Source organism: Pontiella desulfatans (genome assembly GCF_900890425.1).
GTDB classification, from domain to species: Bacteria; Verrucomicrobiota; Kiritimatiellia; order Kiritimatiellales; family Pontiellaceae; genus Pontiella; species Pontiella desulfatans.
Genome location: NZ_CAAHFG010000004.1, coordinates 1,094,537 through 1,152,207 on the forward strand (window position 1 = coordinate 1,094,537; position 57,671 = coordinate 1,152,207).

The 57,671-nt window shown below is 58.3% G+C and carries 41 protein-coding genes and 1 tRNA gene (2 of these 42 running past the window's edge); 37 read left to right on the top strand and 5 right to left on the bottom strand.

Features of this window, described 5'->3' with window-relative positions:
* From nuoE to E9954_RS30105, 4 genes are all read left to right on the top strand, one after another.
* Positions 1–2,039: the 3' portion of an NADH-quinone oxidoreductase subunit NuoE gene (gene nuoE, locus E9954_RS30090; protein ID WP_136082990.1), read on the top strand. The gene continues 307 nt to the left of window position 1, outside the view; the window shows 2,039 of its 2,346 coding nt (coding positions 308–2,346); the start codon falls outside the window, past its left edge; its stop codon occupies positions 2,037–2,039.
* A 97-nt stretch (positions 2,040–2,136) separates the two neighbouring features.
* On the top strand, positions 2,137–3,603 hold the full coding sequence (locus E9954_RS30095) for a 2Fe-2S iron-sulfur cluster-binding protein (protein WP_136082991.1): 1,467 nt from the start codon (positions 2,137–2,139) through the stop codon (positions 3,601–3,603).
* Positions 3,604–3,622: 19 nt separating this feature from the next.
* The gene (locus E9954_RS30100; RefSeq protein ID WP_136082992.1) at positions 3,623–4,897 is read left to right on the top strand and encodes a glycosyltransferase family 4 protein; all 1,275 of its coding nucleotides are present in this window, start codon (positions 3,623–3,625) and stop codon (positions 4,895–4,897) included.
* Positions 4,894–6,024 carry an outer membrane protein assembly factor BamB family protein gene (locus tag E9954_RS30105; RefSeq protein WP_136082993.1) on the top strand — a complete coding sequence of 377 codons (1,131 nt, stop codon included), beginning with the start codon at positions 4,894–4,896 and terminating at the stop codon, positions 6,022–6,024. The genes E9954_RS30100 and E9954_RS30105 overlap by 4 nt, the downstream gene beginning before the upstream one ends.
* Here the strand turns inward: E9954_RS30105 and E9954_RS30110 are convergent.
* A complete protein-coding gene (locus E9954_RS30110; RefSeq protein WP_136082994.1) occupies positions 5,999–6,226 on the bottom strand; it encodes a hypothetical protein in 228 nt (75 codons plus the stop codon). The genes E9954_RS30105 and E9954_RS30110 overlap by 26 nt on opposite strands.
* Positions 6,227–6,350: 124 nt before the next feature.
* Between E9954_RS30110 and E9954_RS30115 the strand changes: the two genes are divergently transcribed.
* Both E9954_RS30115 and E9954_RS30120 read left to right on the top strand, forming a co-directional pair.
* The gene (locus E9954_RS30115) at positions 6,351–7,016 is read left to right on the top strand and encodes an ABC transporter ATP-binding protein (protein ID WP_136082995.1); all 666 of its coding nucleotides are present in this window, start codon (positions 6,351–6,353) and stop codon (positions 7,014–7,016) included.
* 66 nt (positions 7,017–7,082) lie between these two features.
* Positions 7,083–10,250 (top strand): ABC transporter permease, encoded by a 3,168-nt coding sequence (locus tag E9954_RS30120; protein WP_136082996.1) that lies wholly within the window; start codon positions 7,083–7,085, stop codon positions 10,248–10,250.
* Here the strand turns inward: E9954_RS30120 and E9954_RS30125 are convergent.
* The gene (locus tag E9954_RS30125) at positions 10,227–10,529 is read right to left on the bottom strand and encodes a (2Fe-2S) ferredoxin domain-containing protein (RefSeq protein WP_136082997.1); all 303 of its coding nucleotides are present in this window, start codon (positions 10,527–10,529) and stop codon (positions 10,227–10,229) included. The genes E9954_RS30120 and E9954_RS30125 overlap by 24 nt on opposite strands.
* Before the next feature lie 132 nt (positions 10,530–10,661).
* Between E9954_RS30125 and E9954_RS30130 the strand changes: the two genes are divergently transcribed.
* The 16 genes from E9954_RS30130 (at position 10,662) to E9954_RS30205 (ending at position 25,902) form a co-directional block, all read left to right on the top strand.
* Positions 10,662–10,958 carry a response regulator transcription factor gene (locus E9954_RS30130; RefSeq protein ID WP_136082998.1) on the top strand — a complete coding sequence of 99 codons (297 nt, stop codon included), beginning with the start codon at positions 10,662–10,664 and terminating at the stop codon, positions 10,956–10,958.
* Positions 10,959–11,308: 350 nt separating this feature from the next.
* Entirely contained in the window at positions 11,309–13,051 is a 1,743-nt protein-coding gene (locus tag E9954_RS30135; protein ID WP_136082999.1) for a secretin and TonB N-terminal domain-containing protein, read from the top strand.
* 51 nt (positions 13,052–13,102) lie between these two features.
* On the top strand, positions 13,103–14,812 hold the full coding sequence (locus E9954_RS30140) for a GspE/PulE family protein (RefSeq protein WP_136083000.1): 1,710 nt from the start codon (positions 13,103–13,105) through the stop codon (positions 14,810–14,812).
* A 12-nt stretch (positions 14,813–14,824) separates the two neighbouring features.
* A complete protein-coding gene (locus E9954_RS30145; RefSeq protein WP_136083001.1) occupies positions 14,825–16,087 on the top strand; it encodes a type II secretion system F family protein in 1,263 nt (420 codons plus the stop codon).
* 138 nt (positions 16,088–16,225) lie between these two features.
* Positions 16,226–16,648 (top strand): type IV pilin protein, encoded by a 423-nt coding sequence (locus E9954_RS30150; RefSeq protein WP_136083002.1) that lies wholly within the window; start codon positions 16,226–16,228, stop codon positions 16,646–16,648.
* 74 nt (positions 16,649–16,722) lie between these two features.
* Positions 16,723–17,682, top strand: coding sequence for a type IV pilus biogenesis protein PilM (gene pilM / locus E9954_RS30155; protein ID WP_136083003.1), 960 nt, complete (start codon positions 16,723–16,725; stop codon positions 17,680–17,682).
* Positions 17,683–17,814: 132 nt separating this feature from the next.
* Positions 17,815–18,408, top strand: coding sequence for a hypothetical protein (locus E9954_RS30160; RefSeq protein WP_136083004.1), 594 nt, complete (start codon positions 17,815–17,817; stop codon positions 18,406–18,408).
* A gap of 7 nt (positions 18,409–18,415) precedes the next feature.
* A complete protein-coding gene (locus E9954_RS30165; protein ID WP_136083005.1) occupies positions 18,416–18,973 on the top strand; it encodes a hypothetical protein in 558 nt (185 codons plus the stop codon).
* Complete coding sequence (locus tag E9954_RS30170) at positions 18,973–19,530, top strand: hypothetical protein (RefSeq protein WP_136083006.1); 558 nt, start codon at positions 18,973–18,975, stop codon at positions 19,528–19,530. Before E9954_RS30165 ends, E9954_RS30170 begins: the two co-directional genes overlap by 1 nt.
* Positions 19,531–19,846: 316 nt before the next feature.
* A complete protein-coding gene (locus tag E9954_RS30175) occupies positions 19,847–20,239 on the top strand; it encodes a prepilin-type N-terminal cleavage/methylation domain-containing protein (RefSeq protein WP_168442695.1) in 393 nt (130 codons plus the stop codon).
* Positions 20,236–20,655, top strand: a complete 420-nt coding sequence (locus E9954_RS30180) for a PilW family protein (protein WP_136083008.1) — start codon at positions 20,236–20,238, stop codon at positions 20,653–20,655. Before E9954_RS30175 ends, E9954_RS30180 begins: the two co-directional genes overlap by 4 nt.
* Positions 20,656–20,657: 2 nt before the next feature.
* Positions 20,658–21,839 carry a hypothetical protein gene (locus E9954_RS30185; protein WP_136083009.1) on the top strand — a complete coding sequence of 394 codons (1,182 nt, stop codon included), beginning with the start codon at positions 20,658–20,660 and terminating at the stop codon, positions 21,837–21,839.
* A gap of 102 nt (positions 21,840–21,941) precedes the next feature.
* A complete protein-coding gene (locus E9954_RS30190) occupies positions 21,942–22,352 on the top strand; it encodes a type IV pilus modification PilV family protein (protein WP_136083010.1) in 411 nt (136 codons plus the stop codon).
* A 47-nt stretch (positions 22,353–22,399) separates the two neighbouring features.
* Positions 22,400–22,786: a hypothetical protein gene (locus E9954_RS30195; RefSeq protein ID WP_136083011.1), complete on the top strand. Its 387-nt coding sequence runs from the start codon at positions 22,400–22,402 to the stop codon at positions 22,784–22,786.
* A gap of 3 nt (positions 22,787–22,789) precedes the next feature.
* Positions 22,790–24,118 (top strand): hypothetical protein, encoded by a 1,329-nt coding sequence (locus tag E9954_RS30200; protein WP_136083012.1) that lies wholly within the window; start codon positions 22,790–22,792, stop codon positions 24,116–24,118.
* A 515-nt stretch (positions 24,119–24,633) separates the two neighbouring features.
* The gene (locus E9954_RS30205) at positions 24,634–25,902 is read left to right on the top strand and encodes a hypothetical protein (RefSeq protein ID WP_136083013.1); all 1,269 of its coding nucleotides are present in this window, start codon (positions 24,634–24,636) and stop codon (positions 25,900–25,902) included.
* Between the two features lie 173 nt (positions 25,903–26,075).
* Here E9954_RS30205 and E9954_RS30210 read toward each other — a convergent pair whose 3' ends face one another.
* Positions 26,076–28,163 (bottom strand): DNA topoisomerase IV subunit A, encoded by a 2,088-nt coding sequence (locus E9954_RS30210; RefSeq protein ID WP_136083014.1) that lies wholly within the window; start codon positions 28,161–28,163, stop codon positions 26,076–26,078.
* Positions 28,164–28,206: 43 nt separating this feature from the next.
* On the bottom strand, positions 28,207–30,030 hold the full coding sequence (locus E9954_RS30215; RefSeq protein ID WP_136083015.1) for a toprim domain-containing protein: 1,824 nt from the start codon (positions 30,028–30,030) through the stop codon (positions 28,207–28,209).
* 928 nt (positions 30,031–30,958) lie between these two features.
* Between E9954_RS30215 and E9954_RS30220 the strand changes: the two genes are divergently transcribed.
* From E9954_RS30220 to E9954_RS32910, 6 genes are all read left to right on the top strand, one after another.
* Positions 30,959–31,489, top strand: a complete 531-nt coding sequence (locus E9954_RS30220) for a sigma-70 family RNA polymerase sigma factor (protein WP_136083016.1) — start codon at positions 30,959–30,961, stop codon at positions 31,487–31,489.
* Complete coding sequence (locus tag E9954_RS30225) at positions 31,486–32,745, top strand: FecR domain-containing protein (protein ID WP_136083017.1); 1,260 nt, start codon at positions 31,486–31,488, stop codon at positions 32,743–32,745. The genes E9954_RS30220 and E9954_RS30225 overlap by 4 nt, the downstream gene beginning before the upstream one ends.
* Positions 32,746–32,818: 73 nt before the next feature.
* Positions 32,819–39,226: a PKD domain-containing protein gene (locus tag E9954_RS30230; RefSeq protein ID WP_168442696.1), complete on the top strand. Its 6,408-nt coding sequence runs from the start codon at positions 32,819–32,821 to the stop codon at positions 39,224–39,226.
* 127 nt (positions 39,227–39,353) lie between these two features.
* Positions 39,354–40,157, top strand: a complete 804-nt coding sequence (locus E9954_RS30235; RefSeq protein ID WP_136083019.1) for a PEP-CTERM sorting domain-containing protein — start codon at positions 39,354–39,356, stop codon at positions 40,155–40,157.
* Positions 40,158–40,440: 283 nt separating this feature from the next.
* On the top strand, positions 40,441–41,172 hold the full coding sequence (locus E9954_RS30240; RefSeq protein WP_136083020.1) for a PEP-CTERM sorting domain-containing protein: 732 nt from the start codon (positions 40,441–40,443) through the stop codon (positions 41,170–41,172).
* Between the two features lie 99 nt (positions 41,173–41,271).
* Positions 41,272–43,920 (top strand): Ig-like domain-containing protein, encoded by a 2,649-nt coding sequence (locus E9954_RS32910; protein ID WP_136083021.1) that lies wholly within the window; start codon positions 41,272–41,274, stop codon positions 43,918–43,920.
* Positions 43,921–43,928: 8 nt separating this feature from the next.
* Here the strand turns inward: E9954_RS32910 and E9954_RS30250 are convergent, their stop codons facing one another.
* Positions 43,929–45,404, bottom strand: a complete 1,476-nt coding sequence (locus E9954_RS30250) for a polysaccharide deacetylase family protein (protein WP_136083022.1) — start codon at positions 45,402–45,404, stop codon at positions 43,929–43,931.
* A gap of 827 nt (positions 45,405–46,231) precedes the next feature.
* On the opposite strand from E9954_RS30250, the gene E9954_RS30255 reads away from it, so the two are divergent.
* The 9 genes from E9954_RS30255 to E9954_RS30295 form a co-directional block, all read left to right on the top strand.
* Positions 46,232–47,704: a sulfatase-like hydrolase/transferase gene (locus E9954_RS30255; RefSeq protein WP_136083023.1), complete on the top strand. Its 1,473-nt coding sequence runs from the start codon at positions 46,232–46,234 to the stop codon at positions 47,702–47,704.
* The gene (locus E9954_RS30260; protein ID WP_136083024.1) at positions 47,701–48,561 is read left to right on the top strand and encodes a family 16 glycosylhydrolase; all 861 of its coding nucleotides are present in this window, start codon (positions 47,701–47,703) and stop codon (positions 48,559–48,561) included. Before E9954_RS30255 ends, E9954_RS30260 begins: the two co-directional genes overlap by 4 nt.
* 29 nt (positions 48,562–48,590) lie before the next feature.
* Complete coding sequence (locus E9954_RS30265; RefSeq protein ID WP_168442697.1) at positions 48,591–50,216, top strand: sulfatase family protein; 1,626 nt, start codon at positions 48,591–48,593, stop codon at positions 50,214–50,216.
* 145 nt (positions 50,217–50,361) lie between these two features.
* Positions 50,362–52,839: a glycoside hydrolase family 2 TIM barrel-domain containing protein gene (locus E9954_RS30270; protein WP_222847377.1), complete on the top strand. Its 2,478-nt coding sequence runs from the start codon at positions 50,362–50,364 to the stop codon at positions 52,837–52,839.
* A gap of 11 nt (positions 52,840–52,850) precedes the next feature.
* Positions 52,851–54,359, top strand: coding sequence for an alpha-L-fucosidase (locus tag E9954_RS30275; protein ID WP_136083026.1), 1,509 nt, complete (start codon positions 52,851–52,853; stop codon positions 54,357–54,359).
* A gap of 378 nt (positions 54,360–54,737) precedes the next feature.
* Positions 54,738–54,814 (top strand) — tRNA-Pro (locus E9954_RS30280).
* 158 nt (positions 54,815–54,972) lie between these two features.
* On the top strand, positions 54,973–56,283 hold the full coding sequence (locus tag E9954_RS30285) for a tyrosine-type recombinase/integrase (protein ID WP_136083027.1): 1,311 nt from the start codon (positions 54,973–54,975) through the stop codon (positions 56,281–56,283).
* A 63-nt stretch (positions 56,284–56,346) separates the two neighbouring features.
* Positions 56,347–56,877 (top strand): hypothetical protein, encoded by a 531-nt coding sequence (locus E9954_RS30290; RefSeq protein WP_136083028.1) that lies wholly within the window; start codon positions 56,347–56,349, stop codon positions 56,875–56,877.
* Positions 56,878–56,894: 17 nt separating this feature from the next.
* A protein-coding gene (locus tag E9954_RS30295; protein ID WP_136083029.1) for a methyltransferase domain-containing protein crosses the window boundary here: on the top strand, positions 56,895–57,671 show its 5' portion. The gene runs 1,419 nt beyond the window's last position; 777 of the gene's 2,196 nt are visible here — the first part of the coding sequence; it begins with the start codon at positions 56,895–56,897; the stop codon falls past the right edge of the window.

Genomic DNA, 57,671 nt, shown 5'->3' on the forward strand with positions numbered 1-57,671 from the left:
TCGAGCAGGGCGACACCGATGCCGACGGACTCTTCACCGTGCAGAAGGTGGCGTGCCTTGGTTGCTGCACCCTCGCGCCCGCCGTGCAGATCGACGAGACCACCTACGGCCACGTGAAGACCGACACCGTCTCGGACATGATTGCCGACTTCCTCGAAAACGAAGCCAACCGCATCCCGCGCCAGGCGCGCGCCGAAGAGCAGGGCGTGACGATGGGCGAAGTGCGCGTCGGCCTCGGCTCGTGCTGCGTGGCGGGCGGTAGTGCCAAGATCAAGGATGCGCTCGAGGACGAACTCGATGCGCTGAAGTGCAAGGTCGATATCAAGCCCGTCGGCTGCGTCGGCATGTGCCACCGCACGCCGCTGGTGGAGGTGGTCATTCCCGGCGAGGAGCCCGTGCTCTATGCCAAGGTGAAGCCGGAGGATATCCCCGAGATTGTCGAGCGCCATTTCTGGTCGGACAGCCCCTTCATCAAAGTGCGCGCCGCGACCGAAAGCCTGCTGAAAAGACTCTACTCCGATGCCGCCCGCAACGTGCCCGCCCGCCACGAGCTGAACGTGCGCGACGAACCCATCGCCGACTTCCTTGGCCGCCAGCGGCACATCGCCACCGAGCACTGCGGTATCCTCAACCCTTCCGATATGGACGAATATAAAAACCTCGGTGGCTTCAAGGCGCTCAAGGAGGTCTTCTTCAAGAACGATCCGCAGCGGATCATTGCCGAGATCGAAAAGAGCGGCCTGCGCGGCCGCGGCGGCGGCGGCTTCCCGACCGCCCGCAAGTGGGGCATCGTCCGCAACGCGCCCGGTGAAAAGAAATACATCATCCTCAACGGCGACGAGGGCGACCCCGGCGCGTTCATGGATCGCATGATCATGGAGTCCTATCCCTATCGGGTGATCGAGGGCATGATCATTGCATCGTTCGCGGTCGGCGCGTCGGAAGGTTTTCTTTATGTGCGCGCCGAATATCCGCTGGCCGTCAAGCGCGTGCGCATGGCGCTGAAGGAATTCGAGGCGGCCGGGTTCCTGGGCGACAATATTCTGGGCAGCGGCCATTCGCTGCGGCTAAAGGTTTTCGAGGGCGCGGGCGCATTTGTCTGCGGCGAGGAGTCGGCGCTGATCGCCTCGCTCGAAGGGCGGCGCGGCATGCCGAACTATCGCCCGCCGTTCCCCGCCGAAAATGGCTTCAACGATTGCCCGACGTTGGTCAACAATGCCGAGACCTATTCGCTGGTTCCGTGGATCGTGCGCAACGGCGCGGAGGCATTCGCCGAGCTGGGCACGGAGCATAGCAAGGGCACCAAGGTGTTTTCGCTGGCGGGCAAGATCGAGCGCGGTGGACTGATCGAGGTGCCGATGGGCATCACCATCCGCGAGGTGGTCGAGCAGATCGGCGGCGGCGTCGCCGATGGCCGCGCATTCAAGGCGGTGCAGATCGGCGGGCCCTCGGGCGGGTGCATCCCGGCGCGACTGGGCGACACGACCGTCGACTTCGAGGCGCTTACCGGCGTCGGCGCCATGATGGGTTCCGGCGGTTTCGTGGTGCTCGACGATGCCGACTGCATGGTCGAGATGGCGCGCTACTTCCTTTCGTTCACACAGAGCGAATCGTGCGGCAAGTGTACGCCCTGCCGCGTCGGCACCAAGCGCATGCTCGAAATCCTGACGCGGCTCTGCAACGGGAACGGGAAGCAAGGCGACATTGAAAAGCTCGAGCAGCTGGCCAAAACCGTAAAGGCGCAAAGCCTGTGCGGTCTTGGCAAAACCGCGCCCAACCCGGTGCTGACCACCATCCAATATTTCCGCGATGAGTTCGAGGCGCACATCGAAGGGCGCTGCCCGGCGGGCAAGTGCGAAAAGCTCATCACCTATTCCATCACCGACGACTGCATCGGCTGCACCAAGTGCGCGGTCGACTGCCCCGTCGAGGCGATCCACGGCGAACCCTATTCGGTCTTCGAGATCGATCCCGAAGCCTGCGTCCGCTGCGGCGCGTGCAAAACCATCTGCCCTGTTGATGCGGTGGTGGTGGAATGAATGTGATGACCGCGAAGACGCAAAGAAACAAAGGAATTAGGAGCTTTTGCTTCTTCGCGTCTTTGCGGTCATAAAAAAGCAGTTGAAGAGATGTGGAATGGTTGAACTGAAAATAGACGGAATGCCTGCGAAGGTGAAGGATGGGGCTACGGTGCTGGATGCGGCACGGTTGCTTGCGATCGATATTCCAACGCTGTGCCATCTGAAGGAGTGCGAGCCGGAAACCTCGTGCATGCTGTGCGTGGTGAAGAACACGGCGACCGGGCAGCTGGTCCCTTCGTGTTCGGCCCAGGCCACCGACGGCATGGCGATCGACACCGAGTGCGAAGAGGTGCAGGCCGCGCGGCGCGACACCCTCAACCTGCTACTGAGCGAGCACGTTGGCGATTGCGAGGCGCCCTGCACCCGCATCTGCCCGGCGCACCTGGATATTCCAACGATGCTGCGCCAGATCGAACGCGGCAACATGGAGCAGGCCGGGTGGATCGCCAAGCGCGACCTCGCCATCCCCGCCACCCTCGGCCACGTTTGTCCCGCTCCCTGCGAAAAGGGATGCCGCCGGGGGCAGCTCGACGAGGCGCTGAAGATTCGCCAGTCCCACCGTGAGGGGTCGGTCCTATGTTTTAATGGTTTTGACAAAAAACATCATTTCATAGGACTGACCCCTAATCTGACCCCTCGTGGAAAGACTGCGGTGGTTGGTTCGGGGGCGGCGGGGCTTTCCTGTGCCTGGAAGCTGTTGCAGCTGGGCTATGCGGTGACGGTGTTTGATGAAGCGCCGCAGGCGGGTGGCGTATTGCGGGGGCATCAGGATTTGCCGATGGAGGTGCTGGATTCTGAAATTGATTGGCTGGCACAGGCGGGAATCGAGTTTCGTTTGGGCGAATCGATTTCTTTGCAGTCGATGGCTGATGGCTTCGGGGGGGTGGTTTTTGCGGAGGCGGAGTTTGCGGGGACGCGTTTTGCGGATGCGGTCTATGCCGAGGAGCATAAGCTGGCGGTGAAGGCGGTGGCCAACGGCAAGGCGGCGGCGATTGCGTTGGATCGGTCCTTGAAGGGCGAGCAACCAAAGAATGAAAGCCGGTTTGATTCGAAGATCGGCAAGCTGCGCGATAGCGAAGTGACCGAACTGGCCAAGAACTGTTCGAGGGATGAGCAGGCTGGAAAGCCTGCCCAAGCGGAAGCGGCACGATGCCTGCACTGCGACTGCCGGAAGCCGGCGAGCTGCAAGCTGCGGCAGTATGCGGAGCAATATGGCGCCGACCAGCGGGAGTTCCCGGCGGACGAGCGCGGGCACGTCCAGCTGATCGGCCACGGTGAGGCGGTGGTGTTCGAACCGGGCAAGTGCATCAAGTGCGGGCTGTGCGTGAAAATCACGAAGCGCGCGGGCGAAGAACTGGGCGTGACGTTTGTCGGCCGCGGCTACAACACGCGGGTGGCGGTTCCGTTCAGCGAATCCTTGGCGGCGGGACTGAAGAGGACGGCCGAGGACGTGGTGAAGGTTTGCCCCACCGGCGCGCTGGCCTTCCGTGACGCAGAAGAAAACTTGAAACTTGAAACCTAAAACTTGAAACTCGCTCGCGATGAAAGTGGTACACATAGTTCCGGGATCGGGCGGCACGTTCTATTGCCAGAACTGCATGCGCGACGGCGCGCTGGTGCAGGCGCTGCGGCGTGCGGGCGAAGACGTGGTGATGGTGCCGATGTATCTGCCGATGTTCACCGACGGCGACCCGGTGCAGGACGACACGCCCGTCTTTTTCGGCGGCATCAATGTCTGGCTCCAGCAGCAGGTGCCCTTTTTCCGGAAGACACCGCGTTGGCTGGATCGGCTGTTCGACTCCAAGTGGATGCTCAGGCGCGCGGCGCAGATGGAGGGTACCACCTCGGCCTCCGATCTCGGTGCCATGACGCTTTCGATGCTGGAAGGAACCGCGGGCAACCAAAAGAAGGAAGTGGAGCGGTTGGTCGATTGGCTTGCCGAGCACGAGCGGCCGGACGTGGTGCATATTTCCAATGCACTGCTGATCGGCCTGGCCGGGGAAATCAAGGCGAAGCTGGATGTGCCCGTGGTCTGCTCGCTGCAGGACGAGGATTGGTGGCTGGATGAAATCAATCCGCCTTATGATGAACAATGTTGGGATGCGATCCGCGCGCGCTGCGGCGATGTGGATCGGTTCGTGGCCGTTAGCAACTGGTTCGCCGACCAAATGAGCGAACGGTTGATGGTTCCGCGCGACGTGATCGACGTGGTGCACATCGGCATTGATCTGGATGGCTTTGGGCCGGCTCCGCTCGATTTCGATCCGCCTGTGCTGGGCTATCTCTCGCGCATGAACACGGCGCTGGGGATCGACAAACTGGTGGATGCATTCATCGAGTTGAAGAAGGTTCCCGGTTTGGAAACGTTGAAGCTGCGCGCCACGGGCGGCGCGGTGGGCGACGACCTCAAGTGCGTGGAGGAGCAGAAGCGCAAGCTGGCAAAGGCTGGGTTGGCCGAAGATGCCGAGTTTGTCGAGGACTTTACCCGCGAGCAACGACTGGCCTTTCTTAAAACCATTTCGGTGATGTGCGTGCCCGTGGAGCAGGGCGAGGCGTTCGGCTCGTTCATCATCGAATCGATGGCGGCGGGCGTGCCTGTGGTGCAGCCAAAGGCGGGTGCGTTTCCCGAACTGGTTGAAGCGACAGGCGGCGGCGTGGTTTATGACAACCTCGTCGAAGAGCTGGAGGCGCTGTTGCTGAACCCCGACCGCGCGCGGGCGCTGGGCGCCCAAGGCCGCGACTCGGTTTATGAAAGCTTCAGCGTCGAGTCGATGGCGCAAAACATGGTCGCGGTCTATCGGGAGCTGGCAAAATGACTTTGAGCAAAATGATTCCTTTGTTGGCGTGTTGTTCCTCGATGTGCTGGGGAGCATGGCCGACCTATCATGGCGCTCCCGACTTGAAGGGCGTGGCGGATGCCGAATTGGGCAACCAGCTGGAGCTGGCCTGGCGGTTTAATGCGGGAGGCGAAGTTTACAGCACGCCCGTCTCGGACGGTGAACGGATTTTCTTTTCGGCGAAGAAAGGGCGGGTGGTGGCGCTGGATCAAAAAGGAATAAAGATCTGGGAGCGTAGCTTCACGCGCACGAACGATGCGGGGCAGGAGATGGCGCTGCGGTTCGAGGCGCCGTTGGTTTGCGCGGCTGGATTGGTCTTTGCGGGGAGCACGAAGGGAACGCTCTTTGCCCTCGATGCCAAGACCGGGGCGACGATGTGGAAGTATGAAACGGATGGGATCATCGTGGGCTCGGCAAATGTCATTTTGGATGGCCGCGAAGACGCGAAGATCGTTGTGATGGATCAGTCGGAAGGCATGCTGCATGGCCTTGATGTTGCGACGGGAAAGATGGTTTGGAAGTCGGAGGCGGCGGAGCGGTGCGATGGCGCGCCGGGGGTTGGCGCTGGCCGCATTGCCTACGGGAGCTGCCTGGCGGCCCTGCATGTCTATTCAACCGATGGGAAGCATTTGAAGGATATCGAAGTCGGCGGCGACGGGCAGATTGCGGGCGGCGTTGCGGTCGAGGGCAAGCTGGCCTATGCCGGATTGCGCGATGGCGCGCTGGTCTGCATCGATATGGAATCGGGTGAAATCGTTTGGAGCAGCGAGGAGTCGGAAGACCAGACGTTTTCCACCCCGGCGGTGACGGAGCATCGGGTGGTCTATGCCTCGGACAACGGCTTCGTCTATGCGGTCGACAAGAAGGAGGGGAAGACCGTCTGGAAGTTCGATACGGGCGGTATGCCGTATTCGCCCGTGGTGGCGAAAAACCGCGTGCTCGTTTCGGCGGACGGGGTTCTCTATCTATTGAAACTCGAAGATGGAACGAAGCTGTGGTCGAACGAGATCGGCGACGATACCACCTCGCCCGCGCTCGTCGGCGGCATGGTGGTGGTCGGCGCGGACGATGGAAGCGTGTCTAGTTGGCGTGCTTCAGTTCCTTGATGCGGTCGTGGTAGCAATGATGATGAATATTCACAATCGCGTTCACCTGCATGTCGGTCAGCCCATTGATCGTGTCGTTCAACTGCACCACGGGCAGATGGCGCAACGCGTTCAGGGGACACTCGTCGATGGCCTGTCCCAGGGGACACTCCAGCGTCAGCCCCTTTATCCAGATTCTTTTATCCAATGCAGTAAACTTCATGGCGATTCCCCTTTTCCGACTTGTAAGGAACCTTACATGATGCGGCAGTGCGAATGCAAGCCGTGTGGCCCTAAACTTCGCGGTAGTAAAAAATACTAGAAAAAGAAATTAAAAGAAATGGGCGGTGAGGACCTTGCTGGAGCTTTCGAATATTTATAAAAGATACGACGCCAATACGGGCGTTTTGGAGGCCCTCGACCTTCAGGTTTCCCGGGGCGAGAGCCTTGGAATCGTCGGTGAATCTGGCTGTGGCAAGAGTACGCTGCTGAATATGATCGGATCGCTGGATCGGCCGGATGCCGGGTCGATCGTGTTCGATGGCGCCGATCTGCTGGCGATGAATGAGCGCGGGTTGGCGGCCTTCCGCAACACCCGGATTGGGTTTGTCTTCCAACTGCACCATCTGCTTCCGCAGTGCTCGGTGCTCGAAAACGTGCTCGTGCCAACCCTGGTGAACGCGGGCGGCGCGGAGGAGCGCGCGCGGCGGCTGCTCGACCGCGTCGGGCTGTCGCATCGGCTGTCGCATCGGCCGGGGCAGCTCTCCGGCGGCGAGCGCCAGCGCGTGGCCGTGGTGCGCGCGCTCATCAACCAGCCCGACCTGCTGCTGGCCGACGAACCCACGGGCGCGCTCAACCGCGAGAGCGCCGATGGCCTGATGGACTTGCTGCTCGAACTCAACCGCGAGCAAAACCTGACGCTGGTCATGGTGACCCATTCAGAGCGGCTGGCCGGCCGGCTTGATCGTGTGCTAGAGCTGCGCGACGGATGTCTTCGAGGGGCCGGTGAATGAACGTTAATGCTCGCAGGTGCAAAGGGGGCCGGCTTGAAAGGTTTCTGGTAAATAGAGTGGAAGCCGATGCTTAGATTCGTTCTTAGAAGCCTGCGGTTCTACTGGCGCAGCCACGTGGGCGTGTTGCTTGGCGCGGCGCTGGCGGCGGCCGTACTGACGGGCTCGCTGCTGGTGGGCGACTCGGTCGATGGATCGCTACGTAAGTTTGCGCTCCAGCGGCTCGGCGGAATTGGGCATGCCATGCATACGCCGAACCGCTTCTTTGCTTCGGGGTTGGCCGAACGGATTCCGGGCCAAGCGGCGGCGGTCTTGCAGTTGCGCGGCATGGCGATGGCCGATGAACAACAGGTCAACCAGGTGCAGGTGGCCGGATGCGATTCCAATTTCTGGACGTTTGCCGGACTCGAATTCGCTTTGGCCGAAGGCGAGGTTGCGCTGAACGCCAAGTTGGCGGCGGCGCTGCATGCGGACGTTGGCGACGAGGTTTCGCTTCGTGTCGAAAAGCCCGGCCTGCTCCCGCGCGAGGCCCCGCTTTCGGCACAGAAGGACGACCGCTCCGTGCGCGGGCGCTTCACCGTGGCGCGCATTCTCGGCGACGATGAATTGGGCCGCTTCAGCCTCTCGGCCAACCAGGTGGTGCCCAACAATGTGTTTGTGAATAACAAATGGTTGGAGAAGCGCGTTGGGCTGGAAGGAAAGGCAAACCTGCTTCTGGCTGGATCGGTGGCACCTCCAAGCACACTTGCGCAAGTGTGCTTGGCTTCCGATTTCGGTCTGCGCTTCCGCGAAGAGGGCGAGGTGGTGCAGTTGGAATCGGATGGCATCTATCTCGAGCCGGAGGCGGTGCGCGCGGCGCTGGCGGTTCCGGGGGCGCAGGGAACGCTGACCTATCTGGTGAATTCAATTTCCATGGGGGAACATTCGACGCCCTATTCATTTGTCCTGGCGAGTGACGGCGCCGGCATGACGCCTGCGGTAGGGGAGGACGAAATCATCATCAACGCGTGGCTGGCGAAGGCGCTGGAAGCCGGCGTGGGCGATGCGGTTTCGCTAGACTATTTCGAGCTGCTGCCGAACGGTGAATTCGAGGAACGCGAGCGGGTCTTCACGGTGCGGTCGGTCGTGCCGATGGCCGACATGGAGCCGGAGCGTCGTCTCGCGCCCGCCTTCCCCGGGCTGACGGATGTGGATCGGTGCTCCGACTGGGATGTCGGTATTCCGATGGACGAGGAGCGGCTGGAGGACGAGGCGAACGAGGAATACTGGAACGCCTACAAGCAGACGCCGAAGGCCATCGTTTCGCTCAAGGCCGGGCGGGACATGTGGTCGAACCGCTTCGGCAACCTGACCGGGGTCCGGTGGGAAAATACAAAGATCAAAGGACCGACCCCGCAGGAGGCTTTCAGCGAGGGGTTCCGGCCGGCGGCCGCCGGATATGTTTTCGAGCCGGTGCGGGAGCAGGCGCTGGCATCGGTGGAAAATGCGATGGATTTTGGGCAGTTGTTCGTGGGGATGAGCTTTTTCCTGATCGTGGCGGCGCTGCTGCTGACGGGGCTGCTGTTTGTCTTCGGCATCCAGAACCGAGCGGAGGAGATGGGGATTCTGCTGGCGACGGGCTGGCGGCCGCGGCAGGTGCGCAATGCGGTGCTGGCCGAGGGCGGGATTGTGGCGCTGGTCGGTTCCGCGGCCGGGGCTGGGCTGGGGATCGGCTATACGAAGCTTTTGATTGCGGGGCTGTCGCGCTATTGGAGCGGGGCGATCGCGAATTCGGCGATTGAATATTTTGGGCGTGCGGGCACGGTGGCGACCGGAGCGGTGGCGAGTTTGGTCTGCGCGCTGGTGGCGATGTCGATTGCGGTATGGCGGCAGGCGAAGCATCCGGCGCGGGAGTTGTTGAGTGGCGATGCGGGATACGGGATGCGGGATGCGGGGTCTGGCCCGGACGGCAGCTCGACCTCTGTTTGGTTGGCCGTGCTTGGGCTGGCAGGCGCGATCGGGGTTTCTTTTTGGGCAGTGGTGGCGGATCGGCAGAGCGTGACGATGCCGTTTTTCGGTGCGGGGGCGCTGCTGCTGGTTTCGGGGGTGCTGGGTTGCGGGGAACTGCTCAAACGGACGGGCCGGCTGGAAAGCCTGCCCCACGTGGGGGCGCTGGCTTTGCGCAATGTGGCGAGAAGAAGAGGGCGCAGCTTGACGGTGGTGGGGCTGCTGGCATGCGGTACGTTTTTGGTGTTTGCGGTTTCGTCGATGAAGGAGGATGTGACGGCGCATGCGGGCGAGCGGTGGTCGGGCACGGGCGGTTTTGCGTGGTTTGGGGAATCGACGTTGCCGATCACGGACGAGGTGGGCGACGTTCGCCTGCGGGTGCGCGACGGCGATGATGCGAGCTGCCTGAACCTGAACCGGGCGCGGACGCCGCGCCTGCTGGGGGTTGATCCGGCGGCGATGTCGGTGCGGGGCGCGTTTTGTGCGGGGGAGGATGTTTGGCAGCTGCTGGATTGCGGGTTGCCGGACGGGATGGTTCCGGCGCTGGTGGGCGATGCGGATACGGCGATGTGGGGGCTGGAGGCCAAAACCGGGATCGAAAAGGGCGCTGTGCTGGACTATGTGGACGAAGCGGGCCATCCGTTCAAGGTGAAGTTGGTGGGGCAACTGCCGATGCGGCTTTCGGTTTTCCAGGGGGCGCTGCTGGTGGCGGAAAAGGATTTTACGGCGAAGTTTCCGGGGGAGGAGGGATACCGCATGTTCCTGTTCGATGGGGCCGGCGAGCCGCCTTCGGTACGAAAACACGAGCGGGCGGGGCTGGATGTGGTTCCGGCGACGGAGCGGTTGCTGGAGTTCTATGCGGTGGAGTCGACCTATCTGGCGATGTTCCTGGTGTTGGGAGCACTGGGGCTGGCGGTCGGCAGTCTGGGCATGGGGGTGGTGGTGTTGCGCAATGTGCAGGATCGGCGGGCGGAGACGGCGCTGCTGCAGGCGGTGGGCTACCGGAAGATGGTTTTACGCAAGCTGCTCTTCATGGAGCACGGGTTGCTGATGCTGGCTGGGTTGGCCGTCGGGATCGTTGCGGCGGCGGTCGCGATGGTTCCGGCGTTGTTCATCACCAAAACGCAGGCTTCGCCCGGCTTCTTGCTGGCGCTGCTGCTGTTCGTTGTGGCCTGCGGCGCGGCCTGCATGGCGCTGGCCATTGGCATGGCCATGAAGGGCGACACCCTACGCGGGCTCGGTAACGAGTGAGCCAACCAGCTCGAGGATTCCGGGGACATCGGCGTGGGTGACTTCGGAGAACCAGATTTTCTGCGGGTAGATCATGATGTTGGGGCCGGCATCGCACACGCCCAGGCAGCTGGACTCGGAGACGCGCACCACGGGTTTCCAGCCGCGCTTCTTGACCTCGTCCTTGAGGACATCCTTCAGTGCCGGGTTGTCGCCGTCGCCGCACGACTTTCGTTCGCCGCCGCGCGACTTGGTGCAGACGAACAGATGGGCTTGATAGGGGGTCGAGCTTTTTTTCATCGCATGGCTCCTAGGTTTACCAATATGCGAGCATGATGATAATCAATTGGAACGAATGAAAGCCAAATGCTTTGTGATTTACCGGGGAATTGACCGACTTGGTAAGCCGATCGGGCCGGTTGGCGCAAAACAATGTCTTCGCAGATGTTGAAGGTGGCTTTTCGCAATAGTGGGGAAAAACAGCGTTCCGGAACCGATGCGCTGAGCCTTCGCGAACTTGAAGTTTTCGAGCTGATTGGCCGCGGAAACTCCACCCGCGAAATCGCCGAGCAACTGAACCTGAGCGTAAAAACCATCGAGACCAACCGCGCGCACATCAAGGACAAGCTTCATTTGCGAAGCGGAACCGAACTGATGCTGCGCGCCATCCACGGGGTGGAAAACGAGTCGCTCCGCATTTCCTGGCAGATCGTCACCAAACCCCTGTAAACACGGTCTGTTCTTCCATTCACGGAAGGGCGGCCTGGTTTTTTTCTCCGTTGAACATTGGGGCAGAACCGATGTGGCATCGGGGATGCCCCGATGCTGCCGCTTCCGGATTCCCCCGGGGCGGACTCAGGGTTTAGTCCATGGATCTGTCAGCCGTTGCCCGTCTAGTGGGTTTCCCTGGCGGCGCGCAACCTAGCACCCTGTTCGGGAACGTCCTCGCTAAGAAGCCGTTGCCGGCAACGAAGAAATCACGCTCGAATGCAAGGGCGAATGGGGTGCTTAAAAGAGTTTGGCACGAAGGGTGCTTGATGGTGGTGGACGGTTAATGAAGGGTTTAAAAGGAGAAACCGATGACAACACATAAGTTGAAGTTCAGTACAGCATCCCTGTTGGGATTGATTGCATTTTTCGTAGACGGGCAGGTTTCGGTAAGGGCTCAAGACACCGCCGCAACGCAATCTGCCGGTGCCCAGATCATTGAGCCCGGTGAAGATGTGCAAACGGCCGAGTTTGTGACCATCAATGTGAAGGACGCCAATATTGCGGAAGTATTAAAGGCCTATTCGCTGCAAACCGGCCAGAGTATCGTGGTGGGTCCCGATGTGGTTTCGGAAAACGTCAATGTTCGCCTGAACAACATTCCCTGGGAAGACGCGCTCGACGTGATCCTCAAGCCCTACGGCTTCGGCTACCGGGTGGTGGGCGACACCATCGTGATCAGCAAGCTCGAAAACATTGTGACGGTGGAAGGCATTGAGCCGCTCGTTTCCAAGGTCTTCAATCTTAGTTTTGTCGATGCATACGACATCAAGTCCATTATCGAAGCGCAGCTGACGGTGCGCGGCAAGTTCACCATTCACGAAACCAAAAGCCTTCCGGGGTGGGAATTCGGTGGAGAAGGCAACAGCGGTGCTGCCGTCGAAGCCGGTGTTCGCTCCCGCAAGAAAAAAGAGGAAATCCAGAAGAGTAAAACCTTCGTGATCACCGATGTGCCGTCCGCCATCACCAAGATAGAAAACATTCTGGAGCAGCTCGATCTCATGCCGGAACAGGTATTGATCGAAGCCAAGTTCCTCGAAATCTCTACCGGTGGCCTGTCGGACATCGGCCTTGAATACATCGGCGCCCTCGAACAGGTTACCGATAGTGGCCTCGGCGCAGGCAACCTGACCCCCGCCCTGCTGGACGAGGATCTGCTGAAGGTGCTCAACCTCACCACCGGATTCCCCGATCCGATGAACACCAAGGCCGCCGGCGGCTATTCGCAGGATAGCGGCATCAACCTTTCGCACAGCGTGGTGGGCGACTGGGGCGCGCAGATGCTCTTCAACTTCATCGAGCAGGACGACGACGCCAACGTGCTCTCCGCCCCGCAGGTCATGACCATGAACAACCAGGAAGCCGCCATCCTCGTTGGCCAGAAATACCCGATCATCAAATCGGAAAACAATTCCGGCAGCGGCAGCACGGTGACCTCCACCAGTCTCGACTACTATGAAAACGTGGGCATCCAGCTCAACGTGATCCCGCAGGTTTGCGCGAACGACTATGTGAACATGATCGTGCACCCGGCGGTGAGCGAATTCACCGGCGACAGCGTGGCGGGCGTCGTGACCGCAGGCAGCAGCTCGCAGTCCGGCACCTCCTATCCGGTCATCCGCATCCGCGAGGCCGAAACCCAGGTCATGATCAAGAGCGCCAGCACCGCCATCATCGGCGGCCTGCAGAACGAGCGCGATACCGAAATCATCAAGAAGATCCCGTTCCTCGGCGACATCCCGTTCCTCGGCCGCCTGTTCCGCAGCGAACGGATCGAGAAGGAAAAGATCGACCTGCTGATCTTCATCAAGGCCACCGTGGTCGATAACGAAGCCTATGCCGCCGACTCCCTCTCCCGCCAGCAAACCCGCGAAGCCAGAATGGATCTCGAGTTGACCAGGAAGGCTGAAATCGAAGAGCAAGCCGCCATCGAAGTGGATGCCAAGACGGCTAAGGCAGACCAAGCGGAAAACGAGGAAATCCTTGCCCTCGTCCAGCAGATGGATGGTGGTGAGCAAACGAAAACGACCGAAACTTCCGAAGAGGGAATGTAGGACAACCAGACACGTAGCCGCTCTTTGGCAAAGGCAGAAGGATAGTACGGAATGATTACCGACCAACTCAGCGAAATGATGATCCGTAGCGGGCGCGTTGGCTCGTCGCAACTGGAGAAGGCCATGGCCATCCAGGAGAACTCCGGCCGCGTCCTGACGGATATCCTGATCGAGGAAAAACTGGCGTCGCCCTACGATATTGCCCAGACCTTCTCGGAGTTGTTGAACATCCCGTATCTCGAACTGGGGGAGGAGTTCCACCTCCAACGCGACGAGTTCGACATGATTCCCGAATCGATCGCCCGTCGCTATTGCCTCGTTCCCCTGACGAAGGAAGAGGGGGTTTCCATTACGCTCGTGATGAAGAACCCGCTCGACATGGACGCCGTCGATACCGTGCGTTCGTTGACCTCGCTGGAAGTCCACAAGGCGGTCAGCACCGAGGACAAGATCAACCAGATCATCGACAAATGCTACAAGGAGGAGGCCTATGTCGAGGCCGGCCTGCAGGATATCGTCGATGTGGAAGCGGCGGCGGACAACGCCGGTTTCGAAGCCGACATAGGCGATGTCGACCAGTTGCTGGTGCACGCCAACGACGCGCCGGTGGTTCGCTACGTTAACCTGTTGCTGATGGAGGCCGTGCGCGATGGCGCCTCGGACATCCATTTCGAGCCGGGCGAAAACAATTGCGCAGTCCGGATGCGGGTCGATGGTACGTTGCACCTGGTCACCCCGCCGCCGAAGTCGCTCTACCAGGCGATCGTGACGCGCATCAAGATTCTTTCGGAGATGGATATTGCGGAACGCCGCCTGCCGCTGGATGGCCGTTTCAAGTTCAAGTTTTCGGGCCGGGTGATCGATGTGCGTGTTTCATCCATGCCCCTGGTGTTTGGCGAAAAAGTCGTTATGCGAATTCTCGACAAGAAGAGCCTCGTTCTGGATCTCAAGGATATTGGCTTCGAAGGCCAAAAGCTCAAGCGCTTCCACGAAATCCTGGGCATGCCGAACGGTATCGTGCTGCTCACCGGCCCGACCGGCAGCGGTAAGACCACGACGCTCTACAGTGCGCTGGGCATTCTGAAAAGCCCGACGCGCAACGTGCAGACGGTCGAGGATCCGGTTGAATATTTAATGGAGGGCATCAACCAGATGCCGGTGCGCCCGAAGATCGGCCTCAACTTTGCCGAGTGCCTGCGCCACATCCTCCGCCAAGACCCGGATGCGGTCATGATCGGGGAAATCCGCGATGCGGAGACGGCCGAGATTGCCATGCGCGCCTCGCTCACGGGACACATTGTGCTCAGCACGCTGCATACGAACGATGCCACCTCCTCGTTCAGCCGCATGCGCGACATTGGCATTCCCTCCTATCTGACGGCGGCCACGATGCGCCTGATCATTGCCCAGCGGCTGGTGAAAACCATCTGCCCGAACTGCAAGGCGCCCTATCAGCCCGACGCGGGCGAGATGGAGTGGGTCAAGCCCGTCTATCCCGACGCAGAGAACTGGTCGTTCATGCATGGCGAAGGCTGCAACCAGTGCCGCAGGAGCGGCATGAAAGGACGACGCGCCATTTTCGAATTTCTCGAAGTCACTCCTGCGATCCGCGAACTGGTCCATGGGGAGGCCGACGACATGACGCTCCGCCGCAAGGCGATCGAAGGCGGAATGCAAACCTTGGCCCAAAACGCCTTCCAGCGGGTGCGCGAGGGCGATACCACGATTAGCGAAGCCATCAATAAATGCATGGCCGATTAAGGGGATCTTAACATGGCATCATTCAGCTACATTGCGAAAAACAAGGAAGGCCAGGAAGTCCGCTCTTCGCTCGAGGCGGCCACCCGGCTCGAGGCCCTGGAGGCCCTGCGCAAGAAGGGGCTGACGGTCGTCGATCTTTTTAACGTCGAAGATGCCCCCTCGTCGGCAAAGCCTGCCCTGGCCAAGGTCAAGACCGCGAAACCAGCCAAGGTGCCGCGCCAGTCCTTTTCGTTTGCATCGAAGGTCAAGATGACCGACCTCGCGGTGTTCTGCCGCCAGTTGGCCATCTCGGTCAACGCCGGCGTTCCGTTGCGCGATGCCATCGAGGGCATCGGCATGGAGCTTGAGCACCCGGTCCTGAAGCGGATCAGCATCGATATTGTGCAGCAGTTGCACGACGGACGCAGTTTTTCCGAGGCGATCGCGCGGCATCCGAAGGTGTTCAACGAAATGTTCCACGGGTTGGTCAAGGTGGCCGAGGAGTCGGGCAAGCTGCCCGGCACCCTGCGGCAGCTGGCCGACTATCTGGAAAAAGCCGACCGCCTGCGCCGGCGCATCAAGGCCATGGCGGCCTATCCCATTTTCATCGGTATCTTTTTCATCATCGTCTGCATGATCATGACGCTGTTCATCCTGCCGCAGTTCACCGACATTTTCGGGGGGCAGGGGGCCGAGTTGCCGGCGTTCACCAAGCTGGTGTTCGGGGTCAACGAATTCTTCGTGGACAATTTCCTGGTCATCGTCGTGGGCGTTGTGCTGTCGACGACGGCGTTTGTCCTCTATGGCCGCACACCGGCGGGGTCGTATCAAAAGGACAAGTTCAAGCTGGCCATGCCCTACGCCGGCGGCTGCCTGAAAAAATATATCCTGGCGCGCTTCTGCCGCAGCATGGCGATCATGGTGCACAGCGGGGTGCCCATTTCCAACGCACTCGAAATCTGCGCCGACGCCACCGGCAACCAGTTGCTCAAGCGCAACGTGCTGGGCGTACGCGAAATGATCATGACCGGCAACCGCATTGCATCCAGCCTGGAAAAATCGGGCATCTTCCCGGGGCTGATCGTGCGCATGGTGGCCGTGGGCGAGGATTCCGGGCAGCTGCCCGAGGTGCTCGACAATGTCTCCGATCTTTACGAAGACCAGGTGGAGGTTTCTGTTATGACCTCCATGGCGTTGTTCGAGCCGCTGGTCATTTGTGTCTTTGGCGCGTTCATCCTGATGCTGGTGTTGGCGATCTATTTGCCGATCTTCACCGTCTCGACGGGCATGCACTGAGGCCATGGAAGGAGGGTAGGGGTAAAGGCGACTGTTTTATGGACATAGTTGAATTCACAAGAAACGAAAGAGCGGGTTGGGGTACCCGTGGTTGTCAGGTAAAAAAAACTAACAAGGAATAACAAGGAGACCAAAAACATGAAGACCAAGAAAAACAAAAAGTCCGGTTTCACTCTGGTGGAACTGATGGTTGTGGCCATTATCGTCGCCATTCTGGCGGCGGTGGCCATCCCGCTGATGTCGGGTAACAAGGACCGTGCCATGGCGACCGAGGCCCAGACCGGCTGCAGCACCATTGCAACCGCGATGCGCATGCACTATGTCGAGCATGGCAACTTCACTGCCATTACCGATCCGGCAGATCTGGGTGGCATCAAGGCTGAAGCAGACCTTAATGGAACCTACTTCCTCGGAAACGGCTACACCATCACACCCGGTGCGGATGGAAACAACTACACCATTACGGCCGATGGCAGTGGCGACGCGGCTGGCATGCGCGTTACCATGGCGGTTGTCGATGGCAAAACCACCTGGACGTATGGTGAAACACCGGCTCCGTAAATAGGCAGCTCGAAATACGCGGGCGGCCGTGTGGCCGCCCCGTCCCTCTTTTTTAATTAGCAAGGAACAAAAAAATGGCGGCAGCGGAATCCATAACAAAACGTGAAAACATCGCCGGAATCAATATTGCGGATGGCGTGGTGAGCGTGGCGCGCATTGTGCGGCGCGGCCGGCACAAGATTGTGCTGACGCATGCCGGCTGGATGGAATATGCACCGGATGCCTCCGATGCCGAAATTGTTCAGGTGATCAAAAGGCTTTGGAAAACGACCCGCATGCCGACCCGGACGGTTTGCGCCGGACTCCATACCCGTTCGCTTTGCCTTAAATATTTCAAGTATCCGGATCTGGCCCCGCGCGAGCTGACCTCCGCGCTCTGCCTCGAGGCGGAGGAGTCGCTCCAGCTCCCGCCGGAGCAGATTGCCCTCGATTGGCACATCAACCGCCCCCGGAACGATCCCTACACCCAGCTGGGCGAGCAGCTCCATGGCATCTTGGTGGCGGTCGGTAAAAAGGAAGTCAACCGCCAGCTCAACCTGCTCAAGAGGGCCGGCCTGTATCCCGTCCTGATGGATGTCGGCAGCACCTCGCTCTGCAATCTCTTCCTGGCGCTGCGCGGGGAAAAGGTGAACAACGACAACGCCGTCTGCGTCGTCAACCTTTCGCGCTACAACGCGGATATCTCCATTCTGTACAACGACCACTACATCTATCCGCGCACCATCATTTCCCGGTCTGCCGAGTGGTCGACGAAGGTTCAGTATCTCATCGAAAACATTTCCGACGCGTTGCTCTACTACCATGTGAAGGTCGACAAGACCCCGGTCACCCAGTTGGTCTTGACCGGCTTCGTTCCGGATGATCCGCAGTTTGTTGCGCAGGTCCACGATACGATCGGCCTGCCCACCGAGGTGTGGAGCCCGCTGCGGGATGCAAACTTCCTGATTTCGCATAGTGTGAAGACCTCGAAAAAACATGATGTGATCTCCCCGCTGATGACCACCAGCCTGGGATTGGGACTGAGGAATACCTGAAATGAAGATTTCAGAATTTGGAAGTAAGAATGATGGGCGGGGAATTCCCCGCACCCCTTTTAGCGGAAAGCGTCGCAGACCCGCCATTCTGCATTCTGAATTCTTCATTCTTAATTTGAAAAGGATTTAACCATGGCTGTTGACTTTAAAATAAACCTGGCAAAGGATCTCACGAGTACCCCGGAGGAGCGCGCCCGTTTCTACAACGGCATGCTGGTCTATCTGGTGGTTTGCGCGGCGCTCATGGTGCTGGTGGCCTATCTGGCCAGTGTCAACATGCAGCAATTCCTGGCAAACCGCCAAGAGCGCATCCAGCTGTTGCGTACCGTTTCCTCGGTGTCGGATATCGACCAATCCGCCTTCCGCAATCCGGGCAAGGTGTATGCCGATCTCGAAACCCACGCCATGACGATTGCCGACCTGAAAAAGGCGCTTGGCCAGCGGGTTCTGCTGTTGCCTATCATGCACAATCTTTTCATCGATCTTCCCGAGGGGGTTTCGTTGCAGAGCCTTTCGGCCAACAAGAGTAAATTGGACTTCGGCCTTGTGATGCCTCCCCCGTCCGACTCGGCCGGGGATCCCGTGAAGCAACTGCGTTCAGCCTGGGAGGAGAATGAGGAGTTGATGAAGCGTGTGTCAACGATCCGTCCTGTAACAGGGGAGCGGAGGGTCATGGGAACCACGTCGGTTTTCTATGTGCAGTTTGAGTGTCTTTTGAATAAGTAGGTGGGTCATGGATATCGGTAAATTCAAATCAAGTCGGGGGCGGTTGACCCTTTGGGTCATGATCCCGCCACTCCTCATCGTGGGCGTGGGTTTAAGCACCTATGCCTTGCGGCTGCAGTCCGAGTGGCAGTTGAACCGCACGCAGGGCCTTTGCGAAGTGCTTCCGAAATTGATGGAGACGCAGCGGCAGACCCTGAGGGTGCTCGAAGATTTCCACAGTTCGAAAACCAAGCCCATCTCGTCGGAGGATGAGTTGATTTCCTTTGTGCAGGACGCGGCGCGCAAAGCGGAGTTCACCATCGATTCGCTGAAGGTTGAACGCCGCGCATCGGCGCAGAACGGCAACATGCCGGTGTTGCTTGCCAGTGTGAACGGCAATGGGGCGATTGATGCAATCCAAAGGTTTTTGGCCGATGTCTCCGTGTCGCAACATTTGCTCTCGGAGAGGTCTTTGCAGATTGCCAAGCAGGCCAACGGGCTGGATGACCAGATCTGCAAGGCGAATATTACCTTTGAGCTGGTTTTGTTCAAAGGTTTCAGGTCTGGCGCCGGAGGGAATGAATAATGGCTACCAAACTAAACCTCCCCGAAGTAGATTTTGTTGATGACTATCGCGAAGAAAGCACCCGCATCCCGCTAGTGATAACCCTGCTGTTGTTGCTGTTGACGGCGGCTCCGATGTCGTATTGGATTTTCCGGATCAATCAGGTTGGCACGGTTTCGACCGATGTTTCCAACTACGATGTGCTCGTCAATGCGGTGGCCAACAATGTCAAGACGGTCGATGCCATGCTGAACAACGATGCCGAAGCTCTTGCGGCCATCAACGCCAACTCGAAGAAGCAAGTGGTTACCTTGATCGTTCCGGAGGTGGTGATCGTCGAAGATCGAGGAATGGAACCGAAGGAGCAACGAGCGCTCGAGATCGAGCTGGAAGGCATCTACTGGAGTCCGGCCAATCCCTTGGTGGGCATCAACGGCGAAACCTATCGCATGGGCGATTCCATACAGGGCTACGAGATCGTGAGAATCGGTAAAACAGCGGTGCAGTTCCAGGGGGCGGACGGGAACATCGTTGTGATGGACATGTATGAAAACCTACTTAAGGCAGGAAAAAAATAAAGAAACGGCGGGGTGTCGCTTGCCGAAACCCTCCGTTCAATCCTGTTACTCTCTACCCTGCGAGCGGCGGACTTCTCAAAAAACAGAAATCTAACTGGTTGATGGACGGGCTTTTCCGCAGCCCCGCAAGTGTTGCCGTCGCCTTTCATGGGCACTGTTGTGGAAAAAAGGCGGTTCTGCTTTGAAGGGGGTTCCATCTTATCGGGACTGGGGCGGGGAATTCATGCGATGGCATGAATACTGCTTTTTTTATCCATGTGGCTGTAGAGGAGGTGCAGGCCATGGATTGCGCTCGCACCTTTGGCAGGACGTGAAGATGAAGAAGACACAAAAATCTGGATTTACGCTGATCGAAGTGATGGTTGCCTGCCTATTGCTGGTTGTCGTGTTGCTGGGTTCGGCTTCGGTCAGCTACCGGTCGGGCGCAGGAATCCAAGGGCATCAGGACCGGCGGGAGGCGACCATTGCGGCGAACATTATCCTGGAAAAATACTGGAACATGACCTACCCCGATTTGCAGGCCTTTGCCGGCACAAGCATATCCATTTCCAAACCGGTGAATGGGAAAACCCTGACCGGATCCGTCGATTTTGTTCAGGGTAGCGATTGCATCGAGATCGCCCTCGACCTGAAATTCAACAACGACTCGGATTCGATTCAATTCGCAACCAAACGCTACAAGTATGGATTAAGCAAGGCGAAGTTATGAGAGCACATTGCAAGCGCAGCGGTTTCTCCCTGGTTGAGATGATGGTCGCAATATTGGCCTCATCCATCCTTGCATTGACGGTGGGGAGCATTCTGTATTTTTCATGGATGGCTTGGATGCAGCACAACGATTCGGTCAGCATGCAGCGCGATGTTTCATTGACCATGAAACTGATTGCGGATGAAGTTCGTGAAACACCGATTGAGGATATTTCCGTAGGCGGTTCCCTGCAAGGTGCCCATGGAGCATTTGTGGTATCCGGCAACGACCTGGTCTACAAGGGAATCACGGTCATCGACGGATGGCTGACGGGATTCGAGTCGACCAAGACCACCACGAATGTGCTTGTTAAGGTGGCGCTTTCAACGGGCCAGGATAATAGTGTGTTCGAGGCCACCTTTTTCTCGAGGAACTAGTCATGAAAAATAGATCCAACAAGAGTGGCGGCGCATTGGTTGCGGTTATGGTGGTGATGGTGGCCATGGCTTTTCTCACGGCCGGGATGATGAAACTTTCGGACGTGAACGGGGTTGAATCGGTCTGCCTTGAACTGGGCGACCAGGCCTTTTGGGTGGCCGAAGCCGGCTTGCAGGAAGTGGTTCACAAACTGCGGAGCGACAGCGGTTATCGGGATTTGACCAGCGACGACCCCTCGTCTCCCGATTTTGTGACGAACAGCTTTGGGCAGGGGGGGTGCAGTGTTTATTTCTGGGCGACCGATTCGAGCCGGACAAACTTCATCGTCCAGTCGCAGGGAAGTGTGCGCGGGATGCAACGCAAGGTGGCTGTTGATGTAACCATGACGGATCTGGGCCCGTTCACCCTGTTGGGATTGGGTGGTAAGCTGCGACTGGATGGCCAGAAATCGGGGGCTCCTTCCATCTATGGGGATATCTACCAGGATGGTGCCGTCGATATTGCGGACGACAGCGGGATTAATGGAAACGTCTATTCCACCGCCGAAGGATATGAAGCCATAACCGAAGATGGCAAGATTGAGGTTGCTATTGATACCGATCATTTCTCGTCCTATTTCACCAGCACGGCTCCCCCGCCACCGAAGGGTGATACCATCGATCTGGCAGGAGGTATCTTATCGGTAAATGGTTCGGTCAACCCCACAAATCTCATCGATTCGGTGGGAGGGGGAACGCTGGTGGTAAACGGCGACCAAAAGTTTGGCCAGAATGTGGTGATCGGCTCCAATCTCGATATCTATGTCAACGGCAAGTTGAGCTTTTCCAAGAATGCAACCCTTGGCGACAACGTGAACATCTACGTGGCGAAATCGGCCGAAATTAAGAAGGATAACGGCACCGTGTTTGGAACCGGAACCGGTTGTTCCCTGTTGGTCGAAGGCGAGCTGGACATAAAGAAATCACTGGTATTCCAGGGGCTCATCTATTCGGGGAAGAAGATTACGGCCGACAAGGATTTGACGGTGTCTGGAACCATGGTTGCGGGGAATGGATTCTGGTTGAAGAAGGAGGCCTCGATTCATTTTAACTCGGGAGTGATTCCCTCGGATGTTAAGAACGATATGATGATCACCACCTTTTTCGTCCATCTAAGCGAGTGGCAGGAAATGGCGGTCAACTAAGCAAGGATGGGGAGGTGCCCGAACCAGGGGTCATATGACCTCGATAGGGGGGCTTCTTGCACTGGTGGATGATTTAAAGTATGAAGCTCGACGGAAGAAGAAATGATGAGATTGCGGAAATCACAGAAGGGACGCTACGGATTTTCCCTGATTGAGACCATGGTGGCTTCCGTGGTTTTGGTGGCCGTGATTCTTGGTGCGGCTTCCATGATCCATCATACAACCAGCGGCATCTATGTTGAGGGTGGAAACCGCATCGTATACGATGCGGTGAATGAGCTGCTGGAGCAGGCCCGGGCGGATGGATATTTCAAGCTTGGGGGCTTCTCCACCAACCTGGTGATCAATGGCGACAACCTTCCATGTCAAGTAGACGTCATCGATTTGTACAATCCCGTCATGACCAACCTGAACATGCGCGAGGTGGTTGTCCGGACGAACTACAGGGGCACTGATATTATGGTGCGCTCCTTAATGTCGCCGGAATATGGGGTTTGGGAAGGAGAACTGTGATGCGTGCCCGGCGATCAAGGCAAGGGTTCTCAGTCGTTGAGTTGTTGATGGCTTCCCTGGCTTTTGCTGTCATGGCGATTACCGTCGGGATGGTGCTGGTGCGTGCGTGGCAGGGCTGGCGCGACAATACCGAATCGCTCGGAGTACAGCGCGATGCCAGACTTGCCATGGTTGAACTAGGTAGGGAAATCCGCAATTCCAAAATCTCTGAGATCACCGGCGATTCGGATGGTCTATACTTCACCGCCGATGACGTGCGAACCTACGATCTGACCTTCGGGAAAGACCGGATCGCCACCAGTCCCGGCGTGGTGCTCGAATCCTGGACTGATCCAGTGATCGGCTCTAATTATGTGGGGATCGCCTTCTCGCTAAGCAATAGCCGCGGCACCGATGTGCGGGTCTATTCAACGACGTTTTTTCCCAGGAACTGAACCATGAACAACAATCGATCCAGAACAAATGGAAAATCGGGCGGAGCCCTGGTGATGGTTGTCGTGGTCATGCTCACCCTGTTGGTCATGGTAATGGGCATGTTCCAATTGAGAACCCGTGCGGGGATCGAGGCCATTCAGATGGGCCAATCCATTCGGGCATTCTGGATGGCGGAGGCGGGTTTGCAGGATGCCTTGCAACGGCTCACCCTCCCGGAATACCGCAATTATGACTCGTATTCCAATAGTGTTGGCAACGGCTCCTACGAAATCAACGTGACCGACATCTCCTCGTCCACTATCCCGTACCCCAAGACAACCTACACGGTGGTTTCCGTTGGGCGGGATGGCGGCTTCAATCGCAGAGTCCAACAGATGCTCTCGATTTCCCAAGCCCTGAAGCCTGCCTTGGTGCTCCAGGGGGATGCCGACCTTAGTTCCAACTCAAAGATCGATGGCAGTGTGCTCCTGCTTAATGGCGAGTTTTCCACGCACAACCATACCACGGAAATCATGGAATATGTTTATGGCGAGAACGTGATGGGGGGGGGCATCTATGAACAAGCTCAAATCCCGCCGGAGGTTGAGCCGCCCGATCTGGATACGCACTTTTATTTTTCAAAGATCGATGCCGTCCATTACAACACCAATGCCTTGCCGCTGACCCTTCTTGGAGGATCCATTTCGGGTAGCGTCACATACGATGCCGATGTCCGATATTCTACGGCTCTAAGCGTGGCCCCGAATACCGAGATTACTACATCGGGCGATTTGTTTTTCGATGCGGACACAACCTTTAATGGAGCAGTAACGATTTATTGCGGCGGCAACCTTTCAATCGATCGAAAAACCGCCCTGCCTCCTGGAAGCGTTGTGATTGCCAGGGAGGCAGTGAATCTTTCCGCCCAAACCACGTTCAACCAGCAAGTCCGCATTTTTTCGGGCGCGGATATTACCATTGGCTCGCAAGCGAGTTTCGATGGCGGCAGCATTCTCTATGCCCATGGGGATTTGGTGATTGCATCCGGAGGGGCCATCTCCGTCGATGATTCAGGGAAGGGGATTATGCTGCTCGCCAATGGAGGCATCGACATCAGATCCAACCTGAATGTTTTCAAGGGGGTCATCTACGCGAATACGGGCCCGGTCAAGATTGCCCCCAATTCCGAGATCTATGGCGCCGTGGTTGCGTTGGCCGGTTTGTCCGCCGGTTCCAATGTCGATTTCCACGAGGATTATTCCGTCTTCGACTGGGATGCCGGGGAGATCGGTATCAGCTGGGAAGACGAAGTCATCACCAAAGGCATCTGGCTGGAGCTTCCTCCGCTTTAGTTTGCATCCATTCGCTTTCCAAATTCCGATCCCGTATTGGCCCGGGAATTGCTTTTCCTGTTTCCATATGAACCCATTGGAAACAGAACTGAGGAAGGTGGATAAGGCCGAGTCGGTAGCCATGGCGCTGGCGGCGGCGGTTTCCATCCTCAGTATGCTGTTCCTGCTCTACACCGCCTTTGCCGTGTAATACCCAAAAACTGAAGGTGCAACAAAGAGGACTGGTGCGGCATCGCTGCAATTCCCAAGTTCCCTTGCCATGGAACACCGTCAGGCAATCCGCTCCCGTTGTGTGCTTATTCTTTGTTGGAATAAAAAAGCACGCCAACGCCCTCGCTTGGCTGAGTGCTTGAAATTTACGCTATTAAAACTTGTGTGTTTCAGGATTCGGGATATAACGTTCCTCCGTTCACAACGGGAGGAACATTATCTTTTCTTGCCGCGCGGGGTATCGCGACGGGAGACGTGATGGTCCTGATTGGTAAATCAGAAGCAGCAAAGGAAAGGTGAGAAAAATGAAAAGGAAGTATGTCAGCAAAGCAACATGCGGCTTGGTCGGATGCCTATTGGCTTCAATGGTCTTGATCAACGAAGCCCGTGCAGATGGAACCGAGCAACTCGGTCTACCGAGCATTCCCATTGCCCCAGGGTCGGAAATATTGGTCGAAGGGGTCGGCTTGGTAAATGGCCAACCCGGCGAAATTTCAATTGCAATCCCGGCGGATGTTGCCATTGCCCAGGTGTTGCTATACTGGACGGGGCGGCCCAGATACGACGACTATGTCGTTGTAGACACCATTCAGCTCAATGGAACGAATATCTCCGGGGAAATCATTGGTGGGCCCACACCGTTGCTGGGGTGGCCGAGCACGTCCTATAGAGCGGACATCACCGCCATGAGCTCAGACCTGGATTGGCTTCTGGTCGGCCAGACCAACGTCCTTTACGTTGAAGGGTTGGATTTCACCTACGCGAACGATGGAGCCGCGGTGGTGGTGATCCTCGACGATGGCACGATGGCGGAAATCCAAATTATGGATGGCAACGATTTTGCCTACCTTCCATATGTAATATACGACGATCCATCCATACCGGTGGATTTCCAAACGGTACCGGTGAATTTCGCCTTCGCACCATCATCGGAACCTCGCGTTGGAACAATATCGATCATTGTCAGCGATATCGCGGTTCCTCGCCCAGCGGCGATTAATATAACCGTCGATGGGGTGACGACCCAGCTGGTTGATGCGCTTCAGGATAACGAAGGCAGCTTCCTGGATGTTGTCGAGCTGGACGTACCGGTTCCGGCAGGGGCCACGGAAGTTACCGTGCAATTGCTGTCCATTGATGACGGTTCCGGGCGGGAGCCCGCCTCTCTCGCCTGGACATTTGTTTCGTGGGAACTTGAGAAACCGACTGGTGAGGGATGCACCTATACCATCGGGTACTGGAAAACCCACCCTTATGATTGGCCGACAGAGGAGCTCTCCCTCTTCACCAAGCATGAAGCCATATTGACTCTTTGGTCGCCGCCCAAGGGAGGGAATGCCTATCTCATCCTTGCCCATCAATACATCGGCGCCGAACTCAATATAGTGAACGGAACCGCTGTTCCCGATGAGGTGCTCAAGGCCGGATTCAAGGCGTATTACCTCATTCAAAAATATCAGAACAAAGGAACCATCCCCAAAAAATCCCCGGACAGGGCGTTGGCGATCGACCTCGCCGGCATTCTGGACGACTACAATAACGGCGACATTGGCCCCGGCCATTGCGCGGACTGATGAGTGCCCGCGTTAACCGCCGGGACACATCCTGGTGAACGCATGGATTCCAGCCCCTTGCTGATTCAATCGGCAAGGGGTTGTTTTTTGCATGCGTTTCTTCGAGTAGCTTTGAAAAGCTATGTAGTCCCGCCTTTTGGCGGCTCTGCGGACAGGCCGACTACATGCTTTTCCTACAGCAACACGCCCTCCGGCATGGCTCCTTCGTCGTCGTGGTCCCACCAGCGGCCCGGCTCGATGCCGATGTATTTGATGCTCTTGGTCGTCATCCGGTTGCCGCGGCTCTTGACGCTCTTGACGGCGATGTCGGCCGGGTTGAAGCGTTGCTGGTGGATGCGCTGCCCCTTGGCTTTGTTGTATTTCACGAAGACCGCCTCCGGCGTCCCGTCGACCAGCAACTGCAACTTCGATTTTTCGCCCTGCGAAACATAGTATTCGCGGTTCATGATCGCGCCTCCAATCTGGAACCGTTTCATGTAGGTGATGCGCGAGTCGGTGTAGACGGCGGTGAACTGCTTTTCGCGGTCGAAGATTTCGCACCGTTCCAGGCTGTCGTCGACGAACAGTTTTTCCGGTGGCTGGAGCACCTTGTATTGCCCGTTCGTCCAGATGACCAACAGCTTGTCGAGCGAGGAGCATTCGAGGATCACATCGCCCTTGACGTTGGTGCCGATGTAGCCGTTTTCGTCGCGCCGGATCTGCAGCTCGGTGGCGGTCAGCTCGCGGACTTCCACCTCCTTGAAGCTCGCGGCCTCGGTGCAGCGCGGATACTGGCCCCGGTATTCCTTGATCAGCCGCTTGAGATAGCGGATGGCATAGCCATTAAGCGCACCCAGGTTCTTTTCCACCTCGGCGAGTTCGGCCAGGATGTCCTCGATGTCCTTGCGGTTCTTCTCGATGTCGAACAGCGAGATGCGCTTGATGCGAACGCCCAGCAGCATCTCGATGTCGTCGTCAACGATGGCGCGCCGGAGCTTGTCCTTGAAGGGTTCGAGCCCTTTGTAGATGGCGGCGAAGACGGCTTCGTAGGTCTTGCATTGCTCGATCTTTTTGTAGATGCGGTTTTCCACGAAGATCTGCACGAGGGTCTTGTTGTGGAAATCGTCGAGCAGCTTGGCCTTGCGCAGTTCCAGCTCGCCTTCGAGGATGCGCAGCAACTGCGCGGTGTTTTCGCGTAGCACTTCGTCGATCGTCATCTCGACCGGCCGGTTTTCGCGCAGGCAGATCAGGCGGCTCGAAACGGAGGTTTCGCATTTGGTGAAGGCATAGAGCGCCTGTATGGTCTGCTCCTGCGAGGCTCCGGGCGAGAGCGTCAGCTCGATCTCCACCTTCTCGGCGGTGAAGTCGTCGATCTGGCGCACGGCCACCTTTTTCTTTTTCACGGCGTCTTCGATGGAGGAGGTCAGCGAATCGGTGTTGGTGCCGTGCGGCACTTCGGTGATGACGAGGCGGTTGTTCTTGCGCATCTCGATCTTCGCGCGCAGCTTCACCTTGCCGTTGCCCTTGTTGTATTCCGAAACATCCATCAGGCCGCCCGTCTGGAAGTCCGGCAGCAGGTTGAGTTTGACGGGCGTACGCTTCTTTTCGCGCAGGATTTCAATCTGCGCTTCGAGCAGTTCGATGAAGTTGTGCGGCAGGATGCTGGTGGAAAGACCGACGGCAATGCCGTCCGCGCCAAGCATCAGCATCAGCGGCAGTTTGCACGGCAGGCTGACGGGTTCCTTGTTGCGGCCGTCGTAGCTGGCGATCCATTCCGTCAGCTCCTTGTTGAAGAGCTCGTTGCGCGCCAGCGGGGTCAGCCGGCATTCGATGTAACGCGAGGCGGCCGCACGGTCGCCGGTGAACAGGTTGCCGTAGTTTCCCTGCCCTTCGATCAGGTAGCGCTTGTTCGCCAGCGTCACCAGCGCATCCGCGATCGACGCGTCGCCGTGCGGGTGGTACTGCATCGTGTGGCCGACAATGTTGGCGACCTTGATGAAGCGGCCGTCGTCCTTTTCCTTAAGCGCATGCATGATGCGCCGCTGTACGGGCTTGAGCCCGTCTTCGAGCGCCGGGATGGCGCGGTCGCAGATCACATAGGTGGCATATTCCAGGAAGTTCTGCCGCACCATCTTGTTAAGCGGGCCGTGTTCCGCATGCAGCGGATCGAAACCTTTTCTGTCCTCAACATCGGGTGCCGCCTCTTCAACAACCTCTTCGGCCGTCTCCGCCGCTTCTTCCTCGAACAGCTCCAGTTCTTCGTCTTTTTTCTTCTCAGCCATCTGTATTCGCGTTAATTAGCGTCCATTCGCGGTTTAAAATTGGTTAGAGCATCTCCGCGTCGACGACGAGGTTGTCCATAATGAATTCGCGGCGGTCGGGCGTGTTCTTCCCCATGTAGAAGGAGAGGATCTCCGAGATGGAGTGGTCGCCTTCCACATTGACCTGCGAAAGCCGCATGCCATCGTCGCTGATGAAATCCTTGAACTCCTTCGGCGAAATTTCCCCGAGCCCCTTGAACCGGGTGATCTCCGCGCCGCGCCCGATCTTGTCGATCGCCTTGACCCGCTCCTCCTCGGAGTAGCAATAGATCGTCTCCTTCTTGTTGCGCACGCGGAACAGCGGGGTCTCGAGAATCTTCAGATGCCCCTCGCGCACCAGCGATTCGAAGAAGCGCAGGAAGAAGGTGATCATCAGGTTGCGGATGTGCAGGCCGTCGACGTCGGCGTCGGTGGCGAGGATGACGTGGTTGTAGCGCAGGTTGTCGAGGTTTTCCTCGATGTTGAGGCCGCGCATCAGGTTGTAGATTTCCACGTTCTTGTAGAGCGCGTCGCGCTTGAGGTCGCAAACGTTCAGCGGCTTGCCCTTGAGGGTGTAGATCGCCTGGTTGTTGGCATCGCGGCAACTGACGATCGAGCCGGCGGCCGACTGGCCCTCGGTGATGAAGATCTGCGTTTCGAGGTGCTTCTGCTTTTCGCGGTTGAAGTGGTTCTTGCAGTCCTTCAATTGCGGGATGCGGATCGAGACCGACTTGGAGCGCTCGCGCGCCAGCTTCTTGACCGAGTTGAGCTCCTTGCGCAGCTTCTGCGTCTCCTCGATCTTCGTAATCAGCTTCTTCGCTTCGTCGGGGCTGCGGTGCAACAGGTCGGCGACCACCTGCGAGACCTTCGCCACGATGTCCGAGCGGATCTCCGAGTTGCCGAGCTTGTTCTTGGTTTGGCTCTCGAAGATCGGTTCCTTCAGGCGGATCGCCACGGCGCCGAGCACGCCTTCGCGCACATCGTCGCCGGAAAACTTCTTGTTGGCGTAGTCGTTGATGCCGCGCAGTAGTCCTTCGCGGAAGGCCGAAAGGTGGGTGCCGCCGTCGGAGGTGTATTGGCCGTTGACGAAGGAATAATACTCCTCCGAAAAGCGGTTGGTGTGGGTGAGGGCAATTTCCAGCGTCTTGTCGCAATAGTGCAGCGGCGTGTAGATCTTTTCGTATTGGCTCTCGTCGCGGATCAGGTCGAGCAGGCCGCCCTTGCAGTGGTAGAGCTCGCCGTTGAACCAGATCTTCAGGCTGGCGTTCAGGTAGGCATAGAACCGCAGGCGCCGCGCCAAATGGTCGGGATTGAACTGGAACTTCTTGAAGATGTCGGCGTCGGGCGAAAAGGCCACGAAGGTGCCGTTGGGTTCGGAGGTCTTGCCCTTTTCCTCGCGCACCAGCTTGCCCAGCTCGAACTCGGCCTCCACATATTCGCCCTCGCGGTGGGAACGGACGAGGAAATAGGTAGAGAGCGCGTTCACCGCCTTGGTGCCCACCCCGTTGAGGCCGACGCTGAACTGGAACACGTCGTCGTTGTATTTCGCGCCCGTGTTCATCTCCGACACACACGCCACCACCTTGCCCAGCGGGATGCCCCGCCCAAAGTCGCGGATCGTCACCATGTCCTCTTCGATCGAAACATCGATCCGGTCGCCGTGGCCCATGATGAACTCGTCGATGCCGTTATCGATCACCTCCTTGACGAGGATGTAGATCCCATCGTCATAGTGCGCGCCATTGCCCGTCCGGCCAATATACATGCCCGTACGCAGCCGGATATGCTCCAGCGACGACAGCGTCTTGATCTTGTCCTCGGTGTATTCGTGTTTCTTTTTCGCGGCCATGTGCCTAAATTCCTCTAAAACCACAAGATATGGATAAAACTTTCCCTGGAAACCACAAAATCTAGCAATTCGCCTCAATCCCTTCAAGCGGTTCGCCCCGCTTTTTGCCATCGGGCTTAATATGCCTCTTCACGGAAGAGCGTCTTGAGCTGGAAAAACAGGGAGCTGTTTCCTGCCGGGGATCCCTGCATGCACTTCCGAACCCCTTTGAATTCGACCCGGGCACAGATCGAAACCCACCGCATGATGTTGCAGTTATGCTGACGGCCGTCAGCATAACTGCAACACCTGCGGGTTCTTTTCCAGCTTCGGTGAAACAAACGGCGCGGAGCAACGTTCCACGGCCAACGCCGGAAGACGCATATGCTGAGTGCCCGGCCACGTGCGTTCCGTGGTTGAAAGCTGTGCTTTGCCGAGAACGATACCTGAAGAGATTCTGCGCACGGTTCCCGGGAAAAAAGCACTTCCGTGAAGAACCCTTAATTTCACCCCTTCCCTGTTGACCCCTTCAGCCCCGCAACCGCAGGGCTAGGGTTTAAATCCAACGTGACGATCCTGCATTTGGATATCGCCACGGAGCCCCCTTTCATGGGGGGGGCGTGGGGCCCGTCCCGATCCTCCGCTTGGCTGGAAGAGTGTTTCCTACGGACGCGGATTATCATACTTGCATAAGTAGGAAATCATGAATAGAGCAACAATGATAGGGTGGAATGACATATCTTACTTGCATAAGTATGATAATTGGACGATCCAGGCGGGATTGGGCGCCTCTCCCGGGGTGCGGTGGCGCAGCGGCGGGCTGGATGCCCCGAGGGGCCACTGCCGGGAAGCAGGATGGGAACTTTTTACACTTTCATTGCCTAATCGGGGAATTGGATGTGAATTGGAAATGTGAACCGTCGTGGTTCCGTGCTAAAGATGGAGTGCCATGCAGGATGCTGTACAAATTGAAGCCTTGTTGCGTCGGTTCTATGCGAACCAGGGCAAGTTGCGCGGCTATGTGTTTTCGGCCACGCGCGACTACCATGCCACGGAGGATATTCTCCAGGAGGTGGCAATCGTGGTGGCGAAGAAGGCTTCGACCTACGACACCGGGCGCCCGGCGCTGCCGTGGTTCATGGGAATCGCGCGCAACCAGATCCAGCGCTTCTACCGCTCGAAGGGCCGCGAGGCGGGCCATGTGAGCTTTGAGCTGCTCGAGGATTTCCTGCCGTTGTTCTCCTCCTTCGACAACGAGCAGATTTCCGACCGGCAGGTTGCGCTTAAGGGTTGCGTTGAAAAACTGCCGGCCAAGCAGCGCCGCATCATGCAGTTGCGTTATGTCGAGGAGCTGGACTGCTCGCAGATCTCGAAGACGATCGGCAACTCGATCCAGGGCATTTATGCCCTGCTCAAGCGCATGAAGACGGGGCTGCGCAAATGTGTTGAATTCCAGTTGCAGCAATCGGAGGCGCAATGAACCGGCCTGATCATCAAGAAACGATGGATTTGATTGCGGAATACTATCTGCGCGATCTTTCCGCCCCGGAGCTGGAGCGGTTGCAGGGGCTGCTGGAACAGGATGCCGATGTCCGCAGTCAATTTGTCGAAGCCGGGCGCGACGAATGGCTGTTGCACCATGTGCACCATATGGAAGCCGGCAAAATCATTAATCTGAACACCCGCAAAAGCCGCACCCGCCGGATTCGCGCCATTGCCGCGGCGGCGGCGATCGTTGCCACGTTGGGCACGGTCTTCTATGCCCAGAAGGCGACCATTTCCGAGATGATCGCCTCCAAGCCGTCGGCCCCGGCCATTGCCAAGGTCTCGGATCTCTTTGTGCTGGACGGGCAGGCGATTTCGGTGGTGAACGACGGGCATGTGCGAAAGCTCAATTCCGCATCGAAAATCCGCAACGGCGACCGTTTGGTTATCCCGCCGGGCTGCCAGTTGGCATTCCAGTATTTGGAGGAGGAGACCGAAGTCCAGCTCAAGGGCGGTTCGCTGGTGCACGTTACCGACCGCAACGGGGCCAAGATGATCCATCTGGACAAGGGGCGCCTGTTTGCCGAAGTGGCGAAGCAATCCCCGGGGCAGCCGATGCGCGTCAGCACCCGCGATGCCGAAGTCGTGGTGCTCGGCACCGCCTTCGAGGTCTATGCCGATGCCATTACCCGCCTGGCGGTGACCCATGGCAAGGTCCGCTTCAACTCGCTGGTTAGCGACCAAAGTGTGGTCGTGGGGCCCGGATCCTTTGCCGACTCGTCCGACGGTTCAATCGAAGCGAGCCCGTTCCGCATTTCGCATCTGCTGCCCAAGGAAGATCTTTCGCTCAACCAGGAGAAGGACAAATCCGTTATCGCGGTCGATCCCCAGCGCAAGTACGAGGGTTTCGTTACATTTGACCTAGGCCAGGTGACGGGCCCAATCCTCGAAGCCCGGCTACGCTTGCGCGTGGTCGGTTGGAAAAGTGATTATGGTGGCGATGGCGATGTCCGCCTCTTCCGCGTGGATCCGGGCTTGAAAGGGCTGGGCGAGCGGGTGGAGGTGGCCCATTTCAACGGGCGCGTCGGCAAGGGCAAAGACCTTGAACTCGATCTCGAAACCCGTCTGCTGGATCCCGGCTTGAATGCGTTTGTTTTGGCGCTCGACCGGGGCGGCAACGATTTCTGGTTCAGTTCCAGCCAAGGCGTTGCGCCGCCGATGCTGGAACTGAAGGTCGCGGAAGTCGAATAAGGAAATTTTCACGAATGTACCAAGGGGTGCGTTTCGGCCAGGAATGAGAACCATAACATTGAGAGAGGGGAATATGATGAGGAAAATAGGGTGTCTATTGGGTTTCATGGCGGCGTTTGCGATAACATCGTCGGTTCACGCGTCAACCTACACCTATGGAGCGACGACAGATTTCACCAACCTGAGCTCGGGCGAGGTGCCGTACTATAAGCATACGGCAAAGAACGCCTTGGCCATTGATGCGGCGACCGAAGCCTACCGCAACAAGTTTGCCAAGGCGCGCGTGGTCTTCAACGGAACCGCCGGCACCTACAACCTCGCCTTGACCGCGCTCAAGGAGCTGGACGGCGAATGCTCCTACCGGCTGTCCGTCAACGGAACGCTGGTCGGGTCGCGCACCAACCAGCCGACCACGACCGACTATGAGCCGCAAGACCACTATTTCAACAATGTCCATCTTCCGGCCGGGGCGATCATCGAAGTGGAATCAAACTGCACCTCGAACGAGCAGGTTCCGGAAAACGGCGGCTGGGCCTATGCGCGCGGCCGCTGGACCGCGCTGACGCTTTCCACCACACCGGCGGTGGATGCCGGCGGCGAGCTGAAGCGCTGGCACAAGGTCACGCTGACCCTGGATGGCCCGGACACCTCGGAGACCGCCACGCCCAACCCGTTCACCGACTACCGCATGAACGTCGAATTCACGCATCGCGACTCCGGCAAAACCTACCTCGTTCCCGGCTATTTCGCCGCCGATGGCGATGCCGCCAACTCCGGCGCAACGGCGGGCAACAAATGGCGCGCGCACCTGGCCCCCGATCTGATCGGCACCTGGGACTACACCGTCCTGTTCCGCTCCGGTTCAAACGTGGCGACCGACCTTGGCGAGTGGGCGGGGGCCACCGTGTTCCCCTACAACGGAACCGCCGGAAGCTTCTCCGTTGCCGAAACCGACAAGGGCGCGGACGATTTCCGCACCAAGGGCCGGCTGGTCTACGATGGCTCCCGCTACCTCAAGCACGCGGCCACCGGCGGCGCCTTCATCAAGACCGGCGCCGACGCCCCGGAAAACTTCCTCAACTATCTCGAGTTCGACAACACCTACACCCATACCGGAACCGACTACCGCCGCGACTGGGCCGACCATGTGGCCGACTGGCAGACCGGCGACCCGACCTGGAAGAGCGGCCTGGGCAAGGGCATCGTCGGCGCCATCAACTACCTCGCATCCGAAGGCCAGAACGTCTTCTCCTTTCTCACCTACAACGCCGGTGGCGACTCCAAGGATGTTTGGCCGTTCACCTCCCACACCAATCCGCTCGTCTACGACTGCTCCAAGCTCGACCAGTGGGAAATCGTTTTCCGGCATGGCCAGAACAAAGGCATGTACCTGCACTTCAAGATGCAGGAGCGCGAAAACGACAACCATGCCACCTGGGGGCTCGATGCCGGGGCGCTCGGCACGGAGCGCAAGCTCTACTGCCGGGAGCTGGTGGCCCGCTTCGGCCACCACCTGGCGCTGAACTGGAACATCGGCGAGGAAAACGACCAGACCACCCAGCAGGTCAAGGACATGATGCAGTACATCAAGGATCTCGACCCCTACGGCAACCATATCGTCCTGCACACCTATCCGAACGAGTGGGAGGCCATCTACCGCCCGCTGCTGGGAACGGCGTCGGAGCAGACCGGCGTTTCCCTCCAGTGCAACTATGCCCAGGTGCATTCCCGCACCCTCCAGTGGATCAACGAATCCACGGCCGCCGGCAAGCCGTGGGTGGTGGCCAACGACGAGCAGGGCCCCGCCAACTATGCCAATCCGCCGGACTCCGTCACGACCACCACGCCCAGCCAGGCACAAATGCGCAAGAACGTGGTGTGGGGCAACCTGATGGCCGGCGGGGGCGGCGTTGAACTCTATGCCGGCTACCAAAACCCGCACAGCGACCTCACCCTCACCGACTTCCGTTCCCGCGACCGCATGTGGGACTATTGCCGCTTCGCCAAACAGTTCTTCAACGACCATCTCCTGTTCAGCCGCATGTGGAACATGAACAGCCTGATCGGCAACACCGGCAACGGGAACGACAAATACTGCTTCGGCAAAACCAACGAAAAATACGCCATCTTCCTCGCCAACGGCGGCACCACCTCCATCGACCTTTCCGCCGCAACCGGCACCTTCAAGGTGTGGTGGTTCGATCCGCGCAACGGCGGCGCCCTGCAGGCCGGCTCGGTGGCGCAGGTTTCCGGCGGCGCCTCGCGCGCGGTCGGCAGCGCGCCGGGCAACACCGGCTCCGACTGGGCGGTCTTGATCTGCCGCGCCGGCGAGGAAAACGTGGGAGAGGGGAGTGTCAGCATTGTTCCGTCCGTTAGCGTCGGGGCCGACTCCTACATCATCCTGCCCACCAACGAAGTCACCATCGCTGGCTCCGCGACCGATCAGGACGGAACCATTGCTTCCTACCTGTGGTCGCAGGAATCGGGGCCGAACAACGCGACGCTTGCCGGTGCAACCACGATCAACCTTACGGCATCCGGCCTGGTGAAGGGCGACTATCTCTTCAAGCTGACCGCCACCGACAACGACGGCGGAACCGGTAGCGATTCCATCCGCATCAGCGTTCTCGATCCGGCCGACCTTCAGGATCCGACCGCGGACGGCGGCCCGAACAAAACCATCCAGTTGCCCGTTGGCCAGATTGTCTTTAATGGATCGGCAGACGACGACAGCCACTACTCCATTGTATGGACACAGGTTTCCGGCCCACTCACCGCATCGCTGGGCGGGCAGGGCACCACCAGCCTGACGGCGTCCGGCCTTTCGCAGCAGGGCGACTATGTCTTCCAGATCGAGGTCACCGACATCCAGGGCAACGTTGCGACCGACCAGGTGCAGGTCAAGGTACTGCCGTTGGGGGTCGATGGCGCCTGGATTGAAAAGGACGGCATCGTCGTCATGGAAGCCGAGCATGGCGACCTGGTGTCCAACTGGGTCGCGCGCCCGACGACCCACGGCGCGGCCAATGCCATGGCCGGCAGCCTGGGCGACGGCTGGCTCGAATGGACCGGCGCGCAGTTTTCGGGCAATACCAAGACCGAGGCGCAGGTGAACGGGATCATCACCTATAAATTCAAGATCACGACGGCCGGCGACTATTTCTTCCGCTGGCGCTCCAAGCAGTATGACAATGTGGCGTCCGGCGATGCCGGCAACGATACGTTTGTTTCGCTGAATTCCGGCACGCCGGTTTCCGGCTATCAGGATTTCGGCGACTTCCACAAGGTGTGGGTGCAGAGTCAGGCCGCATGGTCTTGGAGAACCACTTTCGAACCGGTGCATGGCACGCACTATTCCGACAACAACGTGCGCCGCCACTATGAGCCGGGCATCCATACCATCAAGCTGGCCGCCCGTTCCCCCGGGCATTCCATTGACCGCATGGTGCTCTTCCGGACTAGCATTTCGTTCAACGAAACCACCTTCAACAACATGGCCGAATCGCAGCGCGATGGCGGTGGAAATCCCATCGTGGATGCGGGCATCGACCAAACCCTCTTTGTGCCGGCGAGCACGGCAACGCTGGAGGGTTCCGCCGAGGATTCCGACGATGGAACGATTGCCGGTGTTCAGTGGGCGCAGGTTTCCGGGCCCACCAGCATCCCGATGGCGGGTGAAACCAACGCAACCCTTCAACTGACCGGTTTGGTGGAAGGCACCTATGTCTTTGAACTGACCGCCACCGACGACGAAGGAAAGACCGGAAGCGACGAGGTGGTTGTGGAAGTGATCGACGATCGCTTCCCGAAGTTTGTCACCACCTCGTTGCCGGCCGGCGAAGTCAATTCCGCCTACGACCAAACCATTGCAATCCAGTATGGACAGGCACCGTTCACCTGGTCGATCGCCAGCGGCTCCCTGCCGCCCGGTCTCAACTTCGGCAACGGCCGGATTTCCGGAACGCCGACGGTGGACGGAACCTTCAACGTTACGGTTCGCGTCGATGATGCGGATGGCGATGCCCGCCAGAAGGCGTTCGCGTTGGTGATCGACGAGGAATCGTTCGAGGAAACCAAAACGTTCAATGTGGTGCACGATGCCTACATCCAGGGCACTACGCCGTTCAATACCTCCGAGCTGAAGATCGAGGCCAACAACCGCGTGGCCTACCTGCAGTTTGATGTGTCGGGAATCTCGGACGATGTGGTCAGCGCCCAGCTCTCCCTGACATGCGCCGGCGACGCCGGCAGCGGCACGATCCGTCTCTACAAGGGCTCCCACAACACCTGGACGGAAACGACGCTGACCGACGCCAATAAACCGGCGACGGGGGCGGAAGTGGGATCGATGAGCGGCAGCTTCGCCCTCGGAACCACCTACGAGTTCGATGTAACCAGCCTGCTCGATGGCGACGGAACCTACACGCTGGTGGCCAAGATGGACAGCGGCGGCAACGATGCCTGGTTCAGCTCCAAGGAGGGCGCAACCGCCCCGAAGCTTACGGTGGTCTACAACAAGGGCTCCACCACGCCCCCGCCGCCATCGGTCGATTATGTGCTCTTTGAAGAGCCGTTCACCAATACGGGCTATGCAACCACCATCAACGGTTCCGACTGGAATCCGAAATGGGAGGAGGGCACCGACCAGCAGAATCTGCTGGGCGCCAACGGGCAGTATGCGGTGCTCGACACCTCCGTGGCCCAGCGCAACTACCATGCACCCAGCAAACACGGTTTCGCCCTCTCGCGCGACGGCGACAAGGCCGTGATCAGCTCCGACTTCCGCTACTTCCATGAAGCCGGTGGAAACATTTCCACCTTCGTCAACAAAGCCGCCTTTGGTTTCCTGCTGGGTGTTTCGCCCAACTGGCACGAGAACGGCGGCAACGCCTTCACCCTCTGCAACCGCGGCGCCGCGGTTGGCGTCAATGGAACCGGCGAGAACGGAGTCTGGGTGGAAGGCTGGGTTCCCCATGCCGAACTGGGCATCGACACGGCCGCCGGCGGAACCAGCGATTGGTTCAGCGTCGAGCTGACCGTCGAGCGCGGTGCATCCAACTATGTGCGCCATGCCAACATCATCCTGGACGGAACCGTCCGGTTCAGCACCGCGACGCAGGAGCTCGGCACGATTGCCAACGGCGAAACCATCTATGCCGGCTATACCACCGGCTGGAGCTCCACCAATGCCAGCATCGGGGCGTTCAGCAAGATCCCGGAGGTGAACATGGACAACTTCCGCATCGAAGTGTTGCCGTTCAACACCCCCCCGGTGTTCCTGGCCGATCCCATCGACGGCGGCTCAGTCGACCAGGGAACGGCCTATGCCGGATCGCTGACGAATGCGGTGTTTGATGTGGAAGGCGATGCGCTGACCTTCTCGGCAACCGGGCCGGCCTGGTTGGCGGTTTCCACCAACGGCGCGCTCTCCGGTATGCCGACGGCATCCGACATTGGAGAAAACTCGTTCGAGGTTTCCGTGGTCGATGCCGCGGATAACACCAATACGGCAACGCTCGTGATTGTTGTGACGGATGGCCCGCCGCCGCTGGTTTTGGAGTCGCTGTGGAGCGAGGATTTCGAGGGGGCGGCCCCGGGCGCATCGACCAGTGGCAATGCCACGCTGCCCGGAACCGATATCCAAACGGCGAACCAGTTGACCGGCATGGTGGTCGCTGCGCCCGTCGCATTCTCGAATGCATCGGGCCAGGTTGCGTTGCTCTCGTCCGGTGGCGGCAGCTGGGCGGGGGTTCGACCCGTGGCGAACCCGATCGATCTGACGGCATACAACATCCAACCCGGCGACCGCTATCAGCTTGCATTCGACATCTACATTCCGGCCAGCCTGGGCGAAGCCGTGGGCGGAATCCTGTTCCGTTGGAAAGACGATGCGAACACCGGCAATGGCCCGTTCGACTACACCCAGGCGAAGCTGGCGGCGGGGCAGCACCATATCGTATACACGGGCTCGTTCCCCGTGGATACGGGCGCGGGGGATTTTGTTCCGGACCATGTTTATCCCATTATCTACTTCGACCAGGAAGGTGTGGCCGCAACCAACCACGTCTATCTCGACAACCTGGAATTCAAGGTTGGGACGCCTTCGGCCATCGTCATGTCCGACTATACCCAGTGGGCCGGCACCGTCGGCCTGCCGCCGGCAAAGGTGAATCCTACGCTGGATGTGGATGGCGACGGCCTGACCAACATGGAGGAATATCTTTCGGGCTTCAATCCGCTCAGCGCCGCCTCGGTCTTTGCGGTGGAGGCAACCCAGACCATGGACGAGAGCGGTGAGCAGATTGTGCTGGAATGGGAGTCGAAGGAAAACCGCGTTTACAGTATCACGCAATCGCCCGACCTGATCTCTGGCGAGCAGACCGTGGTTGAGGATAACATCCTGTATCCGCAAAACAGCCATACGGTCGATGTGAGCCAGGCCGAGTCCGGGTTCCTGAAAGTGAACGTTAGGTTGCATTAGAAATACAGGTTTTTTCACCACAGAGGTCACTGAGGCACAGAGGGAGGGTGGTCTCTCTGTGACTCTGTGTTCTCTAGCGCAGCGGGTGGTAAAATTGATTCCGGTTTCACCGGAGTGGGAGAAGAAGATGAAGGATAAGACAGTCGCATTATTGTTGATGGCCTTGGCCGTATCGCAAACCTATTCCGAACTGTTGGTTGGAACGCCGACGAATGCGCCCTATGCCGACCGCGTGGCGGTGGGCGAGTGGGGATTCGGGGCGGGCTCCCCGATCCTGCAGGCACGGCCGATCACTACCGGGGCGGAAGCCTATAATCTGACCTCCATCTTTTTTGGTGACCACCTTTACGTTGAGCCGGGGGTGGGGGCCGCGTCGGGCGGCATCAGTGTTTCGGTCTACGGCAACAACGGTTCCGTGCCCGGCGTCCCGGTGGCCGGAGGAATGAATCTGTTCAACGCAACCACGCTGACGGTTCAGGAGATGATGACCGCCACCCGAACGGTCACGCTTGCCGCGAACAGCACCTACTGGTTCGTCGCGTCGGTCGACCAGTCCGGCGGGGCAACGCGATACTGGTGGAATCTCACCGATTCCTCCGCGATCGATTCGGGCGTGACGGGCTATGGCATGCCGCTTACCAGCGCGAACAATGCCGCGGGTTGGCAGGACTATCCCGGCACCGGCCTGCAAATGCAGGTCTACGGAACCGCCGTTCCCGAACCCGCCACGCTGTCGTTTTTCGGCGTCGGCGGAATCGGGGCATGGCTTCTGCGCAGAAGGAACCAAAAACGCTTCCGCCTAAAAACCGGCCCCGAATTCGAGGAGCTCGACTATAGCCGTTCCTTCATGGACGAGGAACGCACCACCACCACCCTCGAACACATCGAGCGCAACCGCCGAAAAGGCGTCCGCACCGTGCTTTGCAGCTAGGAACCATAGCCTCAGTCCAACACGGAAAAACACCGATAGGATGGCCATCCCCGATGTAAGGGTGGTAGTTAGCCTGTGTTTATAATGCTGGTTGCGTAGATGTTATCTAAATTACCCATTGTGAATAAACATATTTGACCAACCCCGTTTTAAGCGTAATTTCGCAATTGGCGATTTTCTCATATTTTACACCATCCGCAGTTAAACGCGATTGGGCGACGGAATTAGAAATATCGTCGAAATTTGATTCATTAGTTCTAACGTTAATTGGAGGTAATTGGTCATGAAAAAACGCACCCTGCGCATATGCAGTGCAATTGCATTGCTCGTCCTATTCACCATGCACACTAACGCAGCATATATCATCGAGGCCAGCGACACCGTTGGCAGGCTCGGGGAGGGCAATTTCTCCTACACAGGGACGGGCGGGACAAGCGCGTCGTACTCTGATGCCAGTGCCGGGACGCTCCCTGCGACGACTGATCCGACACCCACCTTTTTCTCTCTTCGGCATGCGTTCGGTGGCAACGGTACGGCCGATGAATACACCTTTACCTATTCGCCTCTTACAGACGGCGACAATAAGGTGTTTGCCTCGAACACGGTCTACAACCTCCCGCAGAACCTGCGGTCAACGGGGCTGAGTGGTGGCAATGCCGGTACCTATAATGTTTACCGCATCCATCCCCAAACAGGTAACGTGAGTGGCGGTCTCACCACGTATCAGATGTTGGTTAACGGCAGCCTCGAAGGCTCCGAAGCGATCAACCAGAATGCGGACAATCTCGTCGCCGGTGAAAACATCGGCCGCTGGGAACTGCTCGGTAGCGTCGACCTGCTTAACGCTACCGACACCGTCACCGTCACCATGACACCCGAAAGCTCAAGCTACACCTCCATGCGCGCTTCGGGCATCATGTTCGAATATGTTTCTCCAATTCCCGAGCCCTCGGTTGTGGCATTGTTGGGAATCGGTTCCCTTTTGATCTGGGTACGCCGTCGCCTAATGATCTAGATAATCCGACGACTGATCATAGTTCTGCCCGGAAGACTTTTTTATGGCGGCACCTCTGCAATGCGCGGTGTCGCCTTTTAGATTCATGGGAGGTCATACATGAAAAAATTCGTTCCCCGTATCGGTGGTGCAATTGCACTGATCATCCTGCTCACAATCCACACGACCCCCGCAGCATTTATCATCGAAGCCAGTGATGCTTCCGGCAGGCTTGGAGAGGGAAATTTTACCTACACCGGTGCGGGCGGGACGGCCGCGTCGTACGGAACCTCCAGCCCGGGGGGGCTCCCTGCCGTGTCGAACGACGTGCCTGCCACCTTCTTTAGCCTCAGGAACGCTTTTGGCGGCAACGGCACGGCCGACGAATACACCTTCACCTACACACCGCTCTCCGACGGCGACAATACTGTGTTTGCCTCGAATACGCTCTTCAACCTGCCGCAGAGCCTGCGGTCTTCGGGGATCAGTGGCGGCGACGCCGGCACCTACAACATTTACCGCATCCACCCCCAAACCACGAACGTTAGCGGCAGCAACACCACCTACCAAGTCCGTGTCAATGGCGCCCTCGAGCTCACCCAGGTCATCGACCAAAATGCGTCCGACCTCTCAACCGGTGAAAACATTGGTCGGTGGGAACTGATCGGCAGCGTCGACCTTTCCAACAATACCGACACGGTCACCGTCATCATGACACCGGAGATCTCGTCCTACGTCTCCATGCGCGCTTCGGGAATCATGTTCGAATACGCGGCCCAGCCCCCCGACTTAACCGACACAGACGAAGATGGCATCATCGACGCTTTCGACAACGCACCGCTCCATCCCAACGCGCCGCGCATCGACATCAATACCGACGGGGGGATCAACTACCCTGACCAGCTCGATAACGATCACGACGGCATCGGCGATCCCGCCGATGACGACGACGACAACGACGGGGTGCCCGATGCATCCGACAATGCGCCTTTTGTGGCCAACGCGGATCAGGCCGATACGGATGGTGATGGAATCGCGGATGTCGCCGATCCGTTCAACGATACCGACACCGATAGTGATGGCGTATCGGACGGCCCGCTCGATCCGGATCTCTATGCCCGGGCCCAGGCCGCAAAGATGCGCTGGGCGCGTAGCAACACCCACTTCATCATCCGCATCGATGCGCTATCGCGGGCGTTTCAGAACGAGTTTACCCAGCTCATGACCGATGCGGCGATCCTCTCCCCCGGGGCGTGGGTAACGAACAAATACGACAGCTATAACGGGATCGGCGATGCCCCGGCGGATCCCGGATATCAGGTGCCGGCCGACTTGTCCGGAGGCATGGATTGCCCGATTACCTTGGCCGTGGTTCCCCGGCTGATCTGGAATGCATATGGCGACCCCGACCCGGTCAACTGGATCAACAACCGGATAGGCAATCCCAACCTGGAGATTTCCCAGCATGGAACCTATCACGCCAACAACACCCCGCTCGGCGATTGGAAGGATATGCCCGACCGGAACATCTACAGTAGCGAGACCGCCGGACTCTCCCTCGAAGAATGCTTCCAACTCCTGCGCGTCGGCAAACGGACACTGTTTGGAGACTATGCCTCCGATGCTTGGATTCTTGATTCCGGGGTTGATCCGGCCTCGGCGCCCAAGATTGCCTGGAGCAACGCCGCCAACCCGTTGATCAGCTATGCACCGCCCTACAATACCGCCGACACCGTCTCCCGCGAAGCCATCGCCCAGCTAGGATTCCGTGCATTCTCGGCCTCGACCGCCGAAGAGTCGGGTTTCCTTTCTCCGTTTTTCAGCCCCGAGGGATCGCACCATGAGGCCTTCGACCAATTCGGCATGTACCATGCCAGCGCCGACCGGCAGGTGGATCCGGATGCCCCCGAGGGAATGACCTACCTCGAGTTCCTCCAGTCCATCACCCAAACCAACGGACTCAATACCTGGCTGATCGAGGAGGTTGAATGGTGCACCCGCTACTGCAACGATCTCGATCGCCTCGTGGCATGCACCAATGCACCCGGCGGCATCAACCGCGAGAACAACATGGTCGATCCCGATCGTTGGGCAAATTGGCTGATCCTGCTCGAACACGCCAAGGCCACCGGGGAAGTGATGACCATGGGCGACTATGCATTGGCCATGCAGCTCGACAACGCTCCCACCGTTTCCAATCCGGACCAGCTGGACAGCGATCAGGATGGAATCGGGGATGTGATCGACGGCGCAATGCTCGTTGCGGCGGAAGTGCAGATTGAATCGCCCGGCGAAGCCATGCTATCGGCCACCCTGCTTAACGGGGCCGGGGCTCCCATCCCAGGGCAAACCGTGTTGTTCTTCATCGATGCCAACAACGATGGAACCGAGGAGCAATACTCCGCCACCACCGGAACAAACGGGGTGGCCGTTGCGGTCGTAACGGTTTCCGGCGGGCCGGGCTCCATGTACCTCTACCGGTTGGGTTGGGATGGCGGACTCGTTGCGGCGGATGACAGCAACATCGTCCGGGTCGGGGATCCCGTTCCGCTGAACATCGTCAGCCTCGGCTTCACGCCCGAAGGGCATACCGGAGTGGCGGTGGAAGGGCTCGATATTCGTTTCTCCTATCGGCTCATGCGCTGGTCTGATCTGCTGGAGGCACCCGATGTTGTGGTCAGCAACTTTGCCCCGGATGAAACAACCGATACCATGACGGATACCAACGCTCCTGAGTTCCAGGCATTCTACCGGGTTGATGAGGAATGACGCCGGGTTCAGTCTTCGAGCTCCAGCAACTCGGTGACCGTCACGAAAGAGAATCCCTGGACAAGAAGCCCGTCCAGGATCTCCGGCATCACCGCGATGGTGCGCGCGTGGATGTCGTGGGTCAGGATGATTTCGCCATGATCCGACTCCGTGAGAATGGTGTCCACCACCTGTTCATCGGAAACGGCCATGTCCCAATCGCGCGGGTCGACGTCCCATAGGACGGTCGGGTAGCCAAACTCGGTGAGCACCAGGTTGCGGATGTTGTTGTCCACCGCGCCGTAGGGCGGGCGCATGGTGACCGGCGAAAGGGTGGCCGCCGCCACGACGGCATCACGGCAACCGAGCATTTCGGCAACGACTCCTTCGTCGGTTAGGTCGGTCAGCCGGTCGTGGGTCATGGAGTGGTTGCCGATCTCATGGCCCTCGTTGATCATTCGGCGGACAATTTCTGGAAACTGCTGGGCGTTGCTGCCGACAAGGTAGAAGGTGGCCCGGAGATTTCGTTCCGCAAGAATGTCCAGCAGGGCGGGCGTGTGGTCTGGATGAGGGCCGTCGTCGAAGGTCATGGCAACAAAGGGCGCCGTGGCCGGCATCTTGGGAATCAGCTGCACTTTGAGGAACTGATGGTTGTTTCCCTCCATCGGAGCCATCAGCCGGAAGGTGACGAGTTCGGTTTCGGCATCGGCGTCGGTGATCGAAACCAGCTTGAGATCGGTGTTGCTCCAGTCCAGCAGGTTGGTGCTCTGCAGCACGGCAAAATGATTCGTTGATGCGGCGGCCCGGTTGCGGGCGAAGGCCAGGCCGAAGGTGCGCGCGGTGCCCTGGCCGAAAATCAATGGCCCGGGTGGCCCTGTGTCGCCTCCGCCCGAACCGTCGTCCATCCGTTCAAACAGGATGCCGGCGGCGCGCATTGAGACATAGGTGTTGGAGTCCGGCGTCTGCGTAACCGTGATCAGTCCGTTCGTGTAGTCGATTTCGCCCACCTTGACCCAGGCATCGCCAATGCTGTTTTGATCTACGGAGAACAAGCTGCTGTCGCCGGCCGTTACGACCCGGTAGGTGGTGGGGCCGCCATTGACGTTGCCCGATGTTGGCCAGGTGGCATAGACCGCATAGCGGCCCGGTATGCCGCCAGAAGCTCCGCTGGCATAGTTGCCGTCACCGAGCGGGGTGCCCGGATCAAAATATAGATTGTCAGGGTTTGATTGCGGCGCATAGCTGAACACATAGGTGTCCGGTTCCGAAACTCCGTTTCCTCCGAAGATGCTGTCGCCCCCGGTGAGTCCGATTGCGCTGGCGGCCCCGCTTTGCCCCGCCGCCGTCGTATCGCCGCCGAATGCGAAGCCCGGGCTCGGCTGGAGGATGCCGTCGTCCAGGCCATCGGTGTCCACCTCGATCAGATAGGCGGCCTGCAGGCTGGAGATCCCCATGCCCACCGCTACACATAAGGCTACTGTCAGATGCTTTTTCGTTACAGGCATTTTGAGGGTACGTCACTTTTTAGTCAGATGGATAACTCACCACAAGCCGCGACTTCGAAGTTTGAAGTTTAATGGCGAGAGGCCGTTTAGTCAATGGGGTGGGGCAAGTCAGGTGCCCTGCGTGGTAAAAAACCATCCCGCACCGCCATCATTCTGCTCCAAAGCGCCTTCGCAGCAGAGGATATGACAGAATGATTTCCTTTATGCCGTAGCCATGAATTATTTTGTCCTAAGAGCCTCTTGCAAAACCCTTCGAGTTTGCGAGGCGGTTTTTTGTTAAAAGTAATTGGTTATTGGGCTAAACCGATGGTTGCGTATGACGTGTCCTGATAACCAATAACCAGTACCTGATAACTGGAACGGAAAAACCAGAGGTTTTGCAAGTTACACCTAATTAATCTGTTAAACAAATGGCATGAGAAGAGGTTAAGGGTGATGTCGATCATGAACGCTTTTTCCAAAGAATGGGTTTTAATCCGGGGCGTCACAATCTTGCTTCCTTTTACTGTGACATACCATCTTCAGTTTGCTTGTGGGATAAACTTGCTTTTGGGGTCGTAGAAGCGACGCCCTCGTCGCTTGCAGTGCAGTGGCAAACGGTGAGGGCACCGCTTCTACGATTAGGACGATTCCAAAATGAAGATGGTGTCACGCATCTTGCAACGGCCGTCGAAAGATGCGTGACGCCTTGTGTGGCGTCATCACTCCAGGAGTCCCGTTGACCAAAAGGACAGTTGGATTCTGTCCATAAAACCATTTACATTACGCCATGTTACTGTTAACAAAAAGCGCCTTCCAATGAATGGAGCAGGGCGATGGAGATGGATATGAGACGGGTTTTTGGAGTGCTGGCCGTGGTTGTGGCGGTTGTGGCGCCTGCGTTTTCGGCGGAAAAACCAAACTTTCTGGTGATTCTGGCGGACGATCTGGGGTATCAGGATGTGGGCTTTACCGGATCGAAGGAAATTTTTACCCCGCGGCTCGACGCGCTGGCGGCGAACGGCATGGTTTGCAACAATGGCTATGTCACGCATCCGTATTGCGGACCGTCGCGGGCCGGGCTGATGTCGGGCCGCTACCAGGCGCGCTTCGGTCTCGAAATCAACATTACCTATTCGCCGTATGACCTGCATAGCGGTTTTCCGCTGACGGAAAAGACGATCGCCGAGCGGATGAAGCCGGCGGGCTACCGCACGGGCATCATTGGCAAGTGGCACCTCGGCGCGGCGCAACCGTTCCACCCGAACAGTCGTGGATTCGACCATTTCTATGGGTTCCTTTCGGGCGGGCACTCCTATTTCCCGGAAAACACCACCACGGCCTATCCGCTGCTGCTGGAGAACGGCAATCCCCACTACAGTGCCAACGAGGGGTGCTACCTGCCGCTGATGCGCAACAACCAGGCGGGCGAGTTCAATGAATATCTCACCACCGCGCTCAGCCGCGAAGCCGCCGGTTTCGTGACGCAGGGCGACGAGCCGTTTTTCCTCTACCTCGCCTACAACGCACCGCACGGGCCGCTTGAGGCTCCGAAAAAGACGATTGATCAATATGCACACATCAAAGACAAGCGCCGCCGGACGTATGCGGTGATGATCGATGAAATGGATCGGGGCATCGGCATGGTGGTCGATGCGCTCAAGCAATCGGGCAAGCTCGAAAACACCCTCATCTTTTTCCTTTCCGACAACGGCGGGGTGACCTCGAAACCTGGCCACGAAAATGAAAACTATTCCAACAACGGCCCGTTCCGCAAAGGGAAGGGCAGCATGCACGAAGGCGGAAGCCATGTGCCGTTCCTGGTTCACTGGCCCAAGGGCATCAAGAAGCCGGGAACGTTCGATGGCTTGGTGTCGTCGCTCGACATTGCGGCAACGGCGGTGGCGCTGGGTGGCGGCGACACGAGTGGCCATGCATTGGAGGGCGTGAACCTCGAACCCTATCTTTCCGGCAAGAAAAAGGGATCGCCGCACGATGCGCTCTTTTGGCGGATCAAGGACGGCGTGTCCTGGTGCGTGCGCACGCCGACCGGGAAATACCTCCAGGAAAACTGGGGCAGCGACATTGTCGGGCTATACGACATGGCGAACGATCCCTACGAGTCGACCAACCTGATGGGCAAGGCGCCGGAAAAGCGCGCCGAGCTGGCCAAGCTTTGGAACGATTGGAATGCCGGAAACTCCGCCAACGTTTTGCTGCAGGCCGGCGACTATCAAAAGAAGCGCCTCCAGATGTATGGGGAGCTGCACCGGGAGCTTCAGGAAAAAGCCCGCAAAACCAAACCGGTGGTGATTCAATGAACACTATGATTTTCACCACGAAATACACTAAATACACGAAAGGGAAACGTCGTTCAGGTTTTCGTGTGGTTCGTGTATTTCGTGGTTTGTCCATTTGCTTGCTGGGGACGTTGTCGGTATTCGCCGCGCCGCCGGAGGGCAAGGAGTGGGAGCCATTCTGGCCGATGACCGACGAGTTCGAGGGCGAGATCCTGAACCATAAGAAATGGTTCGATCACAACCCGACCTGGAGCGGCCGGCCGCCGACGCTGTTCCATCCGGATTGCATCGCGGTCTCCAACGGGATGCTGCACATTGCCGCGTTCGATTCGGAGGCCTCGGCCAAGCGCAACCCGCCCGCCGGGTTTACCCATGTGTCCGGGTTTGTCCGCAGCAAGCGCCGCGCGCGGTTTGGCTATTTTGAAATGCGGGCCAAGCTGATGAATTCCTCGCAGGTGAGCTGCTTCTGGCTGACCAATGCGGGGCGCGACGAGTGGTCGGAAATCGATATTGTCGAGGTGCCGGCCGGGTTGGAAAAATATTCCAGTATCCTGCAGCCCAACGTGCACTATTTCCGTGGGCCGCACTACAACGGAACGGTGGACGACCATATCACCGACCAAGGCTACCATGACCTCGGTTTCAACATGGCCGAGGACTTCCATGTGTATGGCATGGAGTGGTCGCCGACCTTCATCCGCTGGTATGTCGATGGAAAGCTGATCCGCGAAAAGCACAACGACAACTATTTCCAGCCGCTGGAAATGAACCTGAACGTGGAGGCCAACCAATGGTTCGGCGCATTGCCCGACGATGCAACGCTTCCGGCAACGTACCAGATCGACTATGTCCGCGCCTGGCGGCTGAAGGAATATTAAATGCGGCCATCATTTGTTGGGAGAAGGATATGAAGAGAAAAGTTTTTGTTGTATTGGCGATGGTTGGTTTTTGCCTGGCCTCTTTTGGAAAACCTGGCCGCAAGCCAAACATTCTGTTTATTATTGCCGACGACCAGTTCCGCGACCATTTCGGTTTCCTGGGCGGCAAGTCGCTGACGCCGCATATTGACCGGTTGGCCAACGAGGGCATCTATTTCGAGAACGGCTTTGTTTCCTCAAGCGTCTGTTCCCCGAGCCGCTACACCTGCATGAGCGGGCATTTTGCGAGCCGCTGTCCGCAGCCCTATTTCAAGGAGGGTTCGACCGAGGATGGCGTGACGCGCATCCTCTGGAACCTCGGCTTCATCGATGGGCAACCCAATGTGCCGCGCGTATTGCAACAGGCCGGATACAAGACCGGCTTCACCGGCAAGTGGCATCTCAACGGAACCATGCACCTCATCGATCCGATCGAGAAGGGGAGCGATCCGTATGATCCCGCCGTCCAGAAGGTCATGCGGAACAACCAGCGGATCATTGCGGAGGAAATCAAGAAGTTCGGTTTCGATTTCACGCAGGCGGTCTACGGCGGAAACCCCGACGACGACAAGACGCTGAAGGCCACCGGTTGCAACGTGCACAACCAGGAATGGAACACCAAGGCGGCCATCGACTTTATCGAGCAAAACCAGGATGAACCATGGTATCTCTATTTTGCCCCGACGCTGATGCATGTGCCCGACACCTTTGCCTCGCTCACCGGCGACCCGCGCAAGAGCGGCATGGGCGTGCTGGACGAACCGATCACCGGTGTGCAGCCCTCGCGCGAGTCGGTGCTGGCGCGCACCAAGGCCGCCGGCATTCCCGACCATAACCGTGCGGCAACCTGGCTCGACGACGGCATCGGCGCGGTGCAGGCCAAGCTCAAGGAGCTCGGGCTGGAAAAGGATACGCTGATTGTCTACTACAACGACAACGGCATGGAATACCACTCCAAGGGAACCTGCTACCAAGGCGGCGTCCGCACGCAGATCATGGCCTACTGGCCGGGCGTCATCGAACCGGGCCGTCCGCAGGAGCTGGTGCAGAACGTCGATTTTGCCCCGACCTTTTTCGAGATGGCCGGCATTGAACCGCCAAAGGACATGATGCTGGATGGCGAAAGCCTGCTGCCGATCTTCCGGGGGGAACAGCCGGCGGATTGGCGCGACGCGGTCTACAGCGAGATCGGCCTGACCCGTTCCGTCACCTCCAAGGAGTGGAGCTATGTGGCCTTCTATGTTCCGCCGAGCCTGCAGCGTACCCAGGCCGAGCGGGTGGCCGAGGCCAAGGAATACTACTATGGCCCCATGCTCGAGGAGCATCCGTGGATGGCGGATCAATATCCCTTCCTGGAGGATGGCCGCTATTTCCAACTGGGCATGAAACCGGGAGGGTTTGCGTTCGAGCGCTGGCAACTCAAGGATCCCGCCGGCACGCCGTGGGCCCCGAACTATTTCGACCAGGATCAGCTCTACAACCTCAAGACCGATCCAACCGAAAAGAACAACCTGGCCACCAGTCCCGAATACAAGGCCCGGCTCGAAAAGATGCAGGGAAGGCTCAAAAACTATTTGGGCAACCTGCCCGGCACCTATCCCGGCCTCAAGGACTAGCAACACGGCGCGGAAGTTGGGGCTGAATGGTTTAATGCAGAATGTTGGCTTCGATGCGTGTGGCGGCAGTTTAAATTTTGCATTGAAGGATGGTGCAAAAAAAGGCGGAACAGTCCGTATGAAGAGAATCATTCTAGGAATTTTGATGATGAGTATGAGTGTGAATGCAGGAAGAAGGGTTGAGGATTTCAACCGGGGTTGGAAATTCAACTTGGGCAATGTGCCGGAAGCCAAGGCGGCGGCGTTCGACGATTCCGGTTGGCGCGGCGTCAAGCTGCCGCACGACTGGAGCGTCGAACTCTCGTTCACCAACAACGCCGGTGGTTGCACGGCATGGCTGCCCGGGGGCATCGGCTGGTACCGCAAGACCTTCATGGTGCCCGCGGCGAGCCAGGGTAAAACCGTGCGTGTCGATTTTGACGGCGTATACAACAATTCCGATGTCTGGATCAACGGCCGCCACCTGGGGCACCGGCCCTATGGCTACACGCCGTTCAGCTACGACCTCTCGGAGCACCTCGACTATGGCGGCGAAAACACCATTGTCGTCAAGGCCGACCGCTCGCGCTTCATGGACAGCCGCTGGTATCCCGGCTCCGGCATCTACCGCAACGTCAAGCTGGTCACGCTCAACAAGGTCCGCATCAAGCAGCATGGCGTCTTCATCACCACGCCAGAGGTGACATCCAAATGCGCGATCGTGCAAATGGATGTCACCCTGGAGAACGCGGTCGATGGTACGGTGCTGAAGACGGTCGTCATCGATCCCGCGGGGAACCAGGTTGCCGATGGGCTGTGTGAAGTTGTTCCCGATGAACTCACGCATCAGGTTTCACGAATCACGCTTCACGTTTCCACCCCCCGATTGTGGGATGTCGACTCGCCGAACCTGTATAAGGCCGTTTCGTCCGTTCTGGTCGGGGGCCAGGTTGTGGACGAGTGCGAAACCGTGTTCGGCATACGCTCGATTCGCTACGATGCGGAAGAGGGCTTCTTCCTGAACGGGAAAAACACGCTGCTCAAGGGCGTGTGCCTGCACCACGACGGCGGATGCGTCGGCGCCGCGGTGCCGGACGGGGTTTGGGAACGGCGGTTGCGCATCCTCAAGGAGGGGGGCTGCAATGCCATCCGCACCGCGCACAATCCGCCGTCGGAGGAGTTCCTCGATCTGTGCGATCGCATGGGCTTCCTGGTGCAGGACGAAATTTTCGACGAATGGTTCAATCCGAAGGACAAGAAAAACAACTTCGAGCTCAAGGAGGAGGACGAACGCACACTCGGTTATTCCGAAAGCTATGGCGCCTGGGCGGAACGCGACCTGAAGGCCATGGTGCTGCGCGACCGCAACCATCCCTGCATCATCATGTGGAGCACCGGCAACGAGATTGAGTGGACCTATCCGGGCTATGCCGATGCCACCGGCTATTGGTTGCCGGAAAACAAGGGCAAGATCGACTACTACTGGGACGAACCCCCTTATTCCCTTGTCGAGCTCAAGCAGCGTTTCCTCGAATCCAAGGAGCGGCAGGGCAAGTTTGTGCTCGCGCACCAGGCGGCCGACCTGTCGCGCTGGGTCAAGGAGCTGGATACGTCGCGGCCCGTGACGGCCAACCTCGTGATGCCTTCGGTCAGTCATTTTTCCGGCTATGCCGACACGCTCGACATCGTCGGCTACAGCTACCGAACGGTGAACTATGACTGGGGGCACCGGCACTATCCGGAAAAAATGATCCTCGGCACCGAAAACTGGGTGCAGTGGGAGGAGTGGAAGGCCGTGCTCGAAAAGCCCTTCATCCCCGGCATCTTTGTCTGGACGGGCATCAACTATATGGGCGAGTCGGCCGAGTGGCCGAAGCGGGGCAATAGTAGCGGCATGCTCGACACGGCCGGTTTCAAACGCCCGAACTGGTGGTTCTTCAAAACCTTCTGGCAGGAATCCGAACCGATGGTCTACATCGCCACCCAGCCGCTCAACGACTCGAACTATCTGCTGGAAAACGGCATCGTGGTGGAGAATCCCGCTCGGCCGCGCACCCGCAAATGGGGCTGGCCGGAGGTCTCCCCGCGCTGGAACCACGGCGCCGGCGAAATGACCTATGTTGAACTCTATTCCAACTGCGAAGAGACCGAGCTCTTTCTCAACGGCCGATCGCTCGGCGTTCGGGAACTCGCCACGAGCGAAGACCGCCTGCTGAAATGGGCGGTGCCGTTCGAGGCCGGCGAGCTCAAGGCCGTTGGCCGGACGGACGGGAAGGAAACCGCATCCCGCACCCTCCGGACAGCCGGCCGCCCGGCGGCGGTTTCGGCGGTGGCCGATCGGAGCGGGTTGAGGGCCGACGGTTGCGATGTCGCGCACCTTGAAATCCAGATGGTGGACGCCAATGGAATCCCGGTTCGGCATATGGACCAATCGGTCAGGTTTACCATCGAGGGCGATGCCCGCAATATCGGTGTTGATAACGGATCGGACCGCAGTGTCCAGGATTTCCAGTCCGATGTCTGCGAGACCCACGAAGGACGTTGCCTGATGGTGCTGCAGGCCGGCGATGCGCCGGGGCCCATCCAGGTAACGGTTTCGGCCGAGGGGCTCGCAAGTGCAGTCGTTGCCTTGGAACAAAACTGAAGGATGAGAACATGAAGCGGATATTGGGATTGCTGGCCTTGGCCATCGTGGGTTGCTCGTCGAGCAAAACGGTGGGTAAAAAATATGAGCCCACCTGGGAGTCGCTCGCGAACCACGAGGCCGCCCCCGAATGGCTGGAGGACGCCAAACTCGGCATCTATTTCCACTGGGGCCCCTACGCGGTTCCGGCCTTCGGCAGCGAATGGTATCCGCGCTGGATGTTTTTCGAGAACCATCCGTTCGGTCAGCACCACCTGTCAACCTATGGCTCGCCGGCCGAGTTTGGCTATCATGACTTTGTGAAGGATTTCACCGCCGAGCATTTCGATCCCGCTGAATGGGCGGAGCTCTTCCGCAAATCCGGCGCACGTTTTGCCGGCCCCGTGGCCGAGCACCACGATGGCTTTTCCATGTGGGACTCCGAGGTCACCCCATGGAACGCCGCTGACAAGGGGCCAAAGCGCGATGTACTCGGCGAGCTGTTCAGCGAGCTCGAAAAGCGCGATCTGAAAACCATCGCCACCTTCCACCATGCGCGCAATCTGCAGCGCTACCGCGACACATGGGAAGAGGAGGCCAAGAGCGATAATCCGAAACGGGCATTCAACAACAGCCATTATCCCTACATCCCCGGCTTCCCGACCGCCTCCGACGATCCCGAGCTGCGCATGCTCTACGGCAACCTGCCCGAAGAGGAATGGAACGAAAAGGTCTGGCTCGGCAAGCTCGAGGAAGTCATCGACAACTACCAGCCCGACATCATCTGGTTCGATTCCTGGCTCGACAAGGTGCCCGAGACCTACCGCCAGCGCTTCGCCGCCTACTACCTCAACGCCGCAAACCAATGGGGCAAGGAGGTCGCCATTATCCGCAAGCAGGAGGATATGCCCATCAACTTCACCATCAACGACCACGAAAAGGCGCGCGAGCCCAAGGCGCTGCCCGAGCTGTGGATGACCGACGACACCATCAGCACCGGTAGCTGGTGCTACACCGACACCCTGAAGGTCAAGCCGCTCTACAAGGTCGTGCATGCGCTCATCGATACCGTCGCAAAGAACGGCGTCGTCCTGCTCAATATTTCCCCCAAGGCCGACGGCACCATCCCGCAAGACCAGCGCGAGGTGCTGCTCGGGCTGGGCGAGTGGATGAAGGCTAACGGCCAAGCCATCTACGATACCCGTCCATGGACGATTGCCGCCGAAGGCCCCACCGCCGAGCCGGGTGGCGGATTCAAGGATCGTGTAAAATTCCTCAACCTCGAATATTCCGCCAAGGATGTCCGCTACACCGCCTCCAAGGATGGCAAGACCGTCTATGCCATTCTGCTCGGCACCCCTGCCTCCGGCGACACCGTGTTGCTCAAGGCCTTCAAGGACGCCGGCGCCAAGGCCGCAGCGGTCGAAACCCTGTCTGGGGCCAAGCTGGAATGGTCGAATTCCGACGAAGGGTTGACAATTGAAATGCCCGCGCCGAAGGATGAAAATGCCATGGCCACCATCCTGAAAATCACCCTCTAATACCAAATTGAACTGATTCGTTTTTTACCACGGAGGGAACTGAGGCGCAGAGGAGCGGGGTTGCACTATTTCTCTGAGCCTCCGTGCTCTGTGGTGAGACCATTCAAGTTAAGTTCCTATTGGCGGTTTAGATTCCGTGTGTTCCGTGTATTCCGTGGTTCATTACGCTTTTTTGCATGAGTGCTGATTGGTGAAAAGTAGCGGTTTATGCCATGCCGGATGGGTTGAGTATTTTGTGGTTGCGCCATTAACCCCTGTAGGGATTCACAAATGGTCTTAGCGGCCATCCCAGCTCCGGCGAGGCGCGGAGAAAAAACCTGCGGTTTCCCGCTTGCCATTTCGGCGCGGATTCGTACACTACGCAGTCTTTTGGTCAATCGGGGCGTGGCTCAGCCTGGTAGAGCGCTACGTTCGGGACGTAGAAGTCGCTGGTTCGAATCCAGTCGCCCCGACCATCTTAAACCTTTCAAACACAGCACTTAATGCAAGTGCTGTTTTTTTGTTGTCTGCCTCCTGCGGCCCCGACTTCGGGGGATACTTCGGGTTCGGGCCGTTTGATTCGTCCGCTTTGCATAGAAGCGGTGCAAATGGTCGCACATAACGGAGACAGGCAATGGGATTGGAAATTGCAAGGAAGAAGGATGGTTCGCTGCGCTCGAAATGGTGGTATGGGCGCTTTACGGTCAATGGCAAGGATACAACCACCAACCTCGGGGTGGAGATCAAAGGCCGGGTTCCCGCGACGCTGCGACAAACCGGCGATGCGGCGTTCGAACATTCCCGTATTACGGCCCAGGTCAAACTGGACGGTTTGATTTTTGAGGCCCGCAGCAAAAAAAATGCGGAAAAACATCTGGAGGAGCTGTACGAGCTTAAGGCGGGCAGCGCCATCGAACAGGTTCCGCTGGCCGACATCGAGCAATGCTGGCAGAATCTACCGAGCCGGAAACGTCGCACCGAGCTGTGGGAGAAAAACCAGTGCGCGACGCTCCGGAAGTTCCGCGAGTTTATAGAGGAACACCATTCGCACGTCTCCTATCTGGCCCAGGTCACGCCACGCATGGCGCAGGAGTGGTTGCGGCATCTCGATGAGCTGGGCTATGCGGCGGCAACCTACAACGACAAGCTGCATCTGCTGAAAAGTTTCTTTGATCGCATGGGTCACGATGCCGGGATTGTGCGCAATCCGTTTGCCGGGTGCCCCACCAAGGTCAAGACTACCGTGCATCACCAGCCCTTCACGCTCGACGAACTCAACCGCATCCTGCAGCACGCCGATGGTGTCATGCGCTCGATCTTTATAGTCGGCATGTGCACCGCCATGCGTCAGGGCGACTGCTGCCAGCTCAAGTGGGAGGACGTCGATCTGCTTGGAGCCTTTATCACCGTCAAGACCTCCAAGACCGGCGAGACCGCCGAAATCCCGCTCTTCCCTGCGTTGCGCGATGAGATCGAGCGTCAGCCCCGAAACAGCAAATATGTATTTCCCGAGGCCGCCAAACTCTACCAAAACAAAAACTTCGGTATGTCATGGCGCGTCAAGCAGGTGCTTAAAGCCGCAAAGATCAAGACCGATCTCGAATGCGAAGACCGTATCCAAAACGCCACCGTCAAGGGATTCCATTCCCTACGCACCACGTGGATTACCATGGCCCTCAGTGCCGGCGTTCCGATGGAGCTTGTCCGACGGGTCACCGGCCATTCCACGGTTGAAGTCGTGCTTAAGCACTATTTCCGGCCCGGCCGCGAAGCCTTCCGCAACGCCCTCGAAACCGCCATGCCCGCGCTGTTGACGCAGGGTAGCGCTCCGGTCACCGAAGGCCCCCTGCAGGAACTTGCACGGCTGGCGCAGGAAGCCCCCGATATGAACAAGGCCGAACTGCTCAAACGCCTTCAGTCTCTCGTTGATCAAATCGCAGCCTAAAGTCTCATCCTTGATCGCCTCCGATAAATAGTGGTACGATTCGCCCGTCTTTCGGGAATGATTATGAAACTTAATGAGCTGGCGAAGAGGGTGGGGAAGAGCGTTCCATATGTGATGACGCTCCAGAAAAAGTTTGGATTGCCGGTCTGCAAGGACTATCCCGTGGGTTATGCCGTGCTGGTTGAAAAGCTGATCTACCTGTCCATCTGCTCCGTGCCCGACAAAGAAATCAAGTCGCTGCTCTCCAAAGAAAAGAAACTGTTGGAACTGTTGAAGGTCGATTCCCTGCATGACGGTGGCCTCTGGTTTGAAAGCATGTGCGTTATGAAGTCCGGCCCGCAGCGGCTATTGCTCTCTGGCTATGACCTGGGCCATCCGGTCGACTGCCCAATCGTTCAGACTGGCCTCGATTCCAGCGACCGCGAAAAAGAACTTTTCCAATCCTCGGAAATGGGCGCATCCGCATTGAAAGAGCTGCAGCGATATTCTGAAATATTCAATACCGTCAAAGTGCGAATTGAGCAGGAGCTGTCAACCGTTGATGATGCATTGAAGTGGAGCCTAAAGATCTGTAGCATGTCTCGCCATAGTTAATATCGGACAAAAGATTTGTGGATAACGTAACGATAAACACATATACGCAAAAGACTGCCGATTTTGTGATTCGGTATGATTCTGTTGTCGGTGGAATCAGTGATTATTTTCTCAAGGCATTTTCCGGTAATTCCAGAATATTGGACATTGGTTGTGGGTCGGGGCGCGACCTGCGTATTCTACATGAACTGGGCTATTCAGCCGACGGTATTGACCCTTGCCGGAAATTTGTTGAGCATGCTAAAGGTCGCATTTCGCAATATGGGGCAGAGGTGTCGGTCGACGCATTACCAAAGCTCTCAACTGTTAAGGATAAATCCTACGATGCTGTCCTTTGCTCTGCGGTAATGATGCATGTACCGGAAGAGGAGCTTTTTGATGCGGCATATGCGATCCGGCGTGTCCTGTCGGAAAAGGGTAGCCTTTTGATATCCATCCCCTTGCGGGATAGCACGATTGATCCGGAAACCCAGCGCGATGCAGATGGACGGTTGTTCAATGGGACGTCTCCAGAACAGCTTGAGCTGCTGTTTGAGCGAATCGGATTTCAAATGCTGAAGAGGTGGGACACCCCGGATGCGTTGCAACGCTCCCGCCGTCAATGGGCCACCATGCTCTTTCAGTTGGAGTCTTCGGCCGGCTCGAGACCCATAGACACTATTGAATCGGTTCTGAACAAGGACGCAAAAGTTGCCACCTACAAATTGGCGCTCTTTCGCTCGCTGGCTGAAATAGCCGTTACGAACTACAAGCTCGCCGGTTGGTTGGAAGATGGAAAGGTGAAGGTCCCATTG

What these genes read in the sequence shown, in the direction of transcription:
- E9954_RS30210 (WP_136083014.1), bottom strand. Translation starts at nt 28,163, where the DNA reads ATGGCTGAGAAGAAAAAAGACGAAGAACTGGAGCTGTTCGAGGAAGAA.
- E9954_RS30235 (WP_136083019.1), top strand. Translation starts at nt 39,354, where the DNA reads ATGAAGGATAAGACAGTCGCATTATTGTTGATGGCCTTGGCCGTATCG.
- E9954_RS30230 (WP_168442696.1), top strand. Translation starts at nt 32,819, where the DNA reads ATGATGAGGAAAATAGGGTGTCTATTGGGTTTCATGGCGGCGTTTGCG.
- E9954_RS32910 (WP_136083021.1), top strand. Translation starts at nt 41,272, where the DNA reads ATGAAAAAATTCGTTCCCCGTATCGGTGGTGCAATTGCACTGATCATC.
- E9954_RS30130 (WP_136082998.1), top strand. Translation starts at nt 10,662, where the DNA reads ATGTCTTCGCAGATGTTGAAGGTGGCTTTTCGCAATAGTGGGGAAAAA.
- E9954_RS30190 (WP_136083010.1), top strand. Translation starts at nt 21,942, where the DNA reads ATGATGAGATTGCGGAAATCACAGAAGGGACGCTACGGATTTTCCCTG.
- E9954_RS30205 (WP_136083013.1), top strand. Translation starts at nt 24,634, where the DNA reads ATGAAAAGGAAGTATGTCAGCAAAGCAACATGCGGCTTGGTCGGATGC.
- E9954_RS30170 (WP_136083006.1), top strand. Translation starts at nt 18,973, where the DNA reads ATGGCTACCAAACTAAACCTCCCCGAAGTAGATTTTGTTGATGACTAT.
- E9954_RS30275 (WP_136083026.1), top strand. Translation starts at nt 52,851, where the DNA reads ATGAAGCGGATATTGGGATTGCTGGCCTTGGCCATCGTGGGTTGCTCG.
- E9954_RS30240 (WP_136083020.1), top strand. Translation starts at nt 40,441, where the DNA reads ATGAAAAAACGCACCCTGCGCATATGCAGTGCAATTGCATTGCTCGTC.
- E9954_RS30110 (WP_136082994.1), bottom strand. Translation starts at nt 6,226, where the DNA reads ATGAAGTTTACTGCATTGGATAAAAGAATCTGGATAAAGGGGCTGACG.
- E9954_RS30160 (WP_136083004.1), top strand. Translation starts at nt 17,815, where the DNA reads ATGGCTGTTGACTTTAAAATAAACCTGGCAAAGGATCTCACGAGTACC.
- E9954_RS30165 (WP_136083005.1), top strand. Translation starts at nt 18,416, where the DNA reads ATGGATATCGGTAAATTCAAATCAAGTCGGGGGCGGTTGACCCTTTGG.
- E9954_RS30150 (WP_136083002.1), top strand. Translation starts at nt 16,226, where the DNA reads ATGAAGACCAAGAAAAACAAAAAGTCCGGTTTCACTCTGGTGGAACTG.
- E9954_RS30215 (WP_136083015.1), bottom strand. Translation starts at nt 30,030, where the DNA reads ATGGCCGCGAAAAAGAAACACGAATACACCGAGGACAAGATCAAGACG.
- E9954_RS30285 (WP_136083027.1), top strand. Translation starts at nt 54,973, where the DNA reads ATGGGATTGGAAATTGCAAGGAAGAAGGATGGTTCGCTGCGCTCGAAA.
- E9954_RS30125 (WP_136082997.1), bottom strand. Translation starts at nt 10,529, where the DNA reads ATGAAAAAAAGCTCGACCCCCTATCAAGCCCATCTGTTCGTCTGCACC.
- E9954_RS30095 (WP_136082991.1), top strand. Translation starts at nt 2,137, where the DNA reads ATGGTTGAACTGAAAATAGACGGAATGCCTGCGAAGGTGAAGGATGGG.
- pilM (WP_136083003.1), top strand. Translation starts at nt 16,723, where the DNA reads ATGGCGGCAGCGGAATCCATAACAAAACGTGAAAACATCGCCGGAATC.
- E9954_RS30100 (WP_136082992.1), top strand. Translation starts at nt 3,623, where the DNA reads ATGAAAGTGGTACACATAGTTCCGGGATCGGGCGGCACGTTCTATTGC.
- E9954_RS30175 (WP_168442695.1), top strand. Translation starts at nt 19,847, where the DNA reads ATGAAGAAGACACAAAAATCTGGATTTACGCTGATCGAAGTGATGGTT.
- E9954_RS30290 (WP_136083028.1), top strand. Translation starts at nt 56,347, where the DNA reads ATGAAACTTAATGAGCTGGCGAAGAGGGTGGGGAAGAGCGTTCCATAT.
- E9954_RS30225 (WP_136083017.1), top strand. Translation starts at nt 31,486, where the DNA reads ATGAACCGGCCTGATCATCAAGAAACGATGGATTTGATTGCGGAATAC.
- E9954_RS30185 (WP_136083009.1), top strand. Translation starts at nt 20,658, where the DNA reads ATGAAAAATAGATCCAACAAGAGTGGCGGCGCATTGGTTGCGGTTATG.
- E9954_RS30270 (WP_222847377.1), top strand. Translation starts at nt 50,362, where the DNA reads ATGATGAGTATGAGTGTGAATGCAGGAAGAAGGGTTGAGGATTTCAAC.
- E9954_RS30220 (WP_136083016.1), top strand. Translation starts at nt 30,959, where the DNA reads ATGCAGGATGCTGTACAAATTGAAGCCTTGTTGCGTCGGTTCTATGCG.
- E9954_RS30260 (WP_136083024.1), top strand. Translation starts at nt 47,701, where the DNA reads ATGAACACTATGATTTTCACCACGAAATACACTAAATACACGAAAGGG.
- E9954_RS30265 (WP_168442697.1), top strand. Translation starts at nt 48,591, where the DNA reads ATGAAGAGAAAAGTTTTTGTTGTATTGGCGATGGTTGGTTTTTGCCTG.
- E9954_RS30250 (WP_136083022.1), bottom strand. Translation starts at nt 45,404, where the DNA reads ATGCCTGTAACGAAAAAGCATCTGACAGTAGCCTTATGTGTAGCGGTG.
- E9954_RS30120 (WP_136082996.1), top strand. Translation starts at nt 7,083, where the DNA reads ATGCTTAGATTCGTTCTTAGAAGCCTGCGGTTCTACTGGCGCAGCCAC.
- E9954_RS30145 (WP_136083001.1), top strand. Translation starts at nt 14,825, where the DNA reads ATGGCATCATTCAGCTACATTGCGAAAAACAAGGAAGGCCAGGAAGTC.
- E9954_RS30200 (WP_136083012.1), top strand. Translation starts at nt 22,790, where the DNA reads ATGAACAACAATCGATCCAGAACAAATGGAAAATCGGGCGGAGCCCTG.
- E9954_RS30180 (WP_136083008.1), top strand. Translation starts at nt 20,236, where the DNA reads ATGAGAGCACATTGCAAGCGCAGCGGTTTCTCCCTGGTTGAGATGATG.
- E9954_RS30105 (WP_136082993.1), top strand. Translation starts at nt 4,894, where the DNA reads ATGACTTTGAGCAAAATGATTCCTTTGTTGGCGTGTTGTTCCTCGATG.
- E9954_RS30140 (WP_136083000.1), top strand. Translation starts at nt 13,103, where the DNA reads ATGATTACCGACCAACTCAGCGAAATGATGATCCGTAGCGGGCGCGTT.
- E9954_RS30135 (WP_136082999.1), top strand. Translation starts at nt 11,309, where the DNA reads ATGACAACACATAAGTTGAAGTTCAGTACAGCATCCCTGTTGGGATTG.
- E9954_RS30255 (WP_136083023.1), top strand. Translation starts at nt 46,232, where the DNA reads ATGAGACGGGTTTTTGGAGTGCTGGCCGTGGTTGTGGCGGTTGTGGCG.
- E9954_RS30195 (WP_136083011.1), top strand. Translation starts at nt 22,400, where the DNA reads ATGGCTTCCCTGGCTTTTGCTGTCATGGCGATTACCGTCGGGATGGTG.